This window comes from Pseudomonas sp. LBUM1672, from assembly GCF_059695655.1.
Genome location: NZ_CP166781.1, coordinates 397,231 through 454,513 on the forward strand (window position 1 = coordinate 397,231; position 57,283 = coordinate 454,513).

General features: G+C 59.5%; 53 protein-coding genes (2 of these 53 running past the window's edge). 22 read left to right on the top strand and 31 right to left on the bottom strand.

Going from position 1 to position 57,283, the window contains the following annotated elements:
• The 3 genes in view from ubiB to ubiE are tightly spaced (each overlapping or abutting the next) and all read right to left on the bottom strand, a layout consistent with a single transcriptional unit that may run on beyond the window.
• On the bottom strand, positions 1-19 hold the start of the coding sequence (gene ubiB / locus ACA053_RS01840; RefSeq protein WP_497394416.1) for a ubiquinone biosynthesis regulatory protein kinase UbiB. It extends 1,586 nt beyond the left edge of the window; 19 of the gene's 1,605 nt are visible here — the first part of the coding sequence; its start codon is at positions 17-19; its stop codon lies off the left edge, out of view.
• Positions 16-639 carry a ubiquinone biosynthesis accessory factor UbiJ gene (locus ACA053_RS01845; protein WP_497394417.1) on the bottom strand — a complete coding sequence of 208 codons (624 nt, stop codon included), beginning with the start codon at positions 637-639 and terminating at the stop codon, positions 16-18. Before ACA053_RS01845 ends, ubiB begins: the two co-directional genes overlap by 4 nt.
• The gene (gene ubiE, locus ACA053_RS01850; protein WP_007948968.1) at positions 639-1,409 is read right to left on the bottom strand and encodes a bifunctional demethylmenaquinone methyltransferase/2-methoxy-6-polyprenyl-1,4-benzoquinol methylase UbiE; all 771 of its coding nucleotides are present in this window, start codon (positions 1,407-1,409) and stop codon (positions 639-641) included. Before ubiE ends, ACA053_RS01845 begins: the two co-directional genes overlap by 1 nt.
• A gap of 155 nt (positions 1,410-1,564) precedes the next feature.
• Here ubiE and ACA053_RS01855 point away from each other — a divergent pair, with 155 nt between their 5' ends.
• The 3 genes from ACA053_RS01855 to ACA053_RS01865 all read left to right on the top strand — a co-directional run bounded on the left by ACA053_RS01855 (position 1,565) and on the right by ACA053_RS01865 (position 3,393).
• On the top strand, positions 1,565-1,840 hold the full coding sequence (locus ACA053_RS01855; RefSeq protein ID WP_497394418.1) for a polyhydroxyalkanoic acid system family protein: 276 nt from the start codon (positions 1,565-1,567) through the stop codon (positions 1,838-1,840).
• Between the two features lie 238 nt (positions 1,841-2,078).
• Positions 2,079-2,501 (top strand): phasin family protein, encoded by a 423-nt coding sequence (locus tag ACA053_RS01860; RefSeq protein ID WP_497315055.1) that lies wholly within the window; start codon positions 2,079-2,081, stop codon positions 2,499-2,501.
• 10 nt (positions 2,502-2,511) lie between these two features.
• A complete protein-coding gene (locus ACA053_RS01865; protein WP_497394419.1) occupies positions 2,512-3,393 on the top strand; it encodes a phasin family protein in 882 nt (293 codons plus the stop codon).
• A 191-nt stretch (positions 3,394-3,584) separates the two neighbouring features.
• On the opposite strand, the gene ACA053_RS01870 is transcribed toward ACA053_RS01865, so the two are convergent.
• From ACA053_RS01870 to ACA053_RS01915, 10 genes are all read right to left on the bottom strand, one after another.
• Entirely contained in the window at positions 3,585-4,205 is a 621-nt protein-coding gene (locus tag ACA053_RS01870) for a TetR/AcrR family transcriptional regulator (RefSeq protein WP_033055348.1), read from the bottom strand.
• A gap of 59 nt (positions 4,206-4,264) precedes the next feature.
• The gene (gene phaC, locus ACA053_RS01875) at positions 4,265-5,947 is read right to left on the bottom strand and encodes a class II poly(R)-hydroxyalkanoic acid synthase (RefSeq protein ID WP_497315057.1); all 1,683 of its coding nucleotides are present in this window, start codon (positions 5,945-5,947) and stop codon (positions 4,265-4,267) included.
• A 114-nt stretch (positions 5,948-6,061) separates the two neighbouring features.
• A complete protein-coding gene (gene phaZ, locus ACA053_RS01880; RefSeq protein WP_084322545.1) occupies positions 6,062-6,916 on the bottom strand; it encodes a poly(3-hydroxyalkanoate) depolymerase in 855 nt (284 codons plus the stop codon).
• A gap of 220 nt (positions 6,917-7,136) precedes the next feature.
• On the bottom strand, positions 7,137-8,816 hold the full coding sequence (phaC, locus tag ACA053_RS01885) for a class II poly(R)-hydroxyalkanoic acid synthase (RefSeq protein ID WP_109627554.1): 1,680 nt from the start codon (positions 8,814-8,816) through the stop codon (positions 7,137-7,139).
• Positions 8,817-9,074: 258 nt separating this feature from the next.
• The gene (locus tag ACA053_RS01890; RefSeq protein ID WP_497394420.1) at positions 9,075-9,455 is read right to left on the bottom strand and encodes a gamma-butyrobetaine hydroxylase family protein; all 381 of its coding nucleotides are present in this window, start codon (positions 9,453-9,455) and stop codon (positions 9,075-9,077) included.
• A gap of 206 nt (positions 9,456-9,661) precedes the next feature.
• Positions 9,662-10,999 (bottom strand): ATP-dependent protease ATPase subunit HslU, encoded by a 1,338-nt coding sequence (gene hslU / locus ACA053_RS01895; RefSeq protein ID WP_109627557.1) that lies wholly within the window; start codon positions 10,997-10,999, stop codon positions 9,662-9,664.
• 54 nt (positions 11,000-11,053) lie between these two features.
• Positions 11,054-11,584: an ATP-dependent protease subunit HslV gene (hslV, locus tag ACA053_RS01900; RefSeq protein WP_007899242.1), complete on the bottom strand. Its 531-nt coding sequence runs from the start codon at positions 11,582-11,584 to the stop codon at positions 11,054-11,056.
• A gap of 286 nt (positions 11,585-11,870) precedes the next feature.
• Positions 11,871-12,575 (bottom strand): SPOR domain-containing protein, encoded by a 705-nt coding sequence (locus ACA053_RS01905; protein ID WP_109627561.1) that lies wholly within the window; start codon positions 12,573-12,575, stop codon positions 11,871-11,873.
• Between the two features lies 1 nt (position 12,576).
• The gene (gene argS / locus ACA053_RS01910) at positions 12,577-14,313 is read right to left on the bottom strand and encodes an arginine--tRNA ligase (protein ID WP_497315061.1); all 1,737 of its coding nucleotides are present in this window, start codon (positions 14,311-14,313) and stop codon (positions 12,577-12,579) included.
• A gap of 238 nt (positions 14,314-14,551) precedes the next feature.
• Positions 14,552-16,771: a primosomal protein N' gene (locus ACA053_RS01915; protein WP_109627564.1), complete on the bottom strand. Its 2,220-nt coding sequence runs from the start codon at positions 16,769-16,771 to the stop codon at positions 14,552-14,554.
• Positions 16,772-17,131: 360 nt separating this feature from the next.
• Between ACA053_RS01915 and rpmE the strand changes: the two genes are divergently transcribed.
• From rpmE to ACA053_RS01930, 3 genes are all read left to right on the top strand, one after another.
• Positions 17,132-17,362, top strand: coding sequence for a 50S ribosomal protein L31 (rpmE, locus tag ACA053_RS01920; RefSeq protein ID WP_077747612.1), 231 nt, complete (start codon positions 17,132-17,134; stop codon positions 17,360-17,362).
• Between the two features lie 14 nt (positions 17,363-17,376).
• Complete coding sequence (locus ACA053_RS01925; protein ID WP_497315065.1) at positions 17,377-18,177, top strand: thermonuclease family protein; 801 nt, start codon at positions 17,377-17,379, stop codon at positions 18,175-18,177.
• 182 nt (positions 18,178-18,359) lie between these two features.
• A complete protein-coding gene (locus tag ACA053_RS01930; RefSeq protein WP_010464435.1) occupies positions 18,360-19,628 on the top strand; it encodes a malic enzyme-like NAD(P)-binding protein in 1,269 nt (422 codons plus the stop codon).
• A gap of 269 nt (positions 19,629-19,897) precedes the next feature.
• On the opposite strand, the gene ACA053_RS01935 is transcribed toward ACA053_RS01930, so the two are convergent.
• Positions 19,898-22,342: a penicillin-binding protein 1A gene (locus ACA053_RS01935; protein WP_497318161.1), complete on the bottom strand. Its 2,445-nt coding sequence runs from the start codon at positions 22,340-22,342 to the stop codon at positions 19,898-19,900.
• A gap of 217 nt (positions 22,343-22,559) precedes the next feature.
• On the opposite strand from ACA053_RS01935, the gene ACA053_RS01940 reads away from it, so the two are divergent.
• From ACA053_RS01940 to hemE, 11 genes are all read left to right on the top strand, one after another.
• Positions 22,560-23,624, top strand: coding sequence for a pilus assembly protein PilM (locus ACA053_RS01940; RefSeq protein ID WP_497394421.1), 1,065 nt, complete (start codon positions 22,560-22,562; stop codon positions 23,622-23,624).
• Positions 23,624-24,190, top strand: a complete 567-nt coding sequence (locus ACA053_RS01945) for a PilN domain-containing protein (protein WP_109627570.1) — start codon at positions 23,624-23,626, stop codon at positions 24,188-24,190. The genes ACA053_RS01940 and ACA053_RS01945 overlap by 1 nt, the downstream gene beginning before the upstream one ends.
• Positions 24,187-24,810, top strand: coding sequence for a type 4a pilus biogenesis protein PilO (gene pilO, locus ACA053_RS01950; RefSeq protein ID WP_497315067.1), 624 nt, complete (start codon positions 24,187-24,189; stop codon positions 24,808-24,810). Before ACA053_RS01945 ends, pilO begins: the two co-directional genes overlap by 4 nt.
• A complete protein-coding gene (locus tag ACA053_RS01955) occupies positions 24,807-25,334 on the top strand; it encodes a pilus assembly protein PilP (protein WP_497394422.1) in 528 nt (175 codons plus the stop codon). Before pilO ends, ACA053_RS01955 begins: the two co-directional genes overlap by 4 nt.
• A gap of 13 nt (positions 25,335-25,347) precedes the next feature.
• The gene (locus ACA053_RS01960; RefSeq protein ID WP_497394423.1) at positions 25,348-27,423 is read left to right on the top strand and encodes a type IV pilus secretin PilQ; all 2,076 of its coding nucleotides are present in this window, start codon (positions 25,348-25,350) and stop codon (positions 27,421-27,423) included.
• Between the two features lie 4 nt (positions 27,424-27,427).
• On the top strand, positions 27,428-27,946 hold the full coding sequence (aroK, locus tag ACA053_RS01965) for a shikimate kinase AroK (RefSeq protein WP_010464421.1): 519 nt from the start codon (positions 27,428-27,430) through the stop codon (positions 27,944-27,946).
• 151 nt (positions 27,947-28,097) lie between these two features.
• Positions 28,098-29,198: a 3-dehydroquinate synthase gene (aroB, locus tag ACA053_RS01970; RefSeq protein ID WP_497394424.1), complete on the top strand. Its 1,101-nt coding sequence runs from the start codon at positions 28,098-28,100 to the stop codon at positions 29,196-29,198.
• 10 nt (positions 29,199-29,208) lie between these two features.
• Positions 29,209-30,807 carry an AAA family ATPase gene (locus ACA053_RS01975; protein WP_109627578.1) on the top strand — a complete coding sequence of 533 codons (1,599 nt, stop codon included), beginning with the start codon at positions 29,209-29,211 and terminating at the stop codon, positions 30,805-30,807.
• A 350-nt stretch (positions 30,808-31,157) separates the two neighbouring features.
• Positions 31,158-35,603, top strand: coding sequence for a glutamate synthase large subunit (gltB, locus tag ACA053_RS01980; RefSeq protein WP_109627580.1), 4,446 nt, complete (start codon positions 31,158-31,160; stop codon positions 35,601-35,603).
• Positions 35,604-35,636: 33 nt separating this feature from the next.
• Positions 35,637-37,055, top strand: coding sequence for an FAD-dependent oxidoreductase (locus ACA053_RS01985; RefSeq protein ID WP_109627581.1), 1,419 nt, complete (start codon positions 35,637-35,639; stop codon positions 37,053-37,055).
• Between the two features lie 251 nt (positions 37,056-37,306).
• Positions 37,307-38,374: a uroporphyrinogen decarboxylase gene (gene hemE, locus ACA053_RS01990; protein ID WP_109627584.1), complete on the top strand. Its 1,068-nt coding sequence runs from the start codon at positions 37,307-37,309 to the stop codon at positions 38,372-38,374.
• A 173-nt stretch (positions 38,375-38,547) separates the two neighbouring features.
• Here the strand turns inward: hemE and ACA053_RS01995 are convergent, their stop codons facing one another.
• Positions 38,548-39,774 (bottom strand): MFS transporter, encoded by a 1,227-nt coding sequence (locus tag ACA053_RS01995; protein WP_497318163.1) that lies wholly within the window; start codon positions 39,772-39,774, stop codon positions 38,548-38,550.
• Between the two features lie 166 nt (positions 39,775-39,940).
• Between ACA053_RS01995 and ACA053_RS02000 the strand changes: the two genes are divergently transcribed.
• Both ACA053_RS02000 and ACA053_RS02005 read left to right on the top strand, forming a co-directional pair.
• Positions 39,941-40,834, top strand: a complete 894-nt coding sequence (locus tag ACA053_RS02000; protein WP_497394425.1) for a LysR family transcriptional regulator — start codon at positions 39,941-39,943, stop codon at positions 40,832-40,834.
• Between the two features lie 92 nt (positions 40,835-40,926).
• A complete protein-coding gene (locus ACA053_RS02005; RefSeq protein WP_109627589.1) occupies positions 40,927-41,370 on the top strand; it encodes a DUF2846 domain-containing protein in 444 nt (147 codons plus the stop codon).
• Between the two features lie 84 nt (positions 41,371-41,454).
• Here the strand turns inward: ACA053_RS02005 and ACA053_RS02010 are convergent, their stop codons facing one another.
• Entirely contained in the window at positions 41,455-42,141 is a 687-nt protein-coding gene (locus ACA053_RS02010; protein WP_497394426.1) for a hypothetical protein, read from the bottom strand.
• A 515-nt stretch (positions 42,142-42,656) separates the two neighbouring features.
• Here ACA053_RS02010 and ACA053_RS02015 point away from each other — a divergent pair.
• Positions 42,657-42,857, top strand: coding sequence for a helix-turn-helix domain-containing protein (locus tag ACA053_RS02015; protein ID WP_109627592.1), 201 nt, complete (start codon positions 42,657-42,659; stop codon positions 42,855-42,857).
• Between the two features lie 118 nt (positions 42,858-42,975).
• Here ACA053_RS02015 and ACA053_RS02020 read toward each other — a convergent pair whose 3' ends face one another.
• The 3 genes from ACA053_RS02020 to ACA053_RS02030 form a co-directional block, all read right to left on the bottom strand.
• Positions 42,976-43,422, bottom strand: a complete 447-nt coding sequence (locus ACA053_RS02020; protein WP_109627594.1) for an excinuclease — start codon at positions 43,420-43,422, stop codon at positions 42,976-42,978.
• 162 nt (positions 43,423-43,584) lie between these two features.
• Complete coding sequence (locus ACA053_RS02025) at positions 43,585-43,839, bottom strand: hypothetical protein (RefSeq protein ID WP_497394427.1); 255 nt, start codon at positions 43,837-43,839, stop codon at positions 43,585-43,587.
• 33 nt (positions 43,840-43,872) lie between these two features.
• Positions 43,873-44,244, bottom strand: coding sequence for a DUF6124 family protein (locus tag ACA053_RS02030; protein ID WP_109627597.1), 372 nt, complete (start codon positions 44,242-44,244; stop codon positions 43,873-43,875).
• 433 nt (positions 44,245-44,677) lie between these two features.
• Between ACA053_RS02030 and ACA053_RS02035 the strand changes: the two genes are divergently transcribed.
• Together ACA053_RS02035 and ACA053_RS02040 are read left to right on the top strand one after the other, a co-directional pair.
• Complete coding sequence (locus ACA053_RS02035; protein WP_109635928.1) at positions 44,678-45,274, top strand: helix-turn-helix domain-containing protein; 597 nt, start codon at positions 44,678-44,680, stop codon at positions 45,272-45,274.
• The gene (locus ACA053_RS02040; protein WP_497394428.1) at positions 45,267-46,139 is read left to right on the top strand and encodes a queuosine precursor transporter; all 873 of its coding nucleotides are present in this window, start codon (positions 45,267-45,269) and stop codon (positions 46,137-46,139) included. The genes ACA053_RS02035 and ACA053_RS02040 overlap by 8 nt, the downstream gene beginning before the upstream one ends.
• Positions 46,140-46,172: 33 nt before the next feature.
• Here ACA053_RS02040 and queC read toward each other — a convergent pair whose 3' ends face one another.
• The 12 genes from queC to ACA053_RS02100 form a co-directional block, all read right to left on the bottom strand.
• Positions 46,173-46,871, bottom strand: a complete 699-nt coding sequence (gene queC / locus ACA053_RS02045; RefSeq protein WP_497394429.1) for a 7-cyano-7-deazaguanine synthase QueC — start codon at positions 46,869-46,871, stop codon at positions 46,173-46,175.
• Between the two features lie 127 nt (positions 46,872-46,998).
• The gene (locus ACA053_RS02050; RefSeq protein ID WP_109627602.1) at positions 46,999-48,225 is read right to left on the bottom strand and encodes a beta-ketoacyl-ACP synthase; all 1,227 of its coding nucleotides are present in this window, start codon (positions 48,223-48,225) and stop codon (positions 46,999-47,001) included.
• Positions 48,225-48,953 (bottom strand): 3-oxoacyl-ACP reductase FabG, encoded by a 729-nt coding sequence (fabG, locus tag ACA053_RS02055; RefSeq protein WP_497394430.1) that lies wholly within the window; start codon positions 48,951-48,953, stop codon positions 48,225-48,227. Before fabG ends, ACA053_RS02050 begins: the two co-directional genes overlap by 1 nt.
• Entirely contained in the window at positions 48,953-49,411 is a 459-nt protein-coding gene (locus tag ACA053_RS02060) for a hotdog family protein (protein WP_109627606.1), read from the bottom strand. Before ACA053_RS02060 ends, fabG begins: the two co-directional genes overlap by 1 nt.
• Positions 49,408-50,604, bottom strand: coding sequence for a beta-ketoacyl-[acyl-carrier-protein] synthase family protein (locus ACA053_RS02065; protein ID WP_497394431.1), 1,197 nt, complete (start codon positions 50,602-50,604; stop codon positions 49,408-49,410). The genes ACA053_RS02060 and ACA053_RS02065 overlap by 4 nt, the downstream gene beginning before the upstream one ends.
• Entirely contained in the window at positions 50,601-51,083 is a 483-nt protein-coding gene (locus ACA053_RS02070; RefSeq protein ID WP_497315086.1) for a hypothetical protein, read from the bottom strand. The genes ACA053_RS02065 and ACA053_RS02070 overlap by 4 nt, the downstream gene beginning before the upstream one ends.
• Positions 51,080-52,327, bottom strand: a complete 1,248-nt coding sequence (locus ACA053_RS02075) for an NAD(P)/FAD-dependent oxidoreductase (protein ID WP_497315088.1) — start codon at positions 52,325-52,327, stop codon at positions 51,080-51,082. Before ACA053_RS02075 ends, ACA053_RS02070 begins: the two co-directional genes overlap by 4 nt.
• The gene (locus ACA053_RS02080; RefSeq protein ID WP_497315090.1) at positions 52,314-53,474 is read right to left on the bottom strand and encodes a sodium:proton antiporter; all 1,161 of its coding nucleotides are present in this window, start codon (positions 53,472-53,474) and stop codon (positions 52,314-52,316) included. The genes ACA053_RS02075 and ACA053_RS02080 overlap by 14 nt, the downstream gene beginning before the upstream one ends.
• Positions 53,471-55,810, bottom strand: coding sequence for an MMPL family transporter (locus ACA053_RS02085; RefSeq protein ID WP_497394432.1), 2,340 nt, complete (start codon positions 55,808-55,810; stop codon positions 53,471-53,473). Before ACA053_RS02085 ends, ACA053_RS02080 begins: the two co-directional genes overlap by 4 nt.
• Complete coding sequence (locus ACA053_RS02090; protein ID WP_497394433.1) at positions 55,794-56,534, bottom strand: outer membrane lipoprotein carrier protein LolA; 741 nt, start codon at positions 56,532-56,534, stop codon at positions 55,794-55,796. The genes ACA053_RS02085 and ACA053_RS02090 overlap by 17 nt, the downstream gene beginning before the upstream one ends.
• Entirely contained in the window at positions 56,531-56,956 is a 426-nt protein-coding gene (locus ACA053_RS02095) for an acyl-CoA thioesterase (RefSeq protein ID WP_109627619.1), read from the bottom strand. Before ACA053_RS02095 ends, ACA053_RS02090 begins: the two co-directional genes overlap by 4 nt.
• Positions 56,949-57,283 carry the final stretch of an HAL/PAL/TAL family ammonia-lyase gene (locus tag ACA053_RS02100; RefSeq protein ID WP_497394434.1) on the bottom strand. Its footprint extends 1,210 nt past the window's final position, so the window shows 335 of its 1,545 coding nt (coding positions 1,211-1,545); its start codon lies off the right edge, out of view — the gene reads right to left on this strand; it ends in the stop codon at positions 56,949-56,951. Before ACA053_RS02100 ends, ACA053_RS02095 begins: the two co-directional genes overlap by 8 nt.

Here is a 57,283-nt window from a genome sequence, read left to right on the forward strand (position 1 = left end):
GGACGGCAAGCAGCTTCATGCGTTATCGCTTGGGTCGAGGGATCGGGAAAGGCGCTCGAAACGCGCCTCGAGACGTTCCAGATCGAGCTTGATCTGGTCCAGTTCACTGAAACGGGCTTCGGCTTCGCGCTGACCGACGAGGGTGCGCGATTCTTCGGCCAGGTATTCGCCCATATTCTGATTCAGGCTGGCGAAGCCTTGCTGATACCAGCGTGCGCGACTGCGCAGGTGGCCGCTGACCAGTTGCGTGGCCACAGGCCCCAGCCAGCGCGAGAGTTCGTACTCCCAGTCCAGCTCAAGGTCCTGAAGGACCGCCGCCAGTTCCAGCAGTACGCCGCTGTCACCGTCAAGCTCGACTTCCGGGCCATGCAGCACCGAAGTCTTGTCCTTGCTCATCGCCAGTTTCAACAGGCTTGAAGCCGGTGCGCGCAAGGTGCAATCGGCGCCGGTTTCCCAGTGGGAGGCGAGCATCAGGCCTTCGTCGCTGGGCAAAATGAACAGTTGCAGCGCCGGGCTGCGGCAATCGACGGCAATCACTCTACCGCTCAAATGCGCCAGCCGCGGCAGCGCCGTACTGTCGAGACGCAGCACCCGGTTCAGACCGAGTTCAACGCTGGCGAGCAGGCCGGCCAGCAGCATCAGGGTTTGATGCCGCGGTGCAGGGCGACGATACCTGCGGTCATGTTGTGGTAAGTCACGCGGTCGAAGCCGGCTTCGACCATCATCGACTTCAGGGTTTCCTGATTCGGGTGCATGCGGATCGATTCGGCCAGATAGCGATAGCTTTCCGAGTCGTTGGTAATCAACTTGCCCATCAGCGGCATGAAGGCGAACGAGTAAGCGTCGTAGGCTTTGGACATCAGCGCGTTGGTCGGTTTGGAGAATTCCAGCACCAGCAAACGGCCGCCTGGCTTGAGTACGCGCAGCATCGAGCGCAGGGCGTCTTCTTTATGCGTCACGTTGCGCAGACCGAAGGCGATGGTCACGCAGTCGAAATGGTTGTCCGGGAACGGCAGCTTTTCAGCGTCGGCCTGAACGAATTCGACGTTGCCGGCCACACCCAGGTCCAGCAGGCGGTCACGACCGACCTTGAGCATGGATTCGTTGATGTCGGCCAACACCACCTGGCCGGTCGGACCCACGAGGTGCGAGAATTTCTTGGTCAGGTCGCCCGTGCCGCCAGCGATGTCCAGCACGCGGTTACCGGTGCGAACGCCCGACAGCTCGATCGCGAAACGCTTCCACAGGCGGTGCATGCCGCCCGACAGGAGGTCGTTCATCAAGTCGTACTTGGCCGCTACCGAGTGAAAAACCTCAGCGACTTTTTCCGCTTTCTGGCTTTCCGGAACGTTTTTGAAGCCGAAGTGAGTGGTGGGTTCGGCATCGCTGCCTTTGCGCTGATCAGTCATATCGCTGTCACCAAAAGAGAATGCGGGACATTCTAATCCCGGTGGCCTGCTTTGTCTTGGCAAGGCTGCAGGTAAGATAGGCAACCACCGGGACGTTTTGCCGCAGCAGCGGTCAAGATGCTTCAGGAAAGCATTCATAAAGCAGGAGTCATTCGATGGCCCGTATTAGTGTTGAACGTGCCCACGGCCTGGGCAAGGAAGCGGCCCGCGAGAAGGCCGACCAGTTGGCGCAGAAACTGTCCGATCAATATGGCCTGGAGCCGCAGTGGTCCGGCGATGTGCTGAACCTCAAGCGTTCCGGTGTTAAAGGCGCGGTGTATGTCGGTGAAGATTCGATCCGCGTCGATGTGGAGTTGGGCCTGATGATGTCGGCCATGAGCGGCATGATCAAATCGGAAATCGAAAAGGCTCTTGATAAGGCTCTGGTCTGATTTCGAATTGAGGCCCCTGTGGGAGCTAGCCTGCTAGCGATAGCGGTTCATCAGTCAACAACAATGTCGACGGATAAATCGCTATCGCTAGCAGGCTAGCTCCCACATTTGTTTTGTGGTGTGTCCGAAGTTTTATGTCAGTTGTTAGGGTGCCGTTTCTAATTTTTCTCCCTACTTTGTGCCTGAGCCCGACACTTTCGCGGGCAGTTCCTCAAACCTTCTGCGCGTGAGGTGCACCATGGCCAAAGTTATTCTGAAGAAAAAAATCGACGCATCGACCACTGCTCTGGGCGACGTCAAATCCTATGCCCGCAAGATCTGGCTGGCAGGCCTGGGGGCCTACACCAAGGTTGGCCAAGAGGGCAGCGAGTACTTTCAAGAGTTGATCAAGGCTGGTCAAACTGTTGAAACCAAAGGCAAAAAAGCAGTTGCCGAGAAACTTGAAGCGGCTAACTCAGAGATCGATGAAGCCAAGAGTGAAGTGAGCACTTTCAAAGCCAAGGTCGAAGTTCAACTCGACAAGGTCGAGAAGGCTTTTGACTCGCGTGTCGCAAGTGCCTTGAATCGTATCGGCATTCCGTCTAAACATGACGTTGAGACACTCTCTGCTAAGCTCGATGAGCTGACGGCATTGCTCGAACGCGTCGCGCGTAAATCTTAAGGAGAACGGGATGGCTGGTAAAAAGAACACCGAAAAAGAAGGCAGCTCGTGGATTGGGAAAGTCGAAGACTACTCCCGCAAGATCTGGCTGGCTGGTTTAGGCGTGTACTCGAAGATCGACACTGACGGCAGCAAACTCTTCGATACATTGGTTAAAGACGGCGAGAAAGCCGAGAAGCTGACCAAGAGCGCAGTCGGCAAGAAAGTCGATGACGTCAAGGATTCCGCTTCGTCGGCCAAGTCGCGCATCAGCGGCGTGAAAGATCGTGCGCTGGGCAAGTGGGATGAGCTGGAAGGGGCTTTCGACAAGCGCCTGAACAGCGCCATTTCGCGCCTGGGTGTGCCGAGCCGCAATGAAGTGAAAGCGCTGCACAGCAAGGTCGATACCCTGACCAAGCAAATCGAAAAACTCACTGGCGCCAAGGTGGCGCCTGTTGCGGCGAAAACTGCAGCGGCCAAACCTGCTGCTAAACCACTGGCCAAGGCTGCCGCTAAACCGGTCGCCAAAGCCGCGTCGAAAGTTGCGTCCGCAGCCAAGTCCGCTACCAAAACTGCCGCCGCTAAACCTGCTGCAGCCAAGGCAGCGGTCAAATCGGTCGCCGCCAAAGCCGCAGCAAAACCAGCGGCTAAAACAGCTGCCGCTAAACCGGCTGCTAAAACTGCAGCGGCCAAACCGGCAGCCAAGCCAGCGGCAAAACCTGCCGCAGCGAAGAAGCCAGCAGTGAAAAAACCGGCCGTTCCTAAAGCTGCCGCACCAAAACCAGCAGTGGCTGCCGCCAAACCGGCAACCTCGCCGACTCCGGCCAGCACCTCGAACTCTGCTGCCGCGCCGACCCCTGCTGTAACCCCGACTGCCGCGCCAGCTCCATCGACGCCAACCAGTCAGTCCTGATTTTCGGGGCTCAAGAAAACGCCCGGCCTGCAAAGGTCGGGCGTTTTTGTTTGTGCACGGATCTGCAAACACCGCAGCCCCTGTGGGAGCTAGCCTGCTAGCGATAGCGGTTCATCAGTCACAACAATGTCGACGGATAATCGCTATCGCTAGCAGGCTAGCTCCCACAGGGGGGCGGCGGTGTTCAGGGGTTACTCGTGTTCTTCCAGGTATTGCAGCGCCAGTTGCTCAGTCGCGACCTTGATCGGCGGCAGTAAATGCGGCGCCACCAGCATCATGATCTGATACACCACCAACCTCACTTCACCCTCGCGATCAAGAATCCGCTGATAGTCCAGCGAGAACAGCAGCGTCATGGTGATCTGCTCCACCAATTGCCCCAGCGCCTGCGTATCGCTGACCAACTGCCCCTGAGCCTTCAATCGCGCCAGCAATGAAGCCAGCGTGCGCTTCAGTGCATTGAGCAGGTTGCGGATTCCCTTGGCCAGTTTCGGCAAGCGCCCGGCCAGGTTCGACAGGTCCTGAAACAGAAACCGGTAGTGGGCCAGCCGCTCGACGATCAAGTGCAGGAACAGCCAGTAATCCTCCGGCGCCAATTCCACATCGGCCGGTGGATCAAGCAGTGGCGCAAGCTCGGCCTGGAAACGCTCGAACAATCCAAGAATCAGCGGTTCCTTGCCGTGGAAGTGGTAGTAGAGGTTGCCCGGGCTGATCCCCATTTCGTTGGCAACTTCCATGGTGGAAACGTTCGGTTCACCCTTCTGATTGAACAATTGCAGGGCACATTCGAGGATCCGGTCGCGGGTTTTCATCCAGTCTTCTTAATGGTCGAGTCATGCCACGGCAGACGTGTGCCGTGGTTCGTTATCAGTCAGCGCACACGAACGTAAGTGCCGGGTGCCGCCTCCAGCGGTGGATAGTTCTGGTTGCCGAGGGTCATGTGGGTTTCTTTTTGCGCACCCGAGCGTTCCTGAATCCAGCCCAGCCATTGCGTCCACCAGCTACCGTCGACTTGCTTGGCGTCGTAATACCAGGCCCGTGGATCGCTGCTCAGTTTCGTGCTCTCGACGAAGTTGGCTTTCGGGTTCGACGGCGGGTTGAGGATGCTCTGTACATGACCGCTGTTGGACAGCACGAAGCGTCGCTCGCCACCCAGCAGCAATGTCGAGCGATACACCGCATCCCACGGCGTGATGTGGTCGTTGATACCGGCCACGCTGAAGCTGTCGACGGTGACTTTCTGCAAGTCGATCGGCGTGCCGCACACTTCCAGTCCGCCCGGATGACCCAGCGGGTTGTGCTTGAAGAAGTCCAGCAGGTCGCCATGCAAGGCCGCTGGCAAGCGCGTGTTGTCGTTGTTCCAGTAGAGGATGTCGAACGCTGGCGGCTCCTTGCCCAACAGGTAGTTATTGACGAAGTAACTCCAGATCAAATCGTTGGGGCGCATCCAGGCAAAGACCTTGGCCATGTCGCGGCCGTCCAGCACACCTTTCTGATAGGAACGACGCTTGGCGGCTTCCAGGGTCTGTTCGTCAGCGAAAAGAGTCGCCGGAGAGTCCATCTGACTGTCGAGCAAGCTCACCAGATACGTCGCGCTGGACACCCGCCGCAGTTGCCGCTTGGCCTGCAAGTGGCCTTGCAGCGCGGCGATGGTCAGCCCGCCGGCGCAAGCGCCCATCAGGTTGACCTCGCGAGCACCGGTGATCGCGCGGCAGACGTTCATCGCTTCTTCCACCGCTTCGACGTAGGTCGACAGACCCCATTCACGGTGACGCACATCCGGGTTGCGCCAGCTGATCATGAATGTCTGCAGGCCGTTTTTCAGGGCGAACTGGACGAAGCTGTTGTGCGGGCTCAAGTCGAAAATGTAGTACTTGTTGATCTGCGGCGGCACCACCAGCAGCGGTTTGGAATACTGCTTTTCGCTCATCGGCTTGTACTGGATCAGCTCCAGCAGTTCGTTGCGAAACACCACGGAACCGGTGGTGGTGGCGACCGTTTTGCCGACCTCGAAAGAGTGCTTGGTGACTTGTCTGGGCAGGCCGTCGTTATGCAGGAAGTCATCGAACAAGTGGCTGATGCCGCGCACCAGACTGTGGCCGCCGGAGTTGAAGATCTCCTTGATCGCCAACGGATTGAGCAGGGAGTTGGACGGCGCCACGGCGTCGTTGAGCAAGGCGAACGCGAAGTGGGCGCGAGCGCGATCGTCCGGGGTCATGTTGCTTTCGTCGATCCAGCTTTTGACCTGCTTCTGCCAGCTCAGGTAGGCCTGCAAACTGCGGCGATAAAACGGGTTGAGGCTCCACGCCGGGTCGGCGAAGCGATTGTCCTGCGGGTTGGTCGGGTGCAGGGTTTCACCCAACAGCACGCGGCCCAGTTGGCCGCCGAGTTTCAAGGCATGTCGGGCGCTGTGCACCGGGTTGCGCAGGCCATGGGCGGCAACGCTGCGCAGGGTCGACAACAGATCCCGGCCACGCAGGCCGGTGATCGCACTCTGTGCGTTGATGAACGCGGCGGGAGTGGGCAAAAAGTCCCTCGCTGGTTTTTCGCGCATGAATCAACACTCCTTCGTCTTCAAGCCAAATACAAATACACCGAACCAGAACACCATAGACGCTGTTGCGGGTTGTTGCGCGGTACGGCGTCCTGCCGACCGACAATGGGCCGGTTAACCGCCCAATGGCGCCGGATGCGGGTGCATCACGGCGCGCTGACGCTCCTCCTCGAGGAATTTCATGATGATCGGTGCCACGGCTTCGGCGCGGGTAATCAGGAACAGGTGCCCGTCATCGATGATGTGCAGCTGAGCATTGGGAATCCGCCAGGCCAGCACGCGCATGTTGATCAGCGGGATCAGCGGATCGTCGTCGCCGGCCAGCACCAAGGTCGGCTGATGGATCTTGTGCAGCCAGTGAATGCTGGTCCAGCCAAGCCCGGCGAACAGCTGCCAGTAGTAACCGAGCTTGCCCGCCGAACGCACTTTCGCTGCATGGCTGGCGGCCAGGGTCGGGTCGCGACGGAACGAACCGCCATAGATCATCGGCGCAATGCGGATCACGTGGGACGGCTGGATGTAGCGCCGTGGGCTGGCCATCATCCACAGCACTTTCGGTTTGCCCGGCACCATCACCGCACCGGCCGCCGTGGCCGCCAGCACGAGTTTCTTGCAGCGCTCGGGATAGTCGTACGCGAACTGCTGGGCGAGGGCGCCGCCCCAGGAAACGCCGATGACGTTGACCTTTCCGTAGTCGAGGTAGTCGAGCATCCGTGCCGTGAGTTTCGCCAGCCCCGGAAAACGGTACGGCCGATTGGGCGTCGAGGAGCCGCCGACACCGGGTACGTCGAAGGCGATGACTTCCAGGTCCGGGTCCAACGCCGCGACAAACGGAAACACCAGCTCCAGGTTGGCGCCGATGCCGTTGAAAATCAGCAAGGGCGTCAAGTGAGGCTTGCCGGGGCGTACCGCCGTGCGGAGGGTCTGGCCATCCAGGTCGACGGTACGGAATATGAACGGTTGCGGCATGCTTCAGGCCCTGTGGGTTAATTCATCCCCATTCCCCCTGTGGGAGCGGGCATTTGTGGCGAGGGGATTTATCCCCGTTGGGTGGCGAAGCCGCCCCAAAACCTGCAACCTCGGTGTATCAGTTACACCGAGTGCGTTGGTTTACGACTGCTTCGCAGTCGAACGGGGATAAATCCCCTCACCACAAAAGCTCCCTTCTACAGAGGGAGGGGTGTGTCGGTTACCGCTCGTGTACGTAAGTGCCGGGTGCTGCTTCGCCGGCCGGATAGGCCTTGTTTCCCAGGCTCGCCGGGGATTTCTTCAGCTTGCCCGAACGCTCGGCCTGCCAGGCCTGCCAGTGCAGCCACCAGGAGTCAGTGTGCTTGGTGGAATTCTCTTGCCATTCTTCGGCTTTAACCGGCATTTCCGTGCTGGTCATGTAACGTGACTTAGGGTTGCCCGGCGGGTTCAGAATGCTTTGGATATGCCCGCTGCTGGACAGCACGAACTCAACCTTGCCGCCAAACAACTGCGCCGACTTGTAGCAGGACTTCCACGGGGTGATGTGGTCGTTGGTGCCGGCCAGGGAAAAGATGTCGGCCGTGACCTGTTTCAGGTCGATCGGCGTGCCGCACACTTCCAGTGCGTCGGGACGAATCAGCGGGTTGTTCTTGAACATTTCGATCAGGTCGCCGTGGAACGCGGCGGGTAACCGGGTGGTGTCGTTGTTCCAGAACAGGATGTCGAATACCGGCGGCTCGTTGCCCAGCAGGTAGTTGTTGACCCAGTAGTTCCAGATCAAATCGTTGGGGCGCATCCAGGCGAAGACTTTCGCCATGTCGCGGCCTTCCAGCACACCGGCCTGATAGGAATGGCGCTTGGCGGCTTCAAGGGTCTGCTCGTCGACGAACAGGGCTACGTCGCTGTCCAGGGTGGTGTCCAGCACGCTGACCAGCAACGTCAGGGCGTTGACCTTCTTCTCGCCGATCGCGGCGTAGTGGCCCAGCAGGGCGGTGCAGGTGATGCCGCCGGAGCAGGCACCGAGCATGTTCACGTCTTTGCTGCCGGTGATCGCGGTGACCACGTCGACCGCTTCCTTCAGCGCCTCGATATAGGTCGACAGACCCCACTCGCGCTGCTCCTTGGTCGGGTTGCGCCAGCTGACGATAAACGTCTGCACGTTGTTGCGCAGGCAGAAGCGCGCCAGGCTCTTGTCCGGGCTCAGGTCGAATACATAGAACTTGTTGATTTGCGGTGGCACCACCAGCAGCGGTCGCTCGTGCACCTGCTCGGTGATCGGGCGGTACTGGATCAATTCCAACACGTCGTTGCGGAACACCACCGCGCCTTCGGTCACGCCCAGGCTCTTGCCGACTTCAAACGCGCCCATGTTGACCTGGCTCGGCATGCCGCCGTTGTGCACCAGATCCTTCGCCAAATGCGAGAGGCCGTCGAGCAGGCTTTTGCCGCCCGTCTCGAAGAAGCGTTTGACCGCTGCCGGGTTGGCCGCACTGTTGGTCGGGGCCATGGCTTCGGTCATGAGGTTGATCACGAAATGCCCGCGACTGACGTCTTTGGGCGGCAGATTGCTGTCGTCAATCCAGTCGTGGAGTTCCTTGCGCCACGCCAGGTAAGTTTGCAGATAACGTTTGTAGAGCGGGTTCTGGCTCCAGGCCGGATCGGCGAAGCGACGGTCATCGCTGGTCGGTTGAAGCTCCGATTTACCGAACAACACATTCTTCAGTTCAAGGCCGAAATGGGCGACATGCTTGGCACTGTGAATCGGTTGTCTGATGGCCTGCCTGAGCACCATACGAGCAGACGCCAGCAGATCCTTTCCACGCAGCCCAACGACAGGATTCAGCCCCAAGGTGTTTTCCGAGGCTTGATACTTCAAGTCATCGTTATTCTTGTTACTCATCTACGACGCTCCATTGTCCTGAGACGAGTACCTGGATCCAGCCGTGTTTTCACACAGCCAATGCCAGGTACTTCTGCTCGGGTGACCGTTAATTCTGCATCGCTGCTTTTTACGGCAGAGAGCACTGCAGGGAACTTGCCAGTTCCATTGGTTACCCGAGTTTAATTTTTTTCGCAAGCGGGCCAATCATTGACCCAGGAGCGGAGCATTCAAACAGATGGAATTAGAAAATGCCCTCTAAAGAGCAAGAGGGCTGACCTAGAGCATCAGCTTGACGATGGATTCGTTCGGATCGCGGGTTTTTCCGGCGGCTTTGAGCTCAGCAAGATAATCGTTCCAAAGCTCCTCCTGACGCACGCCCAGCTGGTACAGATATTCCCAGGTGAACAGGCCGCTGTCGTGGCCGTCGTCGAAGGTCAATTTCAGTGCGTACTGACCGGCCGGTTCTACCTTGGTCAGGCCTACGCCGATCTTGCCAAATTGCAGGATGGGATTGCCGTGGCCCTGGACCTCGGCGGAAGGAGAGTGCACGCGCAAGAACTCGGCGGGCAGGTGATGTTCCTCGCCGGACGCGTATTTCAGCGAGAGGGTTTTCGAGGCTTTGTGCAGTTTGATGTCGGTGGGGAGTTGGGTCGTCATGGGGCCGATCTTCCGTCTGTATGGAGGCCCTGTGTTGGCGGGTGATCCTGTGGCGAGGGAGCTTGCTCCCGCTCGGCTGCGCAGCAGTCGTAAATCCGCAGAACGTGGTCTTCCTGATAAACCGCGTTCGCCGATTTTGGGGCCGCTGCGCGACCCAGCGGGAGCAAGCTCCCTCGCCACAGAAGCCCGCTCACACAGAATGAGACCTACAGGATATAACGGGACAGGTCTTCGTTCTGCGCCAATTCACCGAGGTGGCTGTTGACGTATTCGGCGTCGATCAGGATCACCTTGTCATCGTGGGCACTGGCCAGGTCGCCGGCGCTGAACGACACTTCTTCGAGCAGACGCTCAAGCAACGTGTGCAGGCGACGGGCACCGATGTTCTCGGTCTTCTCGTTGACCTGCCAGGCGATCTCGGCGATGCGCTTGATGCCGTCGGGCTGGAACTCGATGGCCAGGCCTTCGGTTTTCAGCAAGGCGCAATACTGCTCGGTGAGCGACGCGTGCGGCTCGCTGAGGATGCGCTCGAAGTCTTCCGGCGTCAGCGCCTTCAGTTCGACACGAATCGGCAGACGACCTTGCAGCTCAGGCACCAGGTCGCTCGGCTTGCTCAGGTGGAACGCACCGGACGCGATGAACAGGATGTGGTCAGTCTTGACCATGCCCAGCTTGGTGTTGACGGTGCAGCCTTCGATCAGGGGCAGCAAGTCACGCTGCACGCCTTCACGGGACACGTCGACGCCGCCGGAATTACCGCGCTTGGCGACCTTGTCGATTTCATCGATGAACACGATGCCGTGCTGCTCGACCGCTTCCAGAGCCTTGGCCTTCAACTCTTCATCGTTGACCAGGCGGCTGGCTTCTTCGTCACGCACCAGTTTCAGCGCTTCCTTGACCTTGATCTTGCGGTTTTTCTTTTTGCCCTTGCCCATGTTGGCAAACAGGCTCTGCAACTGGTTGGTCATCTCCTCCATGCCCGGTGGCGCGGAGATATCGACGCCGGCCATTTCGGCGACTTCGATTTCGATCTCCTTGTCATCCAGCTGACCTTCGCGCAGGCGCTTGCGGAACAGCTGGCGGGTGTTGGAGTCGGCCGATGGGGCATCATCACTGTTGAAGCCCATGCGCGCCGGCGGCAACAGGGCGTCGAGGATGCGCTCTTCGGCGGCGTCTTCGGCGCGGTGGCGAACCTTGGTCATTTCCTGTTCGCGCAGCAGTTTGATCGCCGCGTCAGCCAGGTCACGAATGATCGATTCGACGTCGCGACCGACGTAGCCGACTTCGGTGAACTTGGTCGCTTCGACCTTGATGAACGGCGCGTTGGCGAGCTTGGCCAAGCGCCGGGCGATCTCGGTTTTACCGACGCCGGTCGGGCCGATCATCAGGATGTTCTTGGGTGTTACTTCAACGCGCAGCTCTTCAGGCAGCTGCATCCGGCGCCAGCGGTTACGCAGCGCGATGGCAACGGCGCGCTTGGCATCGTCCTGGCCGATGATGTGGCGATTGAGTTCGTGGACGATTTCACGGGGAGTCATGGACATAGTAATTGGCGGTCCTCTAGCAAAAGTGAGCCGTGGCGCTAGGCCGGAACAGGCTTACTCGGCGAGGTCCTGCTCCTCAATGGTGAAGGTGTGGTTGGTGAATACGCAGATGTCGCCGGCGATACCGAGCGCGGTTTCGACGATTTCCCGGGCCGACAGGTCGGTTTTCTTCAGCAGCGCGCTGGCGGCGGCCTGGGCGTAACCGCCGCCGGAACCCATGGCGATCAGGCCTTCTTCAGGTTCGACCACGTCGCCGTTGCCGGTGATGATCAGGGAGGCGTCTTTGTTCGCGACCGCGAGCATGGCTTCGAGGCGGCTGAGGGAGCGGTCAGTGCGCCATTCTTTGGCGAGCTCGACAGCGGCGCGAACCAGGTGGCCCTGATGTTTCTCAAGCTGGCCTTCAAAACGCTCGAAGAGAGTGAAGGCGTCAGCGGTGGCCCCGGCAAAACCGGCGATTACCTGGCCGTGGTACAGGCGACGAACTTTCTTCGCGTTGCCTTTCATCACGGTATTGCCGAGAGAAACCTGGCCGTCGCCGCCCATGACGACTTTGCCGTGGCGGCGAACTGAAACGATGGTGGTCAAGAGAGAGTCTCCACGCAGCGGGGCGAAAATGCCTTATGCCAACTCATATGGGGGTGGTGATGCGTTTTTCAACTGCGGGACAAGGCGGGGGACGAATGGCGTGTGATGACTGTGGCGAGGGGATTTATCCCCGTTCGGCTGCGGAGCAGTCGCGAAGCCAGTGCCCGCGGTATATCTGATACTCCGCAGGTGGAGGTTTGAGGGCCGCTCCGCGACCCAACGGGGATAAATCCCCTCACCACAGGTTTGTGGTTGACCTCTGATTAAAAGGTGCCCACAGATGAAGTCAGCGGTTCTGGCGTTGTTGTAACAACAGGTTGCTGAAGCCGGCGCCGGACAGTTGTTTCTGCGCCGTGGTCAGCTGTTCGCGATTGCTGAACGGACCAACCAAAACCCGATACCAGGTCTCGTCCTTGACCGTGCCGGATTCAACCGCCACCGCCTGGCCCAACAAAATGATCTGCGCCCGAACCTTGTCTGCGTCAGCCTCCTTGCGGAACGAACCGGCCTGCAGGAAGAACTTGGTCACCGGGGCTGCTTTGGACACCGGTGGCGCTGGCGGCGGAGTGATCCCGGCCAGTGCCGCTTGAGCGCGCGCAGTATCAATTTTCGCCGCTTGCTCGGGCGTGACCGGCGTGGTCGGAATCGCCGGCACTTGTGGCGTCGGCAGGGTTTTCTCCGGCACCGCATCCGGTGGCACGATGACTTCCGATTCCGGCAGCAACGTGTAGAAGTCGTACTTCGGCTTCACCGGTTGCGTCGGGCTCGGCGGGGTCTTGTTGGCCTCGGCGATCTTGGCTTTCTGCTGCTCGATCTTCTCGCGCTTGACGCTCTCGCTGCCCTTGCCCGGTTCCAGTTTCATCAGGAACACAATAAACGCGCCGACCGTCAGGCCGATGGCCATCCACAGCCAGCCCGGGATCGGTTGCTTTGCAGGAGCTTGATAACGGCTGGCGCCACGCTTGGGTGCAGGTTTTTTCTTGGCAGCCAACTTACATACGCTCCAGAGTTTCCAGACCCAAGAGTTCCAGGCCTTGCTTGAGAGTGCGGCCGGTCAGCGCGGCGAGGCGCAGACGGCTCTGCATTTGCGCCGGGGTGTCAGCGCTGAGGATCGGGCAGTTCTCGTAGAAACTGGAGAACAGGCCGGCGACATCGTACAGGTAGGTGCACAGGATGTGCGGTGTGCCTTTTTCGCACACGTTGTTCAGCACTTCACCGAACTGCGCCAGCTTGGCTGCCAATTCGTGTTCGTGCGCGGCTTCGAGGACGATCTGGCCTTCGACTTCGCTGAAATCCTTGCCAAGTTTGCGGAACACGCCGGCCACGCGGGTGTAGGCGTACAGCAGGTACGGCGCAGTGTTGCCTTCGAAGTTCAGCATCTGGTCGAAGTTGAAGCTGTAGTCGCTGGTGCGGTGCTTGGACAGGTCGGCGTACTTCACCGCGCCAATGCCCACGACTTTGGCGATGTTGCGCAATTCGTCTTCGGCAAGCGTGGGGTTCTTGTCTTTCACCAGGGTGTAGGCGCGTTCCTGAGCTTCGGTCAGCAGGTCGATCAGCTTCACGGTGCCGCCATCACGGGTCTTGAACGGACGGCCATCGGCGCCGTTCATGGTGCCGAAGCCCATGTGTTCCATTTCCATCGGGTGCGTCACGAAGCCAGCCTTGCGGGCGACCGCGAACACTTGCTGGAAGTGCAGCGCCTGACGCTGGTCGACGAAGTACAACGCACGGTCAGCCTTGAGCTTGCCGCTGCGATAACGCACGGCCGCCAGGTCGGTGGTGGCGTAGAGGTAGCCGCCGTCGGCCTTGACGATGATCACCGGCAGCGGGTCGCCGTCGGCGTTCTTGAATTCGTCGAGGAACACGCACTGCGCGCCATTACTCTCGACCAGCATGCCCGCGGCCTTGAGGTCGTTGACCACATTGATCAGGTCGTCGTTGTAGGCACTTTCGCCCATCACGTCGGCCATGGTCAGTTTGACGTTCAGCAGTTCGTAGATTTTCTGGCAGTGCGACAGCGAGATGTCTTTGAACTTGGTCCACAGGGCCAGGCAGTCCGGGTCGCCGGCTTGCAGCTTGACCACCAGGCCTCGGGCGCGATCGGCGAACTCTTCGGATTCGTCGAAGCGTTTTTTCGCCGCGCGGTAGAAATTTTCCAGGTCGGACAGCTCGTCGCTGGTGATCGGGTTTTCTTGCAGATAGGCCATCAGCATGCCGAACTGGGTGCCCCAGTCGCCGACGTGGTTCTGACGGACGACGTCGTCGCCGAGGAACTCCAGAACGCGCGCCACGCCGTCGCCGATGATGGTCGAGCGCAAGTGGCCGACGTGCATCTCTTTGGCCAGGTTCGGCGCCGACAGGTCAACCACGGTGCGCTGCGCCGGGCCGGCCTTGCGCACGCCGATGTGTTCATCGGCCAGGGCGGCGTCCAGGCGAGTGGCCAGGGCATCAGTGTTCTGGAAGAAATTCAGGAAGCCCGGGCCGGCGATTTCGGTCTTGCTGACGTTTTCGTCAGCCGGCAGCGCGGCGATGATTTTCTCTGCCAGATCACGCGGCTTCATGCCCGCAGGCTTGGCCAGCATCATGGCGATGTTGCTGGCGAAGTCGCCGTTCTTCTTGTCGCGGGAGTTTTCCACCTGGATCGCCGGCGACAGGCCTTCAGGCAACACACCTTCGTTGACGAGTTGGGTGATGGCTTGTTGGATCAGCTGGCGAATGGTGTCTTTCATGGTGTTCTCTTTCGACCGCAAGCGCGGCGGCGCTTCGATGCGCTAGTGGAAAAACTGGGCATTATCCGTGGCCCAGACGTGCTTGCCAACTATAGCGGGCAGGTTATGGATATGTGGTGACAAATAGTCAGCCTTCGCGGGCAAGCCCGCTCCCACAGGGGCAGTGACAGGGCGCAGCACATGTGAGCAACGCAGAACCCTGTGGGAGCCGGGCTTGCCCGCGATAGCAATCTTGAGATCAATACAAATCCACCGGATCGACATCCAGCGACCAACGCACCGCCCGCCCACTCGGCATCTGTTCCAGCACCAGCAACCAATTGGCGAGCAACCGATGCAACGGCGCCCGGGCCGTGGCCTGCAACAACAACTGCGCACGATAACGCCCCGCGCGACGCTCCATCGGCGCCGGCACCGGGCCGAGAAGCTCAATCCCGGTCAGATTCTGCTCAGCCAGCAAACGTTCGGCCTCGCTGCACGCCTCATCGAGAAAACCTTCGGCCTGCCCAGGCTTGTGCGCTTCGGCCCGTAGCAACGCCAAATGCGCAAACGGCGGCAATCCTGCAGAACGACGCTCACTCAAGGCCTGTTCGGCAAAGGCGAAATAGCCCTGTTCGGTCAGTTGCACCAACAGCGGATGATCGGCCAGGTGCGTCTGGATAATCACTTTGCCCGGCTCTTCGGCGCGCCCCGCACGGCCCGCAACCTGAACGATCAGCTGCGCCATGCGCTCGCTGGCGCGGAAGTCGCCGGAGAACAGCCCGCCGTCGGCATCGAGTATCGACACCAGCGTCACCCGTGGAAAGTGGTGCCCTTTGGCGAGCATTTGCGTGCCGACCAGAATGCATGGATGGCCTTTCTGGATGGTCGCGAACAGCTGATTCATCGCATCCTTGCGCGAGGTGCTGTCGCGGTCGACCCGCAGCACCGGAAAGTCCGGGAACAGGATCGCCAAGCGTTCTTCTGCGCGCTCGGTGCCGGCGCCCACCGGTCGCAAATCGACCTTGCCGCACTTCGGGCAGTGTCGAGGCACGCGCTCGACGTAGCCGCAATGGTGGCAGCGCAGTTCACCGGAGCGCTGGTGCACGGTCATTCGCGCATCGCAGCGCTGACACTCGGACATCCAGCCGCAGTCGTGACACAGCAGCGTCGGCGCAAAGCCGCGACGATTGAGAAACACCAACACCTGCTGGCCGGCTGCCAGCGTCTGACCGATGGCTTGCTGCATCGGCCCGGAAATGCCGCTGTCCAGTGGACGACTTTTGACATCGAGACGCAGGAATCGCGGCTGCTTTGCGCCGCCAGCACGCTCGTTCAGCCGTAGGAGGCCATACCGACCGGTGTAGGCGTTGTGCAGGCTTTCCAGCGAAGGCGTCGCGGAGCCGAGCACGATGGGGATGTTTTCCTGCCGCGCGCGCACCAACGCCAGATCGCGGGCGTGATAGCGCAAGCCTTCCTGCTGTTTATAAGAGCCGTCGTGCTCTTCGTCGATGATGATCAAGCCGGGATTTTTCATTGGCGTGAACAGCGCCGAACGGGTGCCGATGATGATGTCGGCGTCACCGTCCCGGGCGGCGAGCCAGGCTTCGAGGCGCTCGCGGTCGTTGACCGCTGAGTGAATCAGGGCGATGCGCGCATTGAAACGCTGCTCGAAGCGCGCCAGGGTTTGCGGGCCGAGGTTGATCTCCGGGATCAACACCAACGCTTGCTTGCCGGCTTCAAGGGTTTCGCGGATCAGCTGTAAATAGACTTCGGTCTTGCCGCTGCCGGTGACGCCGGCCAGCAGGAACGCGTGATAACTGTCGAATCCGGCGCGAATCGCCTCATACGCAGCGCGCTGCTCCGGGTTGAGCGGCAACTCCGGTTGCGCCAGCCAGTGTTCGTGGCGGGCGCCGGGGGCGTGCTTGCGGATTTCTACCTGCACCAGATCCTTGGCCAGCAACAGATCAAGACTGTCCTTGCTCAGCATCAGTTTGCTCAGCAATTGATGGGCGACGCCGTGAGGGTGTTGGGCGAGGGTCGCCAGGGCTTCACGCTGGCGGGGCGCGCGGGCGATGCGCGGATCGTCAAGGCTGGCGCCCGGCGCGGCGGACCAGAAGCGTTCCTGGCGCGCCTCGGCCAGTTCACCCTGACGCAGCAACACCGGCAGCGCCCAGCTCAAGGTATCGCCGAGGCTGTGCTGGTAATACTGCGAGGTCCACAGGCACAGTTTGAACAGCGCGGGCGGTAACGGCGGCGTGGCGTCGAGCAGGGCCAGGGCCGGCTTGAGCTTTTCCACCGGGACTTCGCTGGTGTCGGTGACCTCCACCAGAATCCCGATCATCTCCCGCCGGCCGAACGGCACCCGCAGGCGCATGCCCGGTTGCAACTGGGCGCGCAGGACGCCGGCCGGGGCACGGTAATCGAACAGACGGCGCAGCGGCGAAGGCAGGGCGAGGCGCAAAATGGCGTCGGGCACGCGGGGGATTCTCGTTGGACGGGGCAGTAAATGAAAGGCTGAACACGTAACCTGTGGTAGCGACCTGTGGCGAGGGGATTTATCCCCGTTCGGCTGCGAAGCAGTCGCAAATTCAATGAATACGGTTTTTCTGAGACACCGTAATCACCGCTTCAGGGCCGCTTCGCGACCCAACGGGGATAAATCCCCTCACCACAGGTCACTCCCGCAGGGACGCTGCTTTGGACCGGGAGCCTAGCAGACGGTCGGTAGAAGCGACAGCTTGCGCGATTGTCAATGTCTGATAGAATCCGCGGCCTAATTACGTGCGGTATTCAACAATAGTGTTGGGTGGCGGCACGCTAGCCCGAGGAAGACACCATGAAAGCTGATATCCATCCAGATTATCCAGTCATTGCTGTTACTTGCAGCTGTGGCAACAAGTTCGAAACCCGTTCGACCTTCGGCAAAGCTCTGCCGATCGACGTTTGCAACGAATGCCACCCGTTCTACACCGGTAAGCAGAAGACTCTGGATACCGGCGGCCGTGTGCAGCGCTTCGCAGACCGTTTCGGTGCTTTCGGCAAGAAAGCTCCTGCTGCAGCAGAGTAAGGTTCGAAAGCCTCATGGGCTTTACCTTGCTAATGAAAAAGGCGTCCCTCGCGGGCGCCTTTTTTGTGTCCGCGATTTGGCTGTCCGGCGCCCAGGCTTTCTGCCCGGTGCCGAGCGGCCTTACACCTGTCGCGGTGCAGCGGGTGGTGGATGGCGACACCTTGCGCCTGAACGATGGCCGCAGTGTGCGCATGATCGGCTTGAACACGCCTGAGCTGGGCAAGCAGGGCCGTTCCGACGAGCCGTTTGCCGTGGTTGCGCGCAAACGCCTGGAAGCGCTGGTCGCAGCCAGCGACGGACGCGTGAGTTTGCTGCCTGGTAAAGAGAGCCAAGATCATTACGGCCGCACGCTGGCCCATGTCTATGGTGCCAATGGCGCCAACCTCGAAGCGCAGATGCTCGCCGAAGGTCTTGGATTTCAAGTGGCGGTCGCGCCGAATGTCGATTTGGTCGGCTGCCAGCAAGCCGCCGAACGCAGCGCCCGTCAGGCCGGTCTTGGGCTGTGGCGGCAATCCCCTGTACTGAAAGCAGAGCAGATCAACGCTTCCGGTTTCGCCGTGCTCAGCGGTCGTGTGAGCAAGGTTCAGCGCAATCGCGGCGGGGTTTGGATTGAGTTGCAGGACGCGGTTGTATTGCGCGTTGCACCCAATTTGCTCGGGCAGTTCGATGTAGCCTCGCTTGAGCGGCTGAAGGGCAAGCAGATCGAGGCGCGTGGCTGGGTAGTGGATCGATCGCGCCGGGGCGGTTTGAAATCTGGGCAGGCGCGCTGGCTTCTGTCGCTCACCGATCCGTCGATGCTGCACGCGGCGCCCTGAGAAAAAGTTGTAGACATTTTTTCTGTTGATTGTGAACAGTCTATCCCTTGTGTTCCGTGGCTCTTGGCCCAAAGTCTTAGGGCAGGGCGCTTGACAGGGGTGACTGGTCAGTCTTGTGGGGACTTTGCGACACGCGTATCCTCGGCGGTCCGTCTGTCCAACAGTAAAAGCGGAATGCCCACATGTCTGATTTGAAAACTGCCGCTCTCGAATATCACGCCCATCCTCGTCCAGGGAAGCTGAGTGTCGAGCTCACCAAGGCCACCGCTACCGCCCGCGACCTGTCGCTGGCCTACAGCCCCGGCGTAGCCGAACCAGTACGCGAAATCGCCCGCGATCCTGAACTGGCCTACAAATACACCGGCAAAGGCAACCTGGTTGCAGTCATTTCCGATGGCACCGCGATTCTCGGCCTGGGTAACCTCGGCCCATTGGCTTCCAAGCCAGTCATGGAAGGTAAAGGCGTGCTGTTCAAGCGTTTCGCCGGCATCGACGTTTTCGACATCGAAGTCGACTCCGAAAGCCCGCAAGCCTTCATCGACACCGTCAAGCGTATCTCCATCACCTTCGGTGGCATCAACCTGGAAGACATCAAGGCACCTGAGTGCTTTGAGATCGAACGCGCTCTGATCGAGCAGTGCGACATTCCGGTATTCCACGATGACCAGCACGGCACCGCGATCGTTACCGCCGCCGGCATGATCAACGCCCTGGAAATCGCTGGCAAAACCCTTGCCGACGCCAAGATCGTCTGCCTGGGCGCCGGTGCGGCCGCCATCTCCTGCATGAAATTGCTGGTGAGCATGGGCGCCAACATCGAAAACATCTTCATGGTTGATCGTACCGGCGTGATCCACTCCGGCCGTGACGACCTGAACCAGTACAAGGCTGTCTTCGCTCACGCGACCGACAAGCGCACCCTGGCTGACGCCCTGACCGGTGCCGACGTGTTCGTTGGCCTGTCCGGCCCGAATCTGTTGAGCGCTGAAGGCCTGAAATCCATGGCGGCCAACCCGATCGTGTTCGCCTGCTCCAACCCGGATCCGGAAATCGCCCCGGAACTGGCGCACGCCACCCGTGACGACGTGATCATGGCGACCGGCCGTTCGGACTACCCGAACCAGGTCAACAACGTGCTGGGCTTCCCGTTCATCTTCCGTGGCGCCCTGGACGTTCGCGCCAAGCGCATCAACGAAGAAATGAAAGTGGCCGCGGCCAACGCCCTGCGCGAACTGGCCAAGCTGCCGGTTCCTCAGGAAGTGTGCGACGCCTACGGTGGCATCAAGCTGGAATTCGGTCGTGAGTACATCATTCCGAAGCCGATGGATGCTCGCCTGATTACCGTGATCTCTGATGCTGTGGCCAAAGCCGCCATCGAGACCGGCGTAGCAACCCTGCCGTATCCGAAGAACTACCCGCTGAAAAGCGTGGATGACGTGTTCAACGGCTAAGTCGTTTAGCGCTTCAACCGAAAGCCCCGATTCGTATGAGTCGGGGCTTTTTTTTGTCTGTGGTTTTTGTGGTGTCTGTGAGGGCCTCTTCGCGGGCAAGCCCGCTCCCACAGTGGATTATCGGTGTGCATGCGATCTGGTACGCAACAGAGATCCCTGTGGGAGCGGGCTTCCCCGCGAAGGGGCCTTCCAGGACAACACAAAACCTGCAGGCAATAAAAAGCCCCGCACTTCTCTCGAAGGCGGGGCTTTTGCATTGCGCTACGCGATCAGAACAAATCGATCGGCGCCGCCTCATCTGCCGGCAGCGGGCTACCCGGCGCGTTGCCGTTGCCCAGCTCATTCACCGACGGTGGCGTGTCTTCGGCCTTGAACAGCTCGAAGTACGCGCCTGGCGTGCCCGGGGTGGCCGCACGACCGCTGACCGGGTCAACCCGCAGGCTGAGGAGGCCTTCCGGCTCTGCCTGGGTGTGAGGCGGCTTGTCCTTGAGGGCGGCAGCCATGTAGTTCATCCAGATCGGCAGCGCGACGGTGCCGCCGAACTCACGTTTGCCCAGGCTTTCAGGCTGATCGAAGCCGGTCCAGACGGTGGTCACGTAATCGGCGTTGTAGCCGGAGAACCAGGCGTCCTTGGATTCGTTGGTGGTACCGGTCTTGCCCGCAATGTCACTGCGGCCCAAGGCCAGAGCGCGGCGGCCGGTGCCGAGCTTGATTACGTCCTCGAGCATGCTGTTGAGGATGTAGGTGGTGCGACCATCGACGATGCGTTCAGCCACGGCTGGCGTCTGCGGTGCAGCGCCGGGTGCGGCCGGAGCCTCGCCTGGCGTCGCATTGATCGTGAACGCCTGGGCCTCGCTCGGTGCGGCGATGCCGTTGGTTGCTACATCGCTCTGAGGAACGCTCGGCGGGTTGGCGACGAACAGCGTGTCGCCATTGCGGCTTTCGATCTTGTCGATGATGTACGGGGTGATTTTGTAGCCGCCGTTGGCGAAAGTGCTCCAGCCGGTGGCGATTTCCATTGGCGTCAGGGTCGCGGTGCCCAGGGCCAGGGACAGGTTGCGCGGCAGGTCCTGCTTGTTGAAGCCGAACTTGCTGATGTAGTCGATGGTGCGATCGACGCCCAGCGCCTGCAGCAGTCGGATCGACACCAGGTTGCGCGACTTGTACAACCCTTCACGCAGGCGGATCGGGCCTAGGAAGGTGTTGGTGTCGTTCTTCGGACGCCAGACCTTGTCCAGGTATTCGTCGACAAACACTATCGGTGCATCGTTCACCAGGCTGGCGGCGGTGTAGCCGTTGTCCAGCGCAGCGCTGTACACGAAGGGCTTGAAGCTCGAGCCCGGCTGACGCTTGGCCTGCATGGCGCGGTTGTAGTTGCTCTGCTCGAAGGCAAAACCACCGACCAGCGAGCGGATGGCGCCGTTCTGTGGATCAAGGGACACCAGCGCACCTTGCGCTTGCGGGATCTGGCTGAACTTCAGCGAATTGTCCGGTTGGCGTTGCACGCGAATCAGGTCACCGACCTGTGCCACGTCAGATGGCTGCTTCGGATTGGCGCCCATGCTGTTGGTGTTCAGGAATGGACGTGCCCATTTCATGGTGTCCCAGGCGACGTGTTCTTCACCGGTGCGGGTAATCACTTGCAGGCCGTTCTTGTCGACCTGAGTGACGATGGCCGGCTCAAGGCTGCTGATGGTCCGCTGTTTGGTCAGCTCGGTGGCCCAGGCCTCGCGAGTCTTGCCCGGCAGGCGCGATTCAGGGCCGCGATAGCCGTGACGCTGATCGTAGGTCATCAAGCCTTCGTGGACGGCGGTGTTGGCCATTTCCTGAAGATTGCTCGGCACCGTCGTGGTGACGCGGAAACCTTCGGTGTACGCATCGCTGCCATAACGGCCGACCATTTCGGCACGGGCCATTTCGGCGATGTACGGCGCGTTCACTTCCGGCGTCGGCACGTGGTAGCTGGCGTTCAGCGGCTCGTTGATTGCGGTGGTGTAGTCGGCTTCGGTGATCTTGCCGAGCTTGTACATGCGCCCAAGGATCCAGTCGCGACGTTCCTTGCTGCGGGCCGGGTTGGCCAGTGGGTTGAAGCGCGAAGGCGCTTTTGGCAGGCCGGCGATCATCGCCATCTGCGCCAGGCTGACATCACGAATCGACTTGCCGTAGTAAACCTGCGCGGCGGCTTCGATGCCGTAGGCGCGGTTACCCAGGTAGATTTTGTTGACGTACAGCTCGAGGATCTCGTCCTTGGTCAGCTGCCGTTCGATCTGCAGGGCCAGGAGAATTTCGGTGGTTTTGCGCGAGAAGCTGCGTTCGCTGGTCAGGAAGAAGTTCTTCGCCACCTGCATGGTGATGGTGCTGCCACCGGACTGGATGTGTCCGCTTTTTACCAGTTGGGTCGCAGCGCGCATCAGGCTGCTGGGATCGACGCCATAGTGGTTGGCGAAATTGTCGTCTTCAGCACTTAGTAACGCATTGATGAAATTGGGAGGAATGTCGGCGAAACGGATCGGCGTGCGGCGCATTTCGCCAAATTCTGCGATCAACTTGTTGTCGCTGCTGTACACCCGCAATGGAATCTGCAACTGGATGCTTCTCAGAGCCTCCACAGATGGCAATCCCGGACTAAGGTAAAGAAACGCGCCGCTCAGACCAAGGAGCAGTCCGCAGAAAACGGCGACGATGGACCAACCGAAAAATTTCAGCAGACGAATCAAGGCTTTGGGATATCCAGGGCAAAGAATGAATTGGGCAACAGGGTTCAGATAACAGGGAACGACCCGCGCTTGCAGTAAAAACCGGAAAAAAACGCTGGGCATTATAAGCATTTTTCCGTCGAGGGCGTCATTTGCGCTGCTGTCAAGACGGGTGGTTTGAACGCAATGGGTATTACAGAGTCCGTAAGACACGGATAGTCATAGGGAATTGGTAGTGCTAGGACTCTTCAATAAAAAAGCCAACACGCTTCTGGGGATCGACATCAGCTCCACGTCGGTGAAGCTGCTTGAGCTAAGTCGCCAGGGCGAGCGTTATCGGGTCGAGGCCTATGCGGTTGAGCCCTTGCCCGCCAACGCGGTGGTCGAAAAAAATATCGCCGAGCTCGAAGGCGTGGGTCAGGCACTCTCTCGCGTGTTGCTCAAGGCCAAAACCAATCTCAGAAATGTCGCCGTAGCTGTCGCCGGATCGGCAGTCATTACCAAAACCATCGAGATGGACGCAGGTCTTTCCGACGACGAGATGGAAAACCAGCTGAAGATCGAGGCCGATCAGTACATCCCCTATCCGTTGGATGAAGTCGCCATCGACTTCGAAGTCCAGGGCGCGTCGGCGCGTAACCCCGAGCGGGTCAATGTGCTGCTGGCGGCCTGTCGCAAGGAAAACGTCGAAGTGCGTGAAGCCGCCCTGGGGCTGGCCGGCCTGACGGCACGCGTGGTGGACGTCGAGGCCTATGCGCTGGAACGATCATTCTCCTTGCTGGCCGGGCAACTGGCGGTTTCTCAGGAGGGGCTGACCGTGGCGGTGGTCGACATCGGCGCGACCATGACCACCCTGAGCGTGCTGTACAACGGGCGGATCATCTACACCCGCGAGCAGTTGTTCGGTGGTCGTCAGCTGACGGAGGAAATCCAGCGGCGTTATGGGCTGACCATCGAACAGGCGGGGCTGGCGAAGAAGCAGGGCGGGCTGCCGGACGATTACGTCAGCGAAGTCTTGCAGCCGTTTCGCGATGCGCTGGTGCAGCAGGTTTCCCGGTCGTTGCAGTTCTTCTTCGCCTCCGGTCAGTACAACGCGGTCGATCACATCCTGCTGGCGGGCGGTACCGCGTCAGTGCCGGGGCTTGATCGCCTGATCGAACAGCGGCTCGGCACACCGACCCAAGTGGCCAACCCGTTCTCCGACATGGCGTTGAGCAGCAAGGTCAACGCCGGCGCCCTGGCAAGCGATGCGCCGGCACTGATGATCGCCTGCGGACTTGCCCTCAGGAGTTTCGACTGATGGCGCGGATCAACCTTTTACCCTGGCGCGAAGAGTTGCGTGAGGAGCGCCGCAAACGTTTTTTGCTGGCGCTGGTCGGCGTTTTGGTGTGCTCGGTGGGCGCGATTTTTATCGCAGACCAAGTCATCAACGCCGCCATTGACCGACAAGTGGCCCGGAACGATTACATCGGCAAACAGATTGCCGTGGTCGACGAGCGCATCAAGCAGATCAGCGAGCTGAAGTCCCGTCGCCAGCAGCTCGTCGAGCGCATGCGCATCATTCAGGACCTGCAAGGCAACCGTCCGATCAGCGGGAGGATTTTCGACCAGTTGGCGCGTACCCTGCCGGACGGGGTGTATTTCACCGAAGTGAAGATGGCCGGTAAAACCCTGTCCATTACCGGCGCGGCGGAATCGAACAATCGTGTTTCCGACCTGATGCGCAATCTGGATGCGTCCGACTGGTTCGATGCGCCGAGTCTCACCGAAGTCAAAGCCACCACCGCCGGGCAACTGGATCAGGCCAACGTCTTTCAGTTGACCGTCCGTCAGACCCAGCCCGCTGTCGTGGAGGCTGGCAAATGAGCCCCTCGGAATGGTTTGAAGGCCTGCGCAAGATCGACATCAACGATCTGGACACCAACAACATGGGGTCCTGGCCGCCAGCGATCAAAGCCCTGGCGGGTGTCTTGCTGATGGTGCTGGTGCTGGCCCTCGGGTACACCTTTTACATCAGTGATCAGGAAGATCACCTCGAACTCCAACGTGAGCAGGAGTCGACCCTCAAGGAGCAATTCGCGACCAAGGCGCACATGGCGGCGAACCTGGAGCTGTACACCCAGCAAATGAAAGAGATGGAAAACTCTTTCGGGGTGCTGCTGCGGCAATTGCCCAGCGACACCGAAGTACCGGGGCTGCTGGAAGACATCACCCGCACCGGTCTCGGCAGCGGGCTGGAGTTCGAAGAGATCAAGCTGCTGCCGGAGGTTACCCAGCAGTTCTACATCGAGCTGCCGATCCAGATCACCGTGACCGGCGCCTACCACGACCTGGCGACGTTCGTCAGTGGCGTGGCCGGATTGCCGCGGATCGTTACGCTGCATGATTTCGACCTCGCGCCGGCTGACCCCGAAGGCGGTCCGAAACTGCGCATGAGTATCCTGGCCAAGACCTACCGCTATAACGACAAGGGGCTGCAGAAATGACCCCGATTCGTTGCTTATTGATGGTGATGTTGTTCGCCGGCCTGGCCGGATGCGGCAACGACAATGACGTCGGTGACCTCGACGCCTACATGAACGAAGTGCGCCTGCGGCCACCCGGCAAGATTGAACCAACGCCGACATTCCGGTCTTACCCAACGTTCACCTACAACGCTGCCAACCTGCGCAGTCCGTTTTCCCGGCAGGTCAGGGTCGACCTGGCGGGGCAAAAGCGCGGCTCGCGCAACGTCAAACCCGACCCCAACCGGGCCAAGCAATACCTCGAAGGTTTCAACATCGAGCAGTTTGAAATGGTCGGCACGATTTCCAATGCCACCGGCTCCTTTGCGCTGTTGCGTGGGGCAGGCGGGGTGCATCGGCTGAAAGTCGGCGATTACCTGGGGCGTAACGATGGACGGATCGTCGCCATCAGCGGCTCGCAAGTCGATGTGGTCGAAATCGTTCCCGACGGCGAAGGCGCCTGGCTGGAACGACCACGGACCATCCCTTTGAAAGAGCACTCATAGTGGAACTCCAATAATGAACAGGATTTTCTCAGCCCTCGGTATCTCGCTATGGATAGCGTTGTTGTCGCCGATGGTTCAAGCGGCCAACCTCAAAGCGCTGGATGTCGCCGCGCTGCCAGGTGATCGTGTCGAGTTGAAGTTATCTTTCGATAGCCCGCCCCCGCAGCCCCACGGTTACACGACCGAGTCGCCGGCACGCATTGCGCTGGATCTGCCGGGCGTTGTCAGTCAGCTTAAAAGCAAAAATCGTGAACTGGGCGGCGGAAATGCCCGTAGCGCCACAGTGGTGGAAGCCAAGGACCGGACGCGGCTGATCATCAATTTGACTCAATTAACCCCGTACAGCGCACGGGTCGAAGGCAACAATCTGATTGTGGTGGTTGGGCAAGGCGCCAATAGCAAGGCGTCCCGGCCGGCGCCCAGCGCACCCCGCGCCGCGACTGCAACGCCAGCCCCGACGAAAGCTTACGCCCCCGTGGGAAAGACCATCCGCGGTGTGGACTTCCAGCGCGGCACTCAGGGTGAAGGCAACGTGGTGATTGATCTGTCGGATCCGTCCATCGCTCCTGACATCCAGGAGCGCGACGGCAAGATCATCCTCGGTTTCGCCAGAACCCAATTGCCAGAGCCATTGCGTGTGCGCCTGGACGTCAAGGATTTCGCCACCCCGGTGCAGTTCGTCAATGCCAGCGCCACCGGCGACCGGGCGACGATCAGCATCGAGCCCAGCGGCGCTTTCGATTATTCGACTTACCAGACCGACAACAAGCTGACGGTCAGCATCCGGCCGATGACCGTCGACGACCTGCAAAAGCGCAACGCTGAGCGTTTTGCCTATACCGGTGAAAAGCTCTCGCTGAATTTCCAGGACATCGATGTGCGTTCGGTGCTGCAACTGATCGCCGATTTCACCAACCTCAATCTGGTGGCCAGCGACACGGTGCAGGGCGGTATCACCTTGCGTTTGCAGAATGTGCCGTGGGACCAGGCGCTGGACCTGGTGCTGAAAACCAAAGGCCTGGACAAGCGCAAGATCGGCAACGTCCTGCTTGTGGCGCCGGCTGATGAAATTGCGGCTCGCGAGCGTCAGGAACTGGAATCGCAAAAGCAGATCTCCGAACTCGCGCCCCTGCGTCGAGAGCTGTTGCAGGTCAACTACGCCAAGGCTGCCGACATCGCCAAACTGTTCACCTCGGTAACCAGTGCCGAAGCGAAAATCGACGAGCGGGGGTCGATCACGGTCGATGAGCGCACCAACAACATCATTGCTTACCAGACCCAGGACCGGCTGGACGAACTTCGTCGAATCGTCGCGCAGCTGGATATCCCGGTGCGCCAGGTGATGATCGAGGCGCGAATCGTCGAGGCCAACGTCGACTACGACAAAAGCCTCGGCGTGCGCTGGGGTGGTTCGGTGCAGAAGGGCAACTGGAACACGTCTGGGGTCAACGGCTCTTCGACCACCATTGGTACGCCGGGCAGCACCAGTACCAATTCGCCGTTCGTCGACCTGGGGACCTCTGCCAATACTTCGGGGATCGGCATCGCTTTCATTACCGACAATGTGCTGCTGGACCTTGAGCTTTCGGCCATGGAGAAAACCGGCAACGGGGAAATCGTTTCGCAGCCCAAGGTGGTCACGTCCGACAAGGAGACCGCGAAAATCCTCAAGGGCACCGAGATTCCCTATCAGGAGGCCAGCTCCAGCGGTGCCACGTCGGTGTCGTTCAAAGAGGCGTCGCTGTCCCTTGAGGTCACGCCACAGATCACCCCGGACAACCGCATCATCATGGAGGTCAAGGTCACCAAGGACGAACCGGACTATCTGAACAAGGTCCAGGATGTGCCGCCGATCAAGAAAAACGAGGTCAATGCCAAGGTCCTGGTCAATGATGGCGAGACCATCGTCATTGGCGGGGTTTTCTCAAATACTCAGAGCAAGGTTGTAGATAAGGTGCCATTTCTCGGTGATGTGCCGTATCTTGGCCGCCTTTTCCGGCGTGACGTGGTTTCGGAGAAAAAATCCGAGCTGCTGGTATTTCTCACTCCGCGTATCATGAATAACCAGGCGATTGCTGTGAGTCATTGATTCTGTGCGAAATTTGATTCTTGTTGGACCGATGGGGGCTGGAAAAAGCACCATCGGCCGGTTGCTGGCCAAAGAGCTGCGCCTGCCGTTCAAAGATTCCGATAAGGAAATTGAATTGCGCACGGGCGCCAATATCCCGTGGATTTTCGATAAAGAAGGCGAGCCGGGCTTTCGTGACCGTGAGCAGGCGATGATCGCCGAGCTGTGCGGCTGCGACGGCGTGGTGCTGGCGACCGGTGGGGGCGCGGTGATGCGCGAAGCCAATCGTCGGGCGTTGCACGCCGGCGGTCGGGTGGTCTATCTGCATGCCTCAGTCGAGCAGCAGGTCGGCCGCACGTCTCGCGATCGTAATCGTCCGTTGTTGCGCACCGCCGATCCGGCCAAGACCCTGCGGGATCTGCTGGCGATCCGCGATCCGCTGTATCGGGAAATCGCCGACCTGGTGGTTGAAACCGATGAGCGGCCACCACGAATGGTGGTGCTCGATATTCTCGAACGCTTGCAGCAACTACCTCCCCGTTAAAGCGAGGCGCGAAATGCGCTATCCTCGGCGTCCTGTCACCACCGCTCAAGGTTGTGGCGGATGGCTACCGAACGGCGTCACACCAGCAGACGCCGTGGACATTCGTTAACTCATGGCAGGACGCCTGATTCCATCTTCACTGTGGGGACACATGCAGACACTCAAGGTCGATCTAGGCGAGCGCAGCTACCCGATTCATATTGGCGAAGGTTTGTTGGATCAGCCTGAGCTGCTGGCCCCGCACATCCGCGGACGGCAAGTGGCGATCATCTCCAACGAGACCGTTGCGCCGCTCTATCTCGAACGTCTGACCCGTAGCCTCGCGCAGTTCTCGGTGATTTCCGTGGTGCTGCCCGACGGCGAAGCTTTCAAAACCTGGGAAACCCTGCAGCTGATTTTCGACGGCCTGCTGACCGCACGCCATGACCGCCGCACCACAGTAATCGCCCTCGGCGGCGGTGTGATTGGTGACATGGCCGGTTTTGCGGCGGCCTGCTACCAGCGTGGTGTCGATTTCATCCAGGTCCCGACCACGTTGCTGTCGCAAGTCGACTCCTCGGTGGGCGGCAAGACAGGAATCAACCATCCGCTGGGCAAGAATATGGTCGGCGCCTTCTATCAGCCAAACGTGGTGCTGATCGATACCGCGACCCTCAATACCCTGCCGGCCCGGGAACTCTCTGCCGGGCTGGCGGAAGTCATCAAGTACGGGCTGATCTGCGACGAGCCGTTCCTGACCTGGCTCGAAGAAAACGTTGATCGCCTGCGTGCCCTGGATCAGGTCGCCCTGACGTACGCCATCGAGCGTTCCTGCGCCGCCAAGGCTGAGGTGGTCGGCGCCGACGAGAAGGAAACCGGTGTTCGTGCCACGTTGAACCTGGGCCACACCTTCGGACACGCTATCGAAACCCATATGGGCTATGGTGTCTGGCTTCACGGTGAAGCCGTCGCTGCTGGCACCGTAATGGCTTTGGAAATGTCCGCGCGACTGGGCTGGATCAGCGAGCAAGAGCGCGATCGCGGCATTCGCCTGTTTCAGCGTGCCGGCCTGCCGGTCATCCCGCCTGACGAGATGACCGAAGCCGATTTTCTCGAACACATGGCAATTGACAAGAAAGTGATTGACGGTCGTTTACGCCTGGTGCTGCTGCGCCACATGGGCGAAGCGGTGGTGACCGACGATTATCCGAAAGAAGTTTTACAGGCCACGCTGGGAGCGGATTACCGCGCCCTGGCTCAGCTTAAAGGTTAATAAGATCCCGATGACTAGTTTGCATGCCGACGAGGCTTTCCTCGGCCATTACCAGTTGAGTCATGACCCGTTTGCTCCACGGGTGCCTGGCTTCAAATTCTTCCCGGCCCAGCGCAAACCGGTGCTGGGGCAACTGCATCACCTGGCACGCTATAGCCAGTTGCTGCTGGTGGTCACGGGCCCGCAAGGCAGTGGCAAGACCCTGTTGCGCCAGGCCCTGGTGGCCAGCACCAACAAGCAATCAGTGCAAAGCGTGGTGGTTTCCGCCCGTGGCGCCGGCGATGCGGCCGGCGTGCTGCGTCAGGTGGCTCAGGCGCTGAACGTCGCCCAGGCGGAGGTCAACGCGATTCTGTCGCAGGTCGTGCAACTGGCGCTGACCGGGCAGGAAGTCTATTTGCTGGTGGATGACGCCGAGCAGCTCGACGAATCCGCGCTGGAGGCCTTGCTGGCCCTGGCCGCCGGTGCGCCGGAAGGTCGTCCGCATGTGTTCCTGTTCGGTGAGTCCTCGCTGATTGCTCAACTCGACGCGCTGAGCCTCGAGGAAGAGCGTTTCCACGTCATCGAGTTGCAGCCTTACACCGAAGAAGAAACCCGCGAATATCTGGACCAGCGGCTCGAAGGCGCCGGCCGGGGTATCGAACTTTTTACCGCAGATCAGATCTCTGATATTCACGAAAGCTCCGACGGCTGGCCTGGCACCATCAACCAGGTTGCCCGCGATGCAATGATCGAAGCCATGATTGCCAGCCGCTCAGCGGTCAAGCGTCCAAGTATGGGGTTCAACATGCCGAAGAAACACGTATTGGCGATTTCCGCCGTCGTCGTGGTCGCGGTAGCCGCCGCCTGGTTGATGCCGGGTCGCAGCAAAGCACCGACCACCGGCGCGCCAGCCAACGAGCAGGCGCAATTGCCGCTCGGCCAGGGCACGCCACAACCTAACAGCGACGGTGCGCCTTCCGTCGAATTCGCCGGTAATTCGCAACCGATGCCATTGCCGCTGGTCGGCAACTCGCAACCGGTCATGCGCGGTCCGTTGGCCGAAGCGGCCGGTGGTATCACCGAAGGCGACGACGGCGTGCCGGTCGAGGGTTCCAGCGCAACACCGCCAACCGTGACCACCACTGCACCGCCTGCCGGCATCCAGCCTGGCCCTGCGCCGACACCTGCCGCTAAACCGGCTCCAGCGCCGACTCAGGTCGCGACCGCCAAGCCAGCCCCGGCTGCGCCTGCCGTGAAGCCGGCTCCGGCGCCAGCCAAGCCAGCCGCCGTGGCCACCGCCAAGCCTGCCGAGAAACCGGCCGCCGCTCCTGCGAAAGGCGCAGGCGGTACTTGGTACGCCGGTCAGCCGACCAGTAACTACGTGGTGCAGATCCTCGGCACCAGCTCCGAAGCGACTGCGCAAAACTTCGTGAAAGAGCAGGGCGGCGAGTACCGTTATTTCAAGAAAGTGCTCAACGGCAAGCCGCTTTACGTGATCACCTACGGTAACTTCGCCAACCGCGATGCAGCCCTTACCGCCATCAAGGCCTTGCCAGCGAAGGTTCAGGCTGGTAAACCTTGGCCTCGCACTGTCGCCAGCGTCCAACAGGAACTGGCAACAACTCGCTGAAGATTCGGCGGCCTTACCCAGGCCGCCTCTCCAAGCACCTCAAAATTTCTACAAGCGCATGCCGTCTCTCAAGACCGCGTGCCTTGTGGTGTCTGCGTTACAGTAGTCTTTGAGTCGTTGCGGTCAAAATTAAAAAAGTTTTGACTAGCACAGCAGATCGCTTTAAACCTTTCACAAATGCGACATGGATTTGCGACAGTTCGTCGTCAAATTTGTGAGCCTCTGTGTCGCTGTGTACAATGACCACCCTTTTGCCCCCGCTAAGCCGGCGTACGTTCGGCGCGGATCGCAAGTGGTTGAATTGAAAAGAAATTTGCCTCGAAAAGAGGCAGCCTGGTGAGAAAGTGTCTATGAAAGCAGGTCTGTACCAACCAGATGAATTCAAGGATAACTGCGGTTTCGGCCTGATTGCCCATATGCAGGGCGAGCCCAGTCATACCCTTTTGCAAACGGCCATTGAGGCCCTGACCTGCATGACCCACCGCGGTGGGATCAACGCCGACGGCAAGACCGGTGACGGTTGCGGCTTGCTGATTCAAAAGCCGGACGTGTTCCTGCGAGCCATCGCCCAGGAAACATTCGGTGTCGAACTGCCCAAGCAATATGCCGTGGGCATGGTCTTCTTCAATCAGGACCCGGTCAAAGCCGAAGCCGCTCGCGAGAACATGAACCGCGAGATCCTGGCCGCCGGCCTGCAACTCGTCGGCTGGCGCAAAGTGCCGATCGACACCAGCGTCCTCGGCCGCCTGGCCCTGGAGCGCCTGCCGCAGATCGAGCAGGTGTACATCGGCGGTGAAGGCCTGAGCGACCAGGACATGGCGATCAAGCTGTTCACCTCCCGCCGTCGCTCGTCCGTGGCCAATGCCGCCGACACCGACCACTACATCTGCAGCTTTTCGCACAAGACCATCATTTATAAAGGCCTGATGATGCCGGCGGATCTGTCCGCCTTCTATCCAGACCTCAGCGACCAGCGCCTGCAAACCTCGATTTGCGTGTTCCACCAGCGCTTCTCCACCAACACCCTGCCGAAATGGCCGCTGGCTCAACCGTTCCGCTTCCTGGCGCACAACGGCGAGATCAACACCATCACGGGCAATCGTAACTGGGCCGTGGCCCGTCGCACCAAGTTCACCAACGACCTGATGGACCTTGAAGAACTCGGCCCGCTGGTCAACCGCGTCGGTTCCGACTCCTCCAGCATGGACAACATGCTCGAGCTGATGGTCACCGGCGGCATCGACCTGTTCCGTGGCGTGCGGATGATCATTCCGCCTGCGTGGCAGAACGTAGAAACCATGGACCCGGACCTGCGTGCGTTCTACGAATACAACTCCATGCACATGGAACCGTGGGACGGCCCGGCGGGCGTGGTAATGACCGACGGTCGCTACGCGGTGTGCCTGCTCGACCGTAACGGTCTGCGCCCGGCGCGTTGGGTCACCACCAAGAACGGCTTCATCACCCTGGCCTCGGAAATCGGTGTCTGGAACTACCAGCCTGAAGACGTGATCGCCAAGGGCCGCGTCGGTCCGGGCCAGATCTTTGCCGTGGACACCGAAACCGGTCAGATCCTCGACACCGATGCGATCGACAACCGCCTGAAGTCCCGTCATCCGTACAAGCAATGGCTGCGCAAGAATGCCCTGCGCATCCAGGCGACCATGGAAGACAACGACCACGGTTCGGCTTTCTACGACGTCGATCAGCTCAAGCAGTACATGAAGATGTACCAGGTCACGTTCGAAGAGCGCGATCAGGTGCTGCGTCCGCTCGGCGAGCAAGGCTACGAAGCCGTCGGCTCGATGGGCGACGATACGCCGATGGCCGTGCTGTCCCAGCGCGTGCGCACGCCGTACGACTATTTCCGCCAGCAGTTCGCGCAGGTCACCAACCCGCCAATCGACCCGCTGCGTGAAGCCATCGTCATGTCGCTGGAGATCTGCCTCGGTGCCGAGCGCAACATCTTCCAGGAGTCGCCGGAACACGCCTCGCGCGTAATCCTCAGCTCGCCGGTCATTTCCCCGGCCAAGTGGCGCTCGCTGATGAACCTCGATCGCCCGGGCTTCGAGCGCGCGATCATCGACCTCAACTACGACGAAAGCGTCGGCCTCGAAGCGGCCATCCGCAACGTTGCCGATCAGGCCGAAGAAGCCGTGCGCTCCGGCCGCACCCAGGTCGTGTTGAGTGACCGTCACATTGCCCCGGGCAAGTTGCCGATCCACGCCTCCCTGGCCACCGGCGCGGTACACCACCGCCTGACCGAAAAAGGCCTGCGCTGCGACTCCAACATCCTCGTGGAAACCGCCACCGCTCGCGACCCGCATCACTTTGCGGTGTTGATCGGTTTCGGCGCCTCGGCGGTCTATCCGTTCCTGGCCTACGAAGTGCTGGGCGACCTGATCCGCACCGGTGAAGTCTTGGGCGACCTCTATGAGGTGTTCAAGAACTACCGCAAAGGCATCACCAAAGGTCTGTTGAAGATCCTGTCGAAGATGGGCATCTCGACCATCACCTCGTACCGCGGTGCGCAGCTGTTCGAAGCCATCGGCCTGTCCGAAGAAGTTTGCGAGCTGAGCTTCCGTGGCGTGCCAAGCCGCATCAAGGGTGCGCGTTTCGTCGACATCGAAGCCGAGCAGAAAGCTCTGGCCGCCGAAGCCTGGAGCCCGCGCAAGCCGATCCAGCAGGGCGGTCTGCTGAAGTTCGTCCACGGTGGCGAATATCACGCGTACAACCCGGACGTGGTCAACACTCTGCAAGCCGCAGTGCAGCAGGGCGACTACAGCAAGTTCAAGGAATACACGGCGCTGGTCGACAACCGTCCGGTCTCGATGATCCGCGACTTGTTCAAGGTCAAGACCCTGGACACGCCGCTGGACATCAGCGAGATCGAACCGCTGGAATCGGTGCTCAAGCGCTTCGACTCCGCCGGCATCTCGTTGGGCGCCTTGTCGCCTGAGGCTCACGAAGCCCTGGCCGAAGCCATGAACCGCCTTGGTGCGCGTTCCAACTCCGGCGAAGGCGGCGAAGACCCGGCGCGCTACGGCACCATAAAGAGCTCGAAAATCAAGCAAGTCGCGACGGGCCGTTTCGGTGTAACCCCGGAATACCTGGTCAACGCTGAAGTGCTGCAGATCAAGGTCGCCCAAGGCGCCAAGCCCGGCGAAGGCGGTCAACTGCCAGGTGGCAAGGTCAACGGCCTGATCGCCAAGCTGCGTTACGCAGTGCCAGGCGTGACCCTGATTTCGCCGCCGCCGCACCACGACATCTATTCGATCGAAGACTTGTCGCAGCTGATTTTCGACCTGAAACAAGTCAATCCGAAGGCCCTGGTCTCGGTGAAGTTGGTGGCAGAAGCGGGCGTCGGCACCATCGCTGCCGGTGTGGCCAAGGCCTATGCGGACTTGATCACCATCTCCGGCTACGACGGCGGCACCGGTGCATCGCCGCTGACCTCGATCAAATACGCGGGCGCTCCGTGGGAACTCGGCCTGGCCGAAACCCACCAGACCCTGCGCGGCAACGACCTGCGCGGCAAAGTCCGGGTGCAGACCGACGGCGGTCTGAAAACCGGCCTCGACGTGATCAAGGCTGCGATCCTCGGCGCTGAAAGCTTCGGCTTCGGCACCGCGCCAATGATCGCCTTGGGCTGCAAATACCTGCGTATTTGCCACCTGAACAACTGCGCCACCGGCGTCGCGACTCAGAACGAGAAGCTGCGCAAGGATCACTACATCGGTACCGTCGACATGGTGGTGAATTTCTTCACTTATGTCGCCGAAGAAACCCGTGAGTGGCTGGCCAAGCTGGGCGTGCGCTCCCTCGAAGAGCTGATCGGTCGTACCGATCTGCTGGACATCCTCGAAGGCCAGACCGCCAAGCAGAACCACCTGGACCTGACCCCGTTGCTCGGTAGCGATCACATCCCGGCAGACAAGCCTCAGTTCTGCCAGGTGGACCGCAACCCGCCGTTCGACAAAGGCTTGCTGGCCGAGAAAATGGTCGACATGGCCACCTCGGCCATCAACGACATGAGTGGCGCCGATTTCGCCCTGGACATCTGCAACTGCGACCGTTCGATCGGCGCGCGGATCTCCGGTGAAATCGCGCGCAAGCACGGCAACCAAGGCATGGCGAACGCGCCGATCACCTTCCGCTTCAAAGGGACGGCCGGTCAGAGCTTCGGTGTGTGGAACGCCGGTGGCCTGAACATGTACCTGGAAGGCGACGCCAACGACTACGTCGGCAAGGGCATGACCGGCGGCAAGCTGGTCATCGTTCCGCCGAAGGGCAGCGTCTACAAGACTCAGGACAGTGCCATTATCGGCAACACCTGCCTGTACGGCGCCACGGGCGGCAAGCTGTTCGCCGCCGGCACCGCAGGCGAGCGTTTTGCCGTGCGTAACTCCGGTGCCCACACGGTTGTGGAAGGCACGGGCGATCACTGCTGCGAGTACATGACCGGTGGTTTCGTCTGCGTCCTGGGCAAGACCGGTTACAACTTCGGCTCAGGCATGACCGGCGGTTTCGCCTACGTGCTCGACCAGGACAACAGCTTCGTTGACCGGGTCAACCACGAACTGGTGGAAATCCAGCGGATCAGCGGTGAGGCGATGGAAGCCTATCGCAGCCACTTGCAACGCGTGCTGAACGAATACGTCGAGGAAACCGACAGCGAATGGGGTCGTAACCTCGCTGAAAACCTTGACGACTATCTGCGTCGTTTCTGGCTGGTCAAGCCCAAGGCTGCCAACCTGAAATCGTTGCTTTCCAGCACCCGTGCCAACCCGCAGTGATATGCGCCTGAAGAGTTTGATGAGGTTTTAACAATGGCTGAACGTCTGAATAACGACTTCCAGTTCATCGACGTCGGGCGCAAAGATCCGAAGAAGAAACTGTTGCGTCAACGCAAGAAAGAGTTCGTGGAGATCTACGAACCCTTCAAACCCCAGCATTCGGCCGATCAGGCCCACCGCTGCCTGGGTTGCGGTAACCCGTATTGCGAGTGGAAGTGCCCGGTGCACAACTTCATTCCGAACTGGCTGAAACTGGTGGCCGAGGGCAACATCCTCCAGGCCGCCGAGTTGTCGCACCAGACCAACACCCTGCCGGAAGTGTGCGGCCGGGTTTGCCCGCAGGATCGTCTGTGCGAGGGTGCTTGCACCCTCAACGACGGCTTCGGCGCGGTGACCATCGGTTCGGTCGAGAAGTACATCACCGACACCGCGTTCGCCATGGGCTGGCGTCCGGACATGTCCAAGGTCATACCGACCGGCAAGCGTGTGGCGATCATCGGTGCAGGCCCGGCCGGCCTCGGTTGTGCCGACGTGCTGGTACGCGGCGGCGTGACCCCGGTGGTGTTCGACAAGAACCCGGAAATCGGCGGTTTGCTGACCTTCGGCATCCCCGAGTTCAAGCTGGAAAAGACTGTGCTGAGCAATCGCCGCGAAGTCTTCACTGGCATGGGCATCGAATTCCGCCTGAACACCGAAGTGGGCAAGGACGTGACCGTCGAGCAACTGCTCGAAGAATACGATGCCGTGTTCATGGGCATGGGCACCTACACCTACATGAAGGGCGGCTTTGCCGGTGAGGACCTGCCGGGCGTGCATGACGCGCTGGACTTCCTGATCGCCAACGTCAACCGCAACCTGGGCTTTGAAAAGTCGCCGGAAGATTTCGTCGACATGAAAGGCAAGAAGGTCGTGGTGCTGGGCGGCGGCGACACGGCGATGGACTGCAACCGTACCTCGATTCGCCAGGGCGCCAAGTCGGTGACCTGCGCCTATCGTCGTGACGAAGCGAACATGCCGGGCTCGCGTAAAGAGGTGAAGAACGCCAAGGAAGAAGGCGTGAAATTCCTCTACAACCGCCAGCCGATCGCCATCGTGGGTGAAGACAAGGTCGAAGGCGTGAAAGTGGTCGAGACCCGTCTCGGCGAGCCTGACGCCCGTGGCCGTCGCAGCCCCGAGCCGATCCCGGGCTCCGAAGAGATCATCCCGGCTGACGCCGTGGTCATCGCATTCGGTTTCCGCCCAAGCCCGGCGTCGTGGTTTGAGCAGCACAGCATCCAGACCGACAGCCAGGGCCGCGTCGTGGCACCGGAACAAGGTCAGTACAAGCACCAGACCAGCAACCCGAAAATCTTCGCCGGTGGCGACATGGTTCGCGGGTCTGACCTGGTGGTGACGGCGATCTTCGAAGGGCGTAATGCCGCTGAAGGGATCCTGGATTACCTGGGCGTCTAACCCCCGATCCAGACCTGACATGCAGTAACCCTGTGGGAGCTGGCCTGCCAGCGATTGCATCACCTCGGACTGACTGACCACCGAGGTGTCCGCATCGCTGGCAGGCCAGCTCCCACATTGGTTTCCGGGTGTTGCTGAAATCTGCGTGTTTATTGCGACAAATTGACCCGATAGACAAAAGGCTGACCTGCAACCGTGCCTTTTGCGTCGCGCTCTGAGAAAATGCCCGCACTTTTTTTCCGGATGCCGACATGACTGCCCTGAAGAACGACCGTTTCCTTCGTGCCCTGCTCAAGCAACCCGTAGACGTCACCCCCGTGTGGATGATGCGTCAGGCCGGTCGCTACCTGCCGGAATACCGCGCCAGCCGTGCCAAGGCCGGTGACTTCATGAGCCTGTGCATGAACCCGGAGTTCGCTTGCGAAGTCACGATGCAGCCGCTCGACCGCTATCCGCAACTGGACGCGGCGATCCTGTTCTCCGACATCCTGACCATCCCGGACGCTATGGGCCAGGGCCTGTACTTCGAAACCGGTGAAGGTCCACGCTTCAAGAAAGTCGTCAGCACCCTGGCCGACATCGAAGCCCTGCCGATTCCTGATCCGCACAAAGACCTCGGCTACGTCATGGATGCGGTCAGCACCATCCGCCGTGAACTGAATGGCCGCGTGCCGCTGATCGGCTTCTCCGGCAGCCCATGGACCCTGGCCACCTACATGGTCGAAGGCGGCTCGTCGAAAGACTTCCGCAAGACCAAGGCCATGCTCTACGACAACCCGCAAGCCATGCACCTGCTGCTGGACAAGCTCGCACAGTCGGTCACCAGCTACCTCAACGGCCAGATCATGGCTGGCGCGCAAGCGGTGCAGATCTTCGACACCTGGGGCGGCAACCTCTCGGCGGCGGCGTACCAGGAATTCTCCCTGGCCTACATGCGCAAAATCGTCAGCGGCCTGATCCGCGAACACGAAGGCCGCAAAGTACCGGTCATCCTGTTCACCAAGAACGGCGGCCTGTGGCTGGAAAGCATCGCCGATGCCGGTGCTGACGCCTTGGGCCTGGACTGGACCTGCGACATCGGCGAAGCCCGCCAGCGTGTCGGCAACAAAGTTGCCCTGCAAGGCAACATGGACCCGACCGTGCTGTACGCCAAGCCAGAAGCCATTCGCACCGAAGTTGGCCGCATCCTCGCCAGCTATGGCAAGGGCAGTGGTCACGTGTTCAACCTCGGCCATGGCATCACCCCGGAAGTTGATCCGGAACATGCGGGTGCGTTCATGCGCGCGGTGCATGAGCTGTCGGCGCAATATCACGAGTGATCGTCGGCCAATAAAAAACGCCCGGCATATGCCGGGCGTTTTTGTGTGAGATATCAGATCGGTACACGGTCAATGTGGGAGCGGGCTTGCCCGCGATAGCAGTAGTTGATCCAGCACATCTGTTGTATGTGATGACGCCATCGCGGGCAAGCCCGCTCCCACAGGGATTTGCATCAGGCTTTTAAATCGCCTAATGGTGGCAACTTCGCCAGCTTCAACGCCACCAACAGCGCAATCACCAGCAGCGCACCAATAAACAACCCGATCCCGTTCCACCCGCCCAGGTGCCAGAACACTCCGCCCGCCGTCCCCGCAATACTCGACCCGGCGTAATAGCTGAACAGGTACAACGACGACGCCTGTCCCTTGGCCTTGACCGCCCGACGCCCGATCCAGCTACTCGCCACCGAGTGCGCGCCAAAGAAGCCGAAGGTGAAGATCAGCATGCCGATAATCACCACCGGCAGCGGCGTGAACATCGTCAGTGCTAGACCGGCGAGCATCAGCACAATCGTCGCCCAAAGCACTTTGCGCCGGCCCAGCTGGTCAGCCAGCGAACCGATTTTCGCCGAGCTGTAGATGCCAGACAGGTACACCACCGACAGCAGCCCAACGAACACCTGGTCCATGTGATACGGCGCGGCCAGCAAGCGATAACCGATGTAGTTGAACAGCGTGACGAACGCGCCCATCAGCACAAAAGCCTCAAGGAACAGCAACGGCAACCCGGCGTCGCGAAAATGCATGGTGAAGCCATCGACCAGACTGCGCGGGTGCAGCGAGCGAGCGCGGAAGTTGCGTGATTCGGGGAGGATTTTCCAGAACACCGTCGCCGCGATCAGCGCCAGACCGCCGATCACCAGCATCGCCGTGTGCCAGCTGACAAAGTCGATCAATACGCCGGTGATCAAGCGGCCACTCATTCCGCCAATCGCATTACCAGCGATGTACAACCCCATCGCGAGGCCGATGTGCTGTGGGTGGATCTCTTCGCTCAGGTAGGTCATGGCGACCGCCGCCAGGCCGCTCAACGACAACCCGATCAACGCACGCATCACCAGCACGCCTTGCCAGCTCGGCATCATCGCGCTGGCCATGGTGCACAACGCCGCGGCGAACAGCGCCGCGACCATCACCGGTTTGCGTCCGACACGGTCGGAGATCGGGCCGGTGATCAACAAGCCAATGGCTAGCATGCCAGTGGCCACCGACAGGATCAGGCTGCTTTGCGCCGCGTTGATCGAATACTCGTGGGACAGCAGCGGCATCATCGGCTGTACGCAGTAGAGCAGGGCGAAGGTCGCGAAGCCGCCGGAGAACAGCGCCAACACCGTGCGCATGAACATCGGTGTGCCTTTCTCGATGTAGATCTCTTTCAATTCGGCGACAACATCGTCCACCGCATCGGGCGGGACTTCATGGGCAAGGGGGGCGACAGCAGTTTTCACTTCGGACCTCGGAGGGCGCAGCCGGTCAGGCAATGAAAAAAGCATATAGCTGCCTAATGATTCAATCCAATATATTGTTCGACCTGTTTGATAGGTTTAACGACCTAATGGAGTTTTCATGGAATTGCGTCACCTGCGCTACTTCATCGCCGTCGCCGAAGAACTGCACTTCGGCCGCGCCGCTCAGGCATTGGGCATCTCGCAACCGCCCCTGAGCCAGCAGATTCAGGCATTGGAACAAGAGGTGGGTGCCCGACTGTTTGAGCGAACCAATCGTCGGGTCGAGCTCAGCGAGGCCGGTCGACTGTTTCTGGAAGAAGCGCGGTTGGTGCTGGCCCAGGTCGACAAAGCGGCCGATGTGGCACGGCGTGCGCAGCTCGGCGAGTTGGGCGAACTGAAGATCGGCTTCACCTCGTCGGCGCCGTTCAACTCGACCATTCCTCAGGCGATTTTTTCGTTTCGCCAGCGTTTCCCCGCGGTGCATTTGAATCTGCGGGAGATGAGCAGCACCCAAGTGGCCGATGCGCTGGTGGATGAGTCGATCGAAGTCGGCATCATGCGACCCCTCGGGTTGCCGGATTCCCTCAGCGTTGTGGAGCTGATGCGAGAGCCGCTGGTGGCGGTACTCAGCTCCAAGCATCCGCTGGTCAACGGCAGTGAAGAAGGGTTGTTCCTCTCGGCATTGGCCCTCGAACCGTTTGTATTTTTCCCACGCAGTTACGGCAGTGGTCTGTACGCACAGTTGCTCAGCCTGGCCCGCGATGCCGGTTTCAGCCCGCACTTCGCGCAAGAGGCGGGGGAGGCGATGACCATTATCGGGTTGGTGGCGGCGGGGCTGGGTGTGTCGGTGCTGCCGGCGTCTTATCAGCGGATGCGCATCGACGGCGTGGTGTATCGGCCGTTGCTCGATCCGGAAGCGGTGTCGGCGGTGTGGCTGGTGCAGCGCAAGGATCAGAAATCGCCGATGGCCAAGGCGTTTGTGGAGTTGTTGACGCGCAAGCTGACGCCTTAGGGACTCAAGGTTTTTATAGATGCGCCCCTTGGTCTTTTTTCTGATCGGCCGATAACCGCTATTGGAATCATCACAAACTATGGAGATACACGATGTTCAAGCAGTTAACGTTTACCGCTCTTCTGGCCATGATGGCGCTGACTGGCGGTTGTGCTTCGGTAAAAATGGCTGATGAAACCCAGGACGCTCAGGCCAAGACGTTCCAGGTAAGCCCGGACAAAGCCAACATCTATGTTTATCGCAACGAGAGCATGGGCGCAGGCGTGAAAATGCCAGTCACGCTCAACGGCAAACCGGTAGGCCAGACCGTCGCCAAGTCCTACCTGATGTTGGCCGTCCCGGCGGGTCAACAGACCCTCGTGTCCTCGGCGGAAAACGATTCTGAACTGAAACTCACCGCAGAAGCCGGCAAGAACTACTTTGTCTGGCAGGAAGTGAAAGTGGGCTTCATCAAGGCGCGCAACAACCTGCAAGTTGTCGACGACAAGACAGGCCGCGCAGGCGTTACTGAAAGCAAGTTGATTCAAGCTCAGTAAGCGTGTCGACAGCCCTCGCGCAGAGTGTGGGGGTTGTTCCGTTCATTGAGAGCCGCGCATTCGAGAGGTGGTGGCGCCCTGAAATCACTGCGGCCTTATGACCACCCATTTTTTTATAACGGGATCTATTGGCTGTTCCGCTTCAATTTCTGCCGGGGTTTGACTGAACGCCATGCCGTTTCCGCAAGCCGCAGTGAACATATCCCCATTGAAACTGTAGAACTCGACATTCGTTACGGTCTCGCACGCATCGCTCGCCACTATTTTTCTTGCGAGTTTGACCCGAGACGACTGATAGGTGTCATACCAGTCCTTGAAATAGGCTTTGGATCGGGTAGCTGATGCACCGGGACTCAAGATATCGCTGGCAACCCTGGCATCGTAGGGTCTCGCTGCGAAGCTCGTATAAGGTTGGATATCCTGCGGGCTAACAGGATAGACACGCGCATTCCCCTTTTGTATGTCGAGTTTAACCACCATCAACTGCGCTTCTTCTGGATAAACCTTATAAACGACGTCCAAAAGACTAAGGGATGGGCTAGGGCTTTTTTCACCTGCGTAAATGAACTTCTCGTCCTTTTTCAGATTGAAGCGCCGGATCATCGTGTTGATTTTGTCGAGCCGCTTGCGTTCCTCCAAGCTGCTTTCCGCAACCGCCACAGGCTTCAGACTCTTCAATTGCTCGGGTATCGGCAATACCTGGACTTGAACATCCGCCTGCGCGCTACAGACGGCCGCTGCCAAGACCAAGGGAATAATGGGTTTCAACATGCATCCTGCTCCTTGTAGAGAAATCTTCCGGGTTTTGCTGTGTTCTATGTCGAAGGGGTTCGCTCCCGCTGAGTGCGCAGCACGCACACAATCGGCCGTGATTGCCCGGAGCATTGACCGTAGCGCGACGCTTGAATTCTGGCTGTGAGACGTTTCCGAAATTGGGTACTCAACTTTCCTGTATTTAGTTCTTTGCCAAGATGTCTGTGGTTTTTATATCCCGGCGACCTCCCTTGCACACCACGCCACTTGTTTTCAGTGTGTGTGATCCCTGATCCAGTCAGCATGATGTAGCTCGAAAAAGAGCTCTCCCTCCTGCCGCATCCCTATAGCGACGATTTTCACATCTAGATGCGCTTGCTCTCGGGACTACATGAACTTGCGTCGTTGCCCACGCTTGCGTGAGAACTCACCGACTTGTGCGCATTGGAGGTCGCCGATAGTTTAAGTCAGTGCCTGTGAACCGAGATTCGGGATGCGAGGTTTACCGCGAAACGCCGGCAGGGATGAAAGCTATGACCGAACAATTCACTCGCTGGGACTCCGCCGACTACCTAAGGTCAGAAGAGGACATGGATGAATATCTAGACGTTTGCACGGAAACAGCGGGAAGTGATTCGGGATTTATCGCTAAAGCGCTGGGTGTGATTGCGCGTGCTCGCAGCAAGGATAGATTCTTGAACGATGCCATCGGTGTTCCCGACTGGGGCTTGTGAGACTCTGAGGATCCTGGGCAACCAGCCATCGCAGAGCCAGGCAGGTATGAGGCGATGACAAGCCAGCCTGTTTGCAAAAAAAGGGCGCCTGAAAAGGCGCCCTTTGTTGTGTCTGGTGTTACTGAACCTTCGCCAAATCCCCTTTCAGCGCAACACCGGCCATGATCGCTCCGGCGTGGCATTCATAGGTCTTGGCATCTTTGCGCTCATTGCTCTTGTAGAAGCTGACAATGTTGGTCACTGCGTTAGCGCCAGCGCCCTTGGCTGCTTGGAACAGGCTGATGATTGCCGATTGCGCGACCCATTCGCAGGCCACTTCGTCAGACTTGTTGAAGGCGTTGGTTTTCTTGTTGGTCACGGCCCCCGCGCTGAGGACGGTGACGTTGCCCGTCGGTGTATTGCCGGCCAGGTAGAACTTCACGCTGCCATCGATTTTGCCGGCGCGGGTGGCTTCGGCGACGGCTTTGTCGAAGGGCAGGTACACGGGAGTGTCGCGAGCCTGGCTGACAGCCGGGAGGGCGCAGATCAGCAGGGTGGTGGCGGCAGCGAGTTTCTTGAAGTGCATGGAGGTCTCCTTGACCCGGATTAGTTCGGTTACGACCAGCGACGGAAAATCAACGAGGCGTTGACGCCGCCAAAAGCGAAATGGTTGTTCATCACGTGTTTGGTGCGCAGTTTGCCCGAACGCGTCAGCGCAGGTCGACCTCAATGAGGTCGACCTTCTTTTTTACGCCGAGAGCTGCATCTGTAATCGCCGTCCGACGACATCCAGCAAGTCGCAACCATCGCGCAATGACGTGACTAATACGCGTGCCAACTCACTGTAAACCCCCTCGCTAAAGGCGAGACTCTCCTGCAGTTGAGTTGCCGTGCGGATCCGGTAGGCCGCCGTTTCATGCAACACGTCCAGCGGTGCTTCGGTGTCGATCAGCAGCGATGCGATGGTGCTATCGGTGCCGGTGATAGGCATATATCGATCCATGACAAACCTCCACTCGGTAAAAAACGCGACGATTCAGTGGGCATTATTGGAGGGAACCTCAGACGCCCCACCGGGTGGGTCCAGGTTGTCCAGTGCCCGATTTATCATCAGTTCCGCCAGCACCGCCAACTGTTGGATTGCCAGCGCAATGTTGCGATGGGAGCTTTCGAGATTGCGGGCAAGGTCCGTGCTCATGACATTGAGCGAGGCCAGCGTTTCACAGGCATGAGCGAGCAGCGAAGGCGTGTCGATGTCTGGCTGGAGGGTGAAGAAATAGCTGACAGGGTCGGGTTGCCCGGGTTTGCGCAAGCGGGCGCTGACGCGGTGTTCAGTGAGATCGGATAGTTTGGATGAATCAATATCGTCGTCGGCTGATTGTGGAGAGTTGGGGGGAGTTCTTTTCATATCGAAGTTCCTTGCAAGATTAAAGAAGTGACAGTCCAAAACCATCAGGGGGATTGGTTGGCGGCAATGCGTGAATTGACCTGCCAGTAGATTTATTACCAGAAAATTCAGATGTATTAATCAAATAAATTAACATCTGTGTAATTAAATGATTCATGTTTAAGAAGAGCGTCAGTAATGGTGTAGGTTGCATTGCAAGCAAATTCCCTTGTTGTTGTAAGAAGTGTCGTTAAATGAAGTAAGTTATCGCTGTCAGATTTTTTACCTATCAGTATCGGTGTGAAGCAATGTTTGACGTTTGTTTGATGTGTTTGAGATATTGTCTGCGCAGTGCCGCCTCTTTAGATTGCGAAAAAGGCGGGCAGTCACTTTCTTAGCCATTCAGTCAGCATGCATGGTCTGTTTTAACTACAAGCAAATGGTAAGTATCTTGATGTTTAAGCGAGAAAAGACTGAAAGATTGAAAAGTAATATTAAGTATTTGATAAAAAGTCGCGGAGAAACGCGGCTGTCTCTGTGCAATGCCAGTGGTTTGACCAGGACGACTATCTACAACATTTTGGAGGGGCGGGTTGTCAATGTTCAACAGTCCACCATCCGCAAAATTTCTGATTTTTTCGGTGTCTCTTATAGGGAGATAGAGACTGTTGACTTTGAAGAAAGAGACATCATAGAAAGTAGCGTTTCTTTGCAAGGTAATATGAATCCTGCAGCCGTCCCTATCATCAAAGAGAGCTTGCTTGAGCAAAGTCTGGGCAAGAGGATTGGCGAGTTGGTCGCTACCCATCCTCTGACTTATTTTTTCGGCACAGCCTGCAATTTAATCGGTGTGCTTCTGGAGAATGAAATTATCGGTGTGAATGAGTCGGGAGACTTGTTAATAGTCAAGAAGGGGTTGGTGAGTAATAACAAAGAAAAGCTGGCGTACGATAAGTTGACGAAACGGTTGTTCATAACCATTGAGCCCTGCTGTTGTTCAGATGCGGTTATTGTCATCGGGGAGATAATGGAGGAGCGGTTCAATGGATAGTGTTTCGGAGAACAGTCGGTATAAATTGTTAGGCTTTGAAAATAGTAAAGGTCTTGCCATTATCATGATTGTTTCGACAGGAAAGATCACGAAAGTAAAGCTTGATGATTTATTAAGAAGTGAAATAGTGGATGATTTAAGCAGGTCAGAGATAAAGTCGTTGTATAGGAAATTTTATTCTGGCGGGGCTGCACTGACGGCTTATGAGATAAATGATCGACATGAAAAGTCGTGGATGATTTATGTGGCGCTCAATTTGTTGCTTTTCGCACTCTATATTTTCACTAATGTTGCAGCGACAAAGCTTGTGTGTATCGAGTCGATCGACGTTATCGTGACCCCAGGAGTTTTTCTGTATCCGTTGACATTTTTGGTAGTTGATATGTTGAATGAGTTTTATGGGCTTAGATTGGCAAGAAAAGCCATTTTGTTTGCATTCGCAAGTAACGCGCTAATTACTGTGCTGCTAAGTTTTACCAGCTATCTTCCCGGTTTGACGGGCTGGAAACTCGATACACCATATAGTGAAGTCATGGCGCATGTATCCTCAGTGTTGGTAGCGTCCTCTGTGTCTTTTATTTTTTCTGAATATGTGAACTCATACTTGCTGAACAAGATAAAGGAACTTACGAGTGCGAGGTTGCTGTTTTTGCGCGTGTTTTTAAGTACGTTTTTTGCAGTAATAATCGACAGCTTTATTTTCTGCTTTATTGCGTTTTATGGAACAATGACTAGCGCGGAAATACTTAATATAATTTATATTCAGATCGCCATAAAAATGTGCTTCGCTGTTTTTAACGTTTTTCCAGCCTATGGAGCAAGGTCTTTATTTAAACGGTATGTGGCTGAAGCCAAGGTTGCATAAACGCAGGGGACGCTCTCTCCCCTGCGCTTTAAACTATTTTGAGTTCAGTTTTTCTTTCAAACTATTCATCACCGCTGATTTGTTTTCAAGAAACGCTACCATACCTCTTGCTCGAAGATTACACGCGTCACAATCACCGCATCCACTGCCTATTATTCCGTTATAGCAAGTCAGCGTATAGTGCTGAATCAATTCGAATTTTCCGTGATACTCAGCCAAGGCCCACGTCTCAGCCTTGTTTAATCGCATAAGCGGAGTATCAATGCGTACTTTATAATCCATGCCTAACTCAATGGAGCTGTTTAGAGATTTTACAAACGCATCGCCACAATCAGGATAACCAGAGCTTTCCGTCTCACAAACGCCTGTGATTACAGTTTCAGCGCGAACTTGGTATGCATAAATAGAAGCCAAGGTTAAAAATAAAATATTTCTACCCGGTACGAAGGTGTTAGGTATATTTTCTTCGGGATTATTGGCGCTTGGAATAGGAATGTTATCGCGCGTTAAACTACTGATGGCCAGATCATTCAACAAAGAAGTGTCCAGCACCTTATGGATCGTCACTCCGAGTTCTTTCGAAAGTTGCTGCGCCACTTCAATTTCTGCGCGGTGACGCTGGCCATAGTCAAAGGTAATGCAGTGAATTTCATCGTAAAGCGGCAACGCCTGGATCAAGCAGGTTGTGGAGTCCTGCCCACCGCTGAAAACGATAACGGCCTTTTTAGTCATGGTTCGATCTTCCTTGGGATGCCCCCGATGTGTCACGGGGGCATTGACCCTAGCGCGAAGCTCAAATTCTGGCTGTGGGACGTTTCCGAAATCGTGTACTCCAGTTTCCGGTTGTGTCTTTCGTTGCTTACGACCAGCGACGGAAAATCAACGAGGTGTTGACGCCACCAAACGCAAAATTGTTGTTCATCACGTACTCATTGCTCATCTGGCGGAACTCGCCGCGCAGGTAGTCGAGCTTGCCGCAGTGCGGATCGACCTCGTCGAGGTTGAACGTGTGGACGTACAGGTCGCGGTTCATCATTTCGATGCTGAACCAGGACTCCAGCGCACCGCAGGCGCCGAGGGTGTGACCGAGGAAGCTCTTTTGCGAACTGATCGGCATGTGTTCGCCGAACAAGGCGCTGGTGGCCAGTGTTTCGGCAATGTCGCCCTGTTCTGTCGCCGTGCCGTGACCGTTGACGTAGCCGATGTCTGACGGCTGCAACCCGGCGTCTTCCAGCGCCAGTTCCATGGCCCGGCGCATGGTGGCCTGCTCTGGACGCGTGGTGTGCTGGCCATCGGCGTTGCTGCCGAAACCGACGAGTTCGGCATGGATGTGCGCGCCGCGTGCCAGCGCATGTTCGAGCTCTTCGAGCACCAGCATGCCGCCGCCTTCGCCGATCACCAGGCCATCGCGGTCTTTGTCGTAGGGGCGCGGGCTGGTTTGCGGGGCATCGTTTTTCAGGCTGGTGGCGTAGAGCGCGTCGAAGACCATGGCTTCGGTCGGGCAGAGTTCTTCGGCGCCACCGGCAAGCATCAGCGGCAGACGGCCGAATTTGATCGATTCGTAGGCGTAGCCGATGCCCTGGCTGCCGCTGGTGCAGGCGCTGGAGGTCGGGATCAGCCGGCCGGTGAGGCCAAAGAAGATGCTGATATTCGCCGCGGTCGTGTGCGGCATCATTCGCACGTAGGAGTTGGCGTTCAGGCCCTCGGCCACCGAGTTGAGCAGCATGTTGCCGAACGCCTTGATCTCGTCGGTGCTGCCGGTGGACGAGCCGCAGGCGACGCCCATGCGCCCGTCCTTGATGATCGGGTTACCTAACAGTCCGGCGTCAGCCAGCGCCTGCTCCGACGCGCCGACGGCCAGGCGCGAGACCCGGCCCATGCTGCGAAGCTGCTTGCGGGTCCAGTGGCTCGGGACCTTGAAGTCGTCGATGGGGCCGGCCAGGCGCGTGTTGAGTTCGGTGAACCGATCCCATTCGTCCATTCGCCGAATGCCGCTGCGGTTGGCCGCGAAGTGGCCGGCGATGGTGTCCCAGTCGCTGCCCAGGGAAGTGATGCCGGCCATGCCGGTGACGACGACGCGCTTCATCAGCACAGGCCTCCGTTGACGGCCAGAACCTGCCGGGTGATGTACGACGCTTCCGCCGACATCAGGAAATTCACCGCGCTGGCCACCTCTTCCGGGGTGCCCATGCGCTGTGCGGGAATCATTTTCATCAGTTCTTCCACCGGCACGTTTTCGTCGAGCATGGCTGTGTCGATCAGGCCGGGTGCGACACAGTTGACGGTGATTTTGCGCTTGCCCAGTTCGATCGCCAACGCTTTCGCCGCACCGATCAAACCAGCCTTGGACGCGCTGTAGTTGACCTGGCCACGATTGCCGATCAACCCGGAAACCGAGGTGATGCAAACGATTCGCCCGGCAGCACGACGCCGGATCATCGGCATCATCACCGGGTGCAGCACGTTATAGAAACCGTCGAGGTTGGTGCGCATCACCACATCCCAATCATCCTCGCTCAGCGCCGGAAAAGCACCGTCGCGCGTCAGACCGGCGTTCAGCACCACGCCGTAATAGGCGCCATGCGTTTCAACGTCGGCTTCGAGAATGGCCTTGCAGCTGGCGCGGTCGGAGACGTCGAATTGCAGGACGCGCGCCTGGCGTCCCAGCGCCTGGATTTCGCCCTGAACGGCGATGGCGTCGGCCAGGCCGCTGCGGCAATGCAACACGATGTCATGCCCGGCGTGGGCCAGACGCAACGCGATAGCGCGGCCGATGCCACGGCTGGAACCGGTGACCAGTACGGACTCAGTCATCACTGGGCTCCTTGGGATTCATGAAGGTATTGAGCGGCCTGAGGCGGGCGGAACACGTTCAGGCGGGCGGTGGCGTGAATGCCGGGGGCGTTGATGTGGCATTCGAACACGCCCATGCCGTTGTCGTCTTCCAGCGAGCGTATGCCGTGGATAGTCAGCTCGGTGCCCGCGGGGAAGTGCTCCACGTTGCATTCGAATTTACGGGTGCCGAGCAGGAAGCCCAGCGCCACCGCATCACCGCGCTGGCGCGCATGGCAACCGGCGTAGGCCGCGACACTCTGGGCCATCAGTTCAATGCCGACCCATGCCGGCAGGCTGCCGTCAGGACGGTTGAACAGGCCATCGGGCTTGACGGTGAGGCGGGTGTGGATCTGCTCGTCATCGAACGCCAGGATCTGATCGATGAGGATCATGTCGCCAGCGTGCGGCAGCAGTTCGGCGAGCGGCCAGTCAATCATGGGGCATCTCCGATAATCAGGCTGACGTTATTGCCACCGAAAGCAAAGGAATTGCTCATCAGGTAGCGAGGTGCAATGGACGTCAGGCGATCGGCCGGGGTCACCCATTGCAAGGCCGGCAACTCTGGGTCGGGCTGACCGTCCCAGACGTGGGGCGGCACGAGGTTTTCCCGGTTGTCCGTGCTCAGGCTCAACCAGCAGAACGCCGCTTCCAGGGCGCCGGCAGCGCCGAGCGTATGTCCGGTCATCGGCTTGGTGGAAGAGCAGGGCACGCCCTGCGGGAACAGGGCCGAGACTGCCAGGCTTTCCATTGCATCGTTGTGTTGGGTCGCGGTGCCGTGCAGGTTCAGGTAGCCGATTTGTTCGGGCTGCACATTTGCGCGGCTCAGGGCTTTGCTCATCGCTTGCAGCGCGCCACGGCCGGTTGGTTCCGGCGCCGAGATGTGGTGCGCATCGGAACTGGCGCCGCTGCCGAGCAGGGCAATGGGTTGGCTGTCGCCGGCCTTTTTGCTCATCAGAAACAGCACGGCGGCTTCGCCGATATTGATGCCGTTGCGGTTAACCGAAAACGGGTTGCAGCGCTGCTCGGACACCGCTTCCAGGGCCGAAAAGCCGTTGAGAGTCAGTTTGCACAAACTGTCGACGCCGCCACACAGCACGGCATCGCACAAGCCCAGGTCCAACAGGCGCTGGGCACTCATCAACGCCCGGGCGCTGGAGGTGCAAGCGGTGGAGATCACATACGCCGGACCGCTCAATTGCAGCCAGTCGGCGAGGAAGTTGGCCGGCGCGCCGAGTTCCTGCTGCTGATAATCGTAGTCAGCGGGGAATTCATGTTCGCGGATGTAATGGGCCAGGCCACGGCTGGCCTCATCGATGCCCGAGGTGCTGGTGCCCAGAATCACGCCGATACGGTCACGGCCGTAAGTCTGGATCGCTTGATCAATCTCGTCGCGAATTTGCAGCGCGGCTTCCAGCAGCAGTTGATTGTTGCGGCTGCTTTGCTCGGCCAGTTCCGGTGGAATTGGCGCCAGTTCGCCACGCACCGCCGCCACCGGCAACGACCGCTCCGGCACCCAGCCGGACTCGCTGCGCATGCCGGAGCAATCGCCGGCAAACAGGTTGCGGGCGACTTCCCGTTTGTCGCGACCCAGGGCGCAGATCACCCCGAGGGCATTCAGGTAGGCAGTCATGGCATTTCACCGCTCAGAGGCGTGACCAGGTACTTCGGACCTTTAGGCAGGTTCAACTCAAATCTCAGTGGTTGCGAGTAATGTACGTCCCAACGCGCGGGCAGGGAACGTTGCGATCCATGTTGCCAGGCGTCGGGGTAGTTGCCCTGCAACTCGCCTTGCGGGGTCAGCGCGAACAGCAACGCGGCGAACAATTCCCGTGCTTCCGGATTCGGCGGCAGCAGGCCGTCGGCTTGCCACTGGCCATCGATCAGTTTCTGGCGTGCCTGCGGAATGCCCAGCAAGTCCATCATCGACCAGCGAATGCCAGGGCCTTCGCGGGCAATCACCAGCACCCAGTCCTGACGCTGATCATCCAGCAAACGCTGAATATGCAATTGCTGCGGCAACGGCAGCTTTTCCGTTTGCCCGGGCAGCGGCGCCTGGCTGGCGCAAGCGCTCAGCAGCAGGAGGCAACCCAGAAGCAGGTAACGAATCATGAGACATCTCTTGCGCAGAGTTCCGACAACACGCGCAGCCGACGCTTGGGTTCGCTGACGAACGGATTGCGCTCGTCCCAGGCATAACCGGCGAGGATCGCACTGATCATACGGCGGATATCCGCTGAGCTGCCCGGATGGTAAATCACATCCTGGAAGGTCCCGGCGTACCAGCCTTCGACGTAGCAGCGGAAGGTGTCGACGCCACGCTTGAGCGGCGCGGCAAACTCGGTCTGCCAGTCGACGCTTTCACCTTGCAGTTGCCGATGCAAAACGCCGGCGGCCATGCTCGCCGAGCGCATGGCGATGGTCACGCCGGAAGAGAACACCGGGTCGAGGAATTCTGCGGCGTTACCGAGCAGCGCGAAGCCTGGGCCGTGCAAGGTTTTGACGTTGGCCGAGTAGCCGCCGATGGTACGCGCCGGCGTGTCCCACACCGCGTTTTTCAGGACGCCTTGCAGGCTTGGGGTTTCAGCGATAAAGCCACGCAGGCAATCGTCCAGATTTTCCATGCGCCCTTCGAAATGCTCGGCGGCCGCGACCACGCCCACCGAGCACCGGCCGTTGCTGAACGGGATGGTCCAGAACCAGATGTCGCGATGGATCGGATGGGTGGTGATGAGGATTTTTTCCCGCTCGAAGGTCGGGCTGTCGATATGGTCTTCGATGTGGGTGAACACGGCCTGGCGCACCGGGAAGTTCGACGGCGCCTCAAGGTCCAGCAGGCGTGGCAGCACGCGACCGTAGCCGCTGGCATCGAGCACAAAATCCGCTTCGACGCGGTACTGGCTGCCATCCTCGCGCAGCACATCAAGCTGTGGTTTCGGCAAGTCGAAATCGGCGCTGACGATGGCTTCTCCATAACGAACGTCGACGCCTTGCAACGCGGCCTGATCGGCCAGCAGTTTGTCGAAATCGGCGCGTTGCACCTGGAAAGTCGTCGGCTTGCCGTTGCTGAAGGTGTCGCCGAAATCAAAGGCGCTGTAGTGCTCGCCCCAGGCGAACGCGGCGCCGTTTTTCATCTGGAACCCGGCGGCGTTCACGGCCTCGAGCATGCCGGCTTCTTCGACGAAATCCAGGCAGTGCGACAACAGGCTTTCACCGATGGAAAACCGTGGGAAGTGCTGGCGTTCGATCATCAGCACGTCGTGGCCTTTGCGCTTGAGCAGCGCGGCGGCAATGGCGCCCGAAGGACCCGCGCCAATGACAACAACCTGGCGACGTTCCATTTCAACTGTTGGCACGGGGGCTCCTTGCCGGGGCGGCGAGATTCAAAGGGGTTTGATGCATGCCGGCGAGTGCCGGCAGCAGTGTAGCGATCAGGCCCATCACCATCAGCGCGAAATACAGCGCCGGGGTGATGAGTTGTTGTTGCAGCAGCAGGTTGAGAAAGACGATCTCGCTCAACCCGCGAATATTCAGCAGCAGGCTTTCGCGCCAGCGACTGGCGCCTTCAAACGAAGCACCGGCCCAGCCGAGGCCGAGCCAGTTGCCCAGGAGTTTGCTGGCAATCGGCAACAGCAGCAGCGCCGCCAGCTGCACCCAGCCGAGGCTGGCCATGGCGGCGTGGACATTGATCTGCACGATGCCGAACGTGAGGATCAGCGGGATGGCGATCCAGGTTTGCAAACGGATCATCCAGATCGCCGGCAACGGCAACCCCAGCGGCACTTTCAGTGCGGCCATGCACAGCAGATAACCGATGCCGAAAATCAGGGCATTGAGCTTGAAGTGTTCGGCGACCACCAGCAGCGCGAAGAAGCAGCCGCTGTGCAGCAACGGTTGGCGCAAACCCAGCAAACGCAGGAGCAACGGCAGGCAAGCGCCGACCAGCGGCAGCAGCAGACTGCTCAGGTGCAGGCTGCCTTGGGCAAAGCCGAACAGCGTCCAGCACGTCAGGTCGATGAGGATCGCGGTTTGCACCAGGCGACGGGTCGCAGCGGGCGGGTAGTTGATGTGTCGCAGGTACAAAAACAACACCGGAATGGCGGTGATGGCGAACACCAGGCCGACCGCCAGCGAACTGATCCACGGTTGTGGCGGCAGCAGCCACACCGAAGTGACAAGCCCGCAGGCAAACGGAATGCAAAAACTCGGCAGGGCTATTTTCAGGCTCTGGCGATCCAGCCGCAGGTCGATCACGTCGCTGAGGATGTTGCCCAGCAACAAGGCGAATCCGAGGCTGTAGAGGTTCTTCAGCCACACCGGCGAGATCAGCTCGGCGCCGCTGAGTTGCCAGCCCGGCTCGATCCAGAAGTACATCAGCAGCGGCAGGCCGAAAGTCGCCAACAGCAATTGGCTGACGATCGGGATCAGACCGAAGTGCCGACCCACGCGGGTGGCGACGGCAAACATTGCCAGGGCCATCAGCCAAAACAGGACGATCATCATGCTGCTGGCTCGACGACAGTGGCGGCATGCACTTGGCGTCCGGCCCACGGTGCCAGGATGAAACTGAAGGCCAGGCCGAGGCTCACCGACAGACCGAAGTTGCTCACCGCCGGCGTGCTGGACACCGCCAGCAAACCGAACGACAGCCACGTGGTCACCGCCGCCAGCAAGGTGCCCAGCAGGCTCACAGCAGCGCCGCCGACCTGTTCGCGCATGAGGATCGCGTAATCGACGCTGATCGCCGTCACCAGCAACAGGCCGAACAGGCTGAACAGGGTCAGCGGTTGACCCATCCAGCCGAGGCTGGCCAAGCTGCACAACGCAGCCAGTAATGGCAGCGAGACAATGCGCAACGCACCTCCGAAGCCGAAGGGCAGGATCAGCACCAGCACGATCAACACGCAGGAGGCGAGTTTCAGTTCTGCTGCGCTGATCTGTGTCGCGGCGAAAACGCTATTCAATTCACCGAGGCGGTCGACCAGTTCGACGCCCGGCAAGTCCAGAGCCTGAATGCGCAACAGCGAAGGGTTATTCAGACCTTGCAGGCTGACCATCGCCGCCACGCCGTCATCGGTCGGCCCCAGCCACAGAGTGCGATACGGTTCCGCCAGCGGCCCGACCAGCGATGCGTCGATGTCTTCGACGGGCAGCGCCTGCAACGTTGCAAGCTCGGCCTGCAGTGCTTCTGCCGGCACGCCGAGGTCGAGCAAGGGCTGCCAGAACTGCGGCAACTTGCTCAATGCGTCGCGCACTTTGCGCTGATCGCTCGGCTGGCTGACCAGTTGATTCAGCGACAGGTAGCCCTGGAGTTTTTCCAGGTTGACCAACTGGTCCAGCCGCTCGCTCAGCGCGGTTTGACGCTCGAGCAATTCCTGCTGATTGCCCGCGCGCACCAGGAAGAACTGGCTGGTCGGTTGAAAGCCAGTGATGCGCGCAATGGCCTGGGCTTCGTCAGTCAATTGCTGGGGCGCGCCGATCCATTGGCGGATATCGTTTTTGCTCTCGAGCTGCAACAAACCGCCGGCGCAGAAAGCAATCAGCAGCGCCAATAACACCGGCGTACTAATGTGCTTGAGCAGCGCTTCACGCAGGTTCAGCAAACACTCGCAGACACGCAACGGCCAACGCGCCGGCCGCAGGTTCACGCCCTTGAGCAGCGCTGGCAGCAGGCACACCGCTGACAGGTAGGCGCCGAGCAGGCCGGCGGCGGAGAACACGGCAATCTGGGTCAGGGCCGGGAACGGCGTCCAGGCCAGGGCCAGGTAGCCGATGCAGCTGGTGATCAGGCTCAGCGTCAGGCCCGGCAGGGTCAGGCGTAACGCTGGCCAACTATTCCAGGGTTTCAGGCTCCAGCTTTTCGACAGGTAATGCAGCGGGTAATCGACGGCCACGCCGATCAGGCTCGAACCCAGCACCAACGTCATCACATGCATGTGACCGAACAGCGCCACGCACGCCACCGCACCAAACAGCATGCCCACCAGCACCGGAACGAAAGCGAGCAAGACACGCCAGCGCCGGAAGGCCAGTAACAGCAGCAACAGAATGCCGACGGTGGCGCCGCCACCGACCCACGTCATCTCGCGGGTGGCTTGTCGCTGACCGTTGGCCGCATACAGCAAACCGCTGGCAGCGAGCAGTTGCACGTCGGCCTGGGCGGCTTCTCCGCGGCTATGTTTGAGCAAGTCCGCCACTTGCAGCGGCAGGCTCATGTCGAAGGCGTTGCCCGTGGTTTTTGCCCGCAGCAATACCCAACTCTTGCCGTCGGCATCGGCCACGAGCGCTCCGCTGCCGATGTCCAGTTGCACGGCGCCGTGTTGCGGCTGGCTGTTCTGGATGCGCCCGGTCAGGCCCAGCCAGTCCTCCTGGCTCGGTACCAGGCTGAAACCGGTGAACGGGTCGAACAGCGCTTGCACGCGCTGATGGATAAAGGCGTCGGGATGGTCGATCAGTTGCTGGCGGTCCATCGCCGAGAGCATCGCCAGTCGGCCTTGCAGCAGTTGCGTGCGCAGTGCCGGCAAGTCGGCTTGCAGGTTCCACTGGACCTTCTCGAACAAACCGCTGGCCTGCCACCGCTCGCCCAGTTTCTGCGCCATGGCGATGGCTTGCGGGCGATCTCTATGGCCGACCAGCACCAGCATTTCGCGGTTCAGCGGTTCTTGCATGCGTTGTTCGGCGCGCAATTCCAGCGCGTCCGGCGCGGTGCCCGGCACCAGTTCCATCAGGTTGGCCGACAGTGGTGCACCGTCACGCCATTGCCAACCGGCGAGCGCGAGCACCGCCAGCAGCAGGGTCAGAAACAGCCACGGAAGCTTGCGTTCACTCGGCAAAGTCATGCTGCTCCGCGTCGCTCAACGGTTGTGTGCTGGTGCTGTCTTGCATGCGCAAAAGCGTGCTGTCGCCCTGGGTTTCCAACAGTTCGATGCTGTGCACCAATTCGCTGCCGGTGATGTTGATCTGGTTGAACACCTGCTTGAGCAGCAATGAGCGCGGGATCAGCGTCAGTTTCCAGCTCTGCGCGTCGCCGCTCAGGGACAGTTCGAAGTCCCGTTGCAAGCCGCTGCTGTCACCTTGCAACACGGCGAGGAACAAGCGGTTCTGCTCGGCGCCGGCGCTCTTGCTCGGCAGCGTCTGCCAACCGTTGGCGTCACGTCGGGCAATGCCTTTGCCGGTGATGCGGTAATCCTGTTGCAGCGGCGTTTTCAGCAGCCAGAGCAAGCCGTGGTTTTTTGCGAGGACAAAAGTGCCCTTGCTGGTCAGCGGCTTGGGCAATGCACGCAGGTGTTTTTCCTGGATGAAATTGCCGTGGATCACGTCGGGTTTGGCCAGTTGATCGCTCAGTTGTTGCAAATCAAACGCCTGCGCCAGCGAAGAAAAACCCAGCGCTAATACCAGCGCCACCACAATCCTGTAGCAGCTGGCGAAGCCTGCGTTCGGCTGCGCAGCAGTCGCCCTGCGGTTTTTCTGCTGTACCGCATGTACAGGTTTTGCGACGGCTTCGCCGCCGAACGCAGCCTCGCGGGCTCGGCAGCTGCTACAGAGGTTTTTCAGCAGGTTCATGCCAGCATCCTTTCAACGGCATCGGTGAAGATCTTCGGCGAGGCCAACTGCATTTCGCGGCTGCTCATGTCGACAGCGACCTGTACGGAACTGGCGCGGGTCAGGCGTTCACCGGTTTGCAGATCGCTGATCAGATAGTTGATTTTCAGACGGTTCTCCCACTCCACCAGATTGGCCCGCACATTCAGCTTCTGGCCGAACACGGCGCCACGCACATAGCGCAGTTGCAGGTCGATCACCGGCCAGGCGTAACCCGACTCAACCATGGCGGTGTAGTTGTGGCCGATCTTGTCCAGCAGCGCACAACGGGCGATTTCCAGGTATTTGACGTAGTGGCCGTGCCAGACCACGTTCATGGTGTCGACGTCAAAGAACGGCACGAGGATTTCCGTATCGGTGTGAAGCACTCCCTTGCTACGCATGCAGCCTCCAGTGTTGCTCGGCGATACGTTTCAGGCACAGGCGCAATTCGCCTTCCAGCGCGCGGTCTTCGATGACCGGCGGGAAGTCCTTGGCCAGCTCTTCGTGCATCGCGGCCAAGGCTGGCGGCAACGGGCGCGCATCCTCGGCCTTGCTGCGCAGCCACACGCCCTGGTTGGCCGCGAGCAAGGTGGCGGCGGCGACCTGTTCGGTCAGCTCCAGCACACGGATCGCGTCGCGGGCGGCGATGGTGCCCATGCTGACCTTGTCCTGGTTGTGGCACTCGGTGGAGCGCGAGAAGACGCTGGCCGGCATGGTGTTTTTCAACG

Excerpts from the sequence above, each read along its gene's own strand:
- ACA053_RS01845 (WP_497394417.1), bottom strand. The coding sequence starts at position 639 with ATGCTGCTGGCCGGCCTGCTCGCCAGCGTTGAACTCGGTCTGAACCGG.
- ubiE (WP_007948968.1), bottom strand. The coding sequence starts at position 1,409 with ATGACTGATCAGCGCAAAGGCAGCGATGCCGAACCCACCACTCACTTC.
- ACA053_RS01855 (WP_497394418.1), top strand. The coding sequence starts at position 1,565 with ATGGCCCGTATTAGTGTTGAACGTGCCCACGGCCTGGGCAAGGAAGCG.
- ACA053_RS01860 (WP_497315055.1), top strand. The coding sequence starts at position 2,079 with ATGGCCAAAGTTATTCTGAAGAAAAAAATCGACGCATCGACCACTGCT.
- ACA053_RS01865 (WP_497394419.1), top strand. The coding sequence starts at position 2,512 with ATGGCTGGTAAAAAGAACACCGAAAAAGAAGGCAGCTCGTGGATTGGG.
- ACA053_RS01870 (WP_033055348.1), bottom strand. The coding sequence starts at position 4,205 with ATGAAAACCCGCGACCGGATCCTCGAATGTGCCCTGCAATTGTTCAAT.
- phaC (WP_497315057.1), bottom strand. The coding sequence starts at position 5,947 with ATGCGCGAAAAACCAGCGAGGGACTTTTTGCCCACTCCCGCCGCGTTC.
- phaZ (WP_084322545.1), bottom strand. The coding sequence starts at position 6,916 with ATGCCGCAACCGTTCATATTCCGTACCGTCGACCTGGATGGCCAGACC.
- phaC (WP_109627554.1), bottom strand. The coding sequence starts at position 8,816 with ATGAGTAACAAGAATAACGATGACTTGAAGTATCAAGCCTCGGAAAAC.
- ACA053_RS01890 (WP_497394420.1), bottom strand. The coding sequence starts at position 9,455 with ATGACGACCCAACTCCCCACCGACATCAAACTGCACAAAGCCTCGAAA.
- hslU (WP_109627557.1), bottom strand. The coding sequence starts at position 10,999 with ATGTCCATGACTCCCCGTGAAATCGTCCACGAACTCAATCGCCACATC.
- argS (WP_497315061.1), bottom strand. The coding sequence starts at position 14,313 with ATGAAAGACACCATTCGCCAGCTGATCCAACAAGCCATCACCCAACTC.
- rpmE (WP_077747612.1), top strand. The coding sequence starts at position 17,132 with ATGAAAGCTGATATCCATCCAGATTATCCAGTCATTGCTGTTACTTGC.
- ACA053_RS01925 (WP_497315065.1), top strand. The coding sequence starts at position 17,377 with ATGGGCTTTACCTTGCTAATGAAAAAGGCGTCCCTCGCGGGCGCCTTT.
- ACA053_RS01930 (WP_010464435.1), top strand. The coding sequence starts at position 18,360 with ATGTCTGATTTGAAAACTGCCGCTCTCGAATATCACGCCCATCCTCGT.
- ACA053_RS01945 (WP_109627570.1), top strand. The coding sequence starts at position 23,624 with ATGGCGCGGATCAACCTTTTACCCTGGCGCGAAGAGTTGCGTGAGGAG.
- pilO (WP_497315067.1), top strand. The coding sequence starts at position 24,187 with ATGAGCCCCTCGGAATGGTTTGAAGGCCTGCGCAAGATCGACATCAAC.
- ACA053_RS01955 (WP_497394422.1), top strand. The coding sequence starts at position 24,807 with ATGACCCCGATTCGTTGCTTATTGATGGTGATGTTGTTCGCCGGCCTG.
- ACA053_RS01960 (WP_497394423.1), top strand. The coding sequence starts at position 25,348 with ATGAACAGGATTTTCTCAGCCCTCGGTATCTCGCTATGGATAGCGTTG.
- aroB (WP_497394424.1), top strand. The coding sequence starts at position 28,098 with ATGCAGACACTCAAGGTCGATCTAGGCGAGCGCAGCTACCCGATTCAT.
- ACA053_RS01975 (WP_109627578.1), top strand. The coding sequence starts at position 29,209 with ATGACTAGTTTGCATGCCGACGAGGCTTTCCTCGGCCATTACCAGTTG.
- gltB (WP_109627580.1), top strand. The coding sequence starts at position 31,158 with ATGAAAGCAGGTCTGTACCAACCAGATGAATTCAAGGATAACTGCGGT.
- ACA053_RS01985 (WP_109627581.1), top strand. The coding sequence starts at position 35,637 with ATGGCTGAACGTCTGAATAACGACTTCCAGTTCATCGACGTCGGGCGC.
- hemE (WP_109627584.1), top strand. The coding sequence starts at position 37,307 with ATGACTGCCCTGAAGAACGACCGTTTCCTTCGTGCCCTGCTCAAGCAA.
- ACA053_RS02000 (WP_497394425.1), top strand. The coding sequence starts at position 39,941 with ATGGAATTGCGTCACCTGCGCTACTTCATCGCCGTCGCCGAAGAACTG.
- ACA053_RS02005 (WP_109627589.1), top strand. The coding sequence starts at position 40,927 with ATGTTCAAGCAGTTAACGTTTACCGCTCTTCTGGCCATGATGGCGCTG.
- ACA053_RS02010 (WP_497394426.1), bottom strand. The coding sequence starts at position 42,141 with ATGTTGAAACCCATTATTCCCTTGGTCTTGGCAGCGGCCGTCTGTAGC.
- ACA053_RS02015 (WP_109627592.1), top strand. The coding sequence starts at position 42,657 with ATGACCGAACAATTCACTCGCTGGGACTCCGCCGACTACCTAAGGTCA.
- ACA053_RS02020 (WP_109627594.1), bottom strand. The coding sequence starts at position 43,422 with ATGCACTTCAAGAAACTCGCTGCCGCCACCACCCTGCTGATCTGCGCC.
- ACA053_RS02025 (WP_497394427.1), bottom strand. The coding sequence starts at position 43,839 with ATGGATCGATATATGCCTATCACCGGCACCGATAGCACCATCGCATCG.
- ACA053_RS02030 (WP_109627597.1), bottom strand. The coding sequence starts at position 44,244 with ATGAAAAGAACTCCCCCCAACTCTCCACAATCAGCCGACGACGATATT.
- ACA053_RS02035 (WP_109635928.1), top strand. The coding sequence starts at position 44,678 with ATGTTTAAGCGAGAAAAGACTGAAAGATTGAAAAGTAATATTAAGTAT.
- ACA053_RS02040 (WP_497394428.1), top strand. The coding sequence starts at position 45,267 with ATGGATAGTGTTTCGGAGAACAGTCGGTATAAATTGTTAGGCTTTGAA.
- queC (WP_497394429.1), bottom strand. The coding sequence starts at position 46,871 with ATGACTAAAAAGGCCGTTATCGTTTTCAGCGGTGGGCAGGACTCCACA.
- ACA053_RS02050 (WP_109627602.1), bottom strand. The coding sequence starts at position 48,225 with ATGAAGCGCGTCGTCGTCACCGGCATGGCCGGCATCACTTCCCTGGGC.
- fabG (WP_497394430.1), bottom strand. The coding sequence starts at position 48,953 with ATGACTGAGTCCGTACTGGTCACCGGTTCCAGCCGTGGCATCGGCCGC.
- ACA053_RS02060 (WP_109627606.1), bottom strand. The coding sequence starts at position 49,411 with ATGATTGACTGGCCGCTCGCCGAACTGCTGCCGCACGCTGGCGACATG.
- ACA053_RS02065 (WP_497394431.1), bottom strand. The coding sequence starts at position 50,604 with ATGACTGCCTACCTGAATGCCCTCGGGGTGATCTGCGCCCTGGGTCGC.
- ACA053_RS02070 (WP_497315086.1), bottom strand. The coding sequence starts at position 51,083 with ATGATTCGTTACCTGCTTCTGGGTTGCCTCCTGCTGCTGAGCGCTTGC.
- ACA053_RS02080 (WP_497315090.1), bottom strand. The coding sequence starts at position 53,474 with ATGATGATCGTCCTGTTTTGGCTGATGGCCCTGGCAATGTTTGCCGTC.
- ACA053_RS02085 (WP_497394432.1), bottom strand. The coding sequence starts at position 55,810 with ATGACTTTGCCGAGTGAACGCAAGCTTCCGTGGCTGTTTCTGACCCTG.
- ACA053_RS02090 (WP_497394433.1), bottom strand. The coding sequence starts at position 56,534 with ATGAACCTGCTGAAAAACCTCTGTAGCAGCTGCCGAGCCCGCGAGGCT.
- ACA053_RS02095 (WP_109627619.1), bottom strand. The coding sequence starts at position 56,956 with ATGCGTAGCAAGGGAGTGCTTCACACCGATACGGAAATCCTCGTGCCG.